A 45,869-nucleotide genomic window follows, 5' to 3' on the forward strand; every position below is an offset into this window, starting at 1 on the left:
TGGGATTGGAGCGCATTTGCGCAAACATGCCGACGGATCATGTCGCCTCCCGACGCGTGGCGGAGAAGCTCGGCATGACGTTGGAGAAACAGTTCCTCAACAAGCGGAACCGGAACCTGCCAACGTGCCTGTATGCGAGGCATCGAGCGAAGTAGCGAAAGGGCGATGCATACGCAAGCGCTGGGCGTCATTACCGTCGACGCGGCGATTCACCGCTTTCTCTGGCACAACCGGCATCACCTCGCACAGATCGAAGGAGGCGCGTCGTAAATGGAGCTGTACCACTTCAGCGAAGACCCCGGCATACGGACGTTTTACCCACGCAAGACGCCCGGTCGGGACGATCTGCCGCCCGTCGTCTGGGCGGTCGACGATGCCCATGCGGCGAGCTACTTCTTCCCGCGGGATTGCCCACGAATCATCCTCCGGAAGTCGGATGCGATGCATCCTTCCGATCGGGACCGCTTCTTCTGCGGAACGGCGGCCGATACGCTCATTCTCATAGAAAACGCTTGGGCGTCCCGCCTGCACAGCACGACGCTATACCGATACGCCTTCAGCGGAGAGGGATTCGCGGTGGAGGATGCGAACGCGGGCTATTACGTCACCGAGGCGACGGTCGAGCCTTTAGAAATCGCGACGATGACGGATTTAGTCGGCCATGTGCTCGCCCGCGGCATCGAGCTCCGCTATACGCCGGATTTGCATCCGATGCGCGAGGCGATCCTGCGTTCGACGGCGGATGCCTTTTCTATCATTCGGTTTCGAAATGCGGGCGTACTGTGTCTATAGTTCAATCGGATTGGGGGCGGGGAATGTGGACCCGCGTATTCGAAGCCGGTTCCGAACGGAAATCGCCGCGGAAGGCGCCGCCCGTTACGGACTGCGCCCGGAGGAGCTTTCCTTCATCGGGGGATTCCAAAATTTCATCTATTCCTACGCGAAGGGAGGGGACGAATTCATCCTCCGGTTCACCCCCGAATCGCTGCGTACTCCGGAGGATTTGGAGGCGGAATTGGAGTGGATTCGTTACTTGGCGTCGAACGGCGTGGCCGTCTCCGAGCCGATCTCCGCTTCGCAGTCGAACGGCGGCGTGGAACGGATTTCGGGGGATGACTTTTCGTTCTATGCAATTTCTTTCAAGCGTGCGCCCGGACGGAGCATCGGCTACCCGGAATGTCTCGGCAATCCCTCGTTGTACGAGCGGTGCGGACGACTGACCGGCCGATTGCATGAGTTGGCGAGGCTGTATAAGCCAACTGCCAGAAGGCACGGATGGGAGCGGAATCATTACCTGCTGCGGGCAAGAGAGTATCTCCCGGACGACTGCGCCTTCCTGTTGGCAGCCCTTGACGATGTGAAGGGGAGGATCGCGCGCTTGCCGATCTCGGATGAGCTTTACGGGTTAATCCATGCGGATATCAACGTCGGAAATTTCACCGTCGACGCCGGGGGCGCCATCACGCTATTCGATTTCGACGAGTGCCAATACAGCTGGTTTGCCGAGGATATTGCAATACAGCTTTATTATTTGCTTTATGTGTTCGGGGAGGATTCGAAGGCCGAGCGGAAAGCGCAGTACGAGCTCTTTCTCGAGCATTTCGCGAAGGGCTATACCGAAGAGGGGCGACGCCTCCCGGAAGGGTGGAAGGACATGTTGCCGTTGTTTTTACGCTTACGCGAAATGATTGTACGGATCGGCATGCACCGAAGCTGGGATTTGCGGGAGCCGGACGATTGGACGCGAGATTTCTTGCGGGATAGCCGAATGCGCATCGCGAACGGCGTTTCGGTAATCGACGGCTTCGGATAACAACTCGCGGCTGAAGCACTGTTACGCAAGACACTATTCGAAGGAGGACGGCGGTTGAAGGAAAATCGAGATCATCCCGAAGACGAGATGAGGCCATTGGAAAAAGAAAGAGGGCTCTTTTACTTGTTCATCGTCTGCGTCGGACTGTCCATCCTCCCGTACCCTTTCATCAACGAGGGCGTGAATCGGATGTTCGGCGCGGTACGTTATGCAGCGCTGGCCGGCGCTCTCGTTACCGGCATCACTTTAGGCTGGATCTTGCTGAGGAAACTCCGGAAATTTGTAACGGGCGGATTTATCGCTTTGCTCATTGCAGCTGGACTGCTCGTGCTTGCCGCGTTTATTGTGTCGGAAGGCGTTTAGTCCGGAGGAGGGAGTTGAGCCGTATGATATGGGTGCTGCTTCTTTTTTTAGCTGGATGCAGCGACCTCTTTCCGATTTCCTTGCAAGGGGAAAGAAGCGCCACAAGCGTTCCGGCGACCCAATCGGACGAGAATCCGTTCCGACAGATCGGTTCCACGCAACATTTCAAGCTATATGAGCCAATTCGATCTGAGGGATACAGCGTCGAGAGCGGCGTTGCGTTGTACGGTGAAATTCATGAGGAGGCCATTGGGGACGTTTTGGTGGAATTGTTCGACTCGACGGACGCTATCAGAAACCGCTTCGTAATCGATAAGGATGGTTTTTTTGACGACGGGGTTTTCCAAGAATGGACCTTCTTCGCCTTAAGAGTTCGATACCTGGAGCAACCGATCGGCAGCGAGGGCATGCTCAAAATTACGGATCGGCGCAGCGGGGAAAGTATAGCATACAGTTTTGAATTGACGAAGCGGGACTAAGCGGCAAAGCGGGGAGGGAAACCATGGAGAAAAATGCAGGGCAGTTCGTATATACGAAACGCGAAGTTTTCGAATTTTTCTATATTTATTATTTTAAACTGTTTTATGTTGGACCCGTTATGATGTTCGTCGGCGCGATGTGCTTCTTGGCATACGTTACAGGCGAGGCCGGCATCGGTTTGTTGATATTTTCGTTGTCGTTTTTCTTCTTTCCCGTACTAGCGATTTTGTTCTCGGTTAACCACAAATCGATGTATGACCGTAGACAATATTCCGTTCGCGAGGAAGGAATCGAGTTGATTACGAAGGACGCCCGCGTTTACGAGGCATGGAGAGATGCGGAGCGGCGGATGTCTTCCCCCTCCTTATACGTTTTCCATTTTAAGGATAAGGTAACGCTTATGGTGCCGAAGCGCGTCGCGGATCCGGCGTTAGTTTCCCGATTTCTCGAGGGGAAGAAGCAATCGAACGGACGCGTCGCGAGAACGCTTGTCTATATCCTTTTCGGCTTTATTTCGCTTACGGGGATCGTCCATTTCCTTTCAAAATAACGAAGCGATCGGGAAGGAGCGGGCAGGTGCGAAAGCGGTCGAACCGAGCCTGGATGTATGTTGCGGCAATTGTAGTTGTGTCTATGTTATTCGTTATCGTTTACGGAGTCGGGCACGATGCGGGCGGGCTATGGTATCGGCTCACGCATGAGCCTTAGAACACGGAGGCGAAGCATGAAAACAACGGGGCGGATGAAGGGCGTACTGTTTTCGAAAACGTTCCTCCTTCCGGCATGTCTCATTCTCCTCGGCTTTATGATCTTCGCGATCGTTCGCAACGCGGGCAATCATGCGCCGGAGGACTGGGTCGGCTATGGGATTGTCATCGGAGGAACCGTCGCGTGTATCGGGATGCTGTTCCGGCAACCGGCGGAGCGTGCGGGCACGTCGCTTGCATTGGCACTTGTCGCGAACGTCGTCGTTCAGACGTTCGTCCGGTTGTGCCGCATGCTGTTCGAATACGGCGTGGAACGCGAGGACATCCCGGTTCTGCTGCTTAGCGTTCTAGTGCTATGGGCTACGCTATGGAGCTTCGTCCGGTTAGCCAAGGCGTTGGTCCGATAAAAAAACATGTCGTGGATATTTACATAACCCTATTAAATTTTATATAGTAAAAAATTATAGATTCTTTTTTCATAGGGGGACTTGCTGCGCGTGCTTACGAAAGAAATCCCTAAGGTGCGATACGCGATCATCGGCGGGTCCGGAACGTGGGCGTGCGACTTTCCCGAGGACATCGGGCTAGAAGGCGTCGAGGTGCTGCAACGGGACTTGGAGTTCGAAACGCCGTTCGGCACGACGGTGGCGTTCAAGCATTGTTCGTTGACGGGGAAGGACGGGCAGCCCCGCGAGTTTTTGACGGTGCCGTTCCACGGCTTCCACGGGCTTGCGCCGCATAACAACCCGTCGGAGCAAATTTTTTGGGTATTCCAGCAAGCCGGCGTGAAGTTCATTCTTGCCGAAGGGAGCGGGGGATCCATCAATCCGCTGCTCGAGCCGGGGGATATCGTCATCCCGCACGACTTCATCGATATGACGAAGCGGAGAAGCCATATCCACGAATTTACGAATAAACTTCTACGGATGGCGAAGCCGCTCTGCACGGATTTGCGATCGGTCCTGTACAAGCATGCGGATCAAGAGTACCGCCGGGTGTTCCAGCGGGGCGTATACGTGACGACGGAATCGCCGCGGTTCGAGAGCGAGTCGGAAATTCAGATGCTTCGCGACGCGAGGGGCGATATCGCCGCTCATACGCTGTGTCCGGAAGTGTACCTTGCCCGGGCGATCGGCGCGCACTACGCAGGTCTGTATATCGTCAGCAATTACGGAGAAGGCGTCAATGCCGCTTGGCAGGGAGAGTCGATTTTTGACTGGTACAATTCCTGCGCGCTGCCGATCGGACGCATTATGCTGCGTACGCTCGCGGACGTCGAGCCGGAGGCGGCTTGCGAATGCATGTCGTACCGTACGGACGTACCAAGCAAGATCAATCAGCGCATCCGCGCGTAATTGATAACAAGCAAATTATAGGGGGAAGAAAGCATGATGAAGAAGTGGATGACGCTGGGGGCAAGCTTGGTATTGGTAACGTCGGTGCTGGCGGCATGCGGCGGCGCGAAAACGGACGAGTCCGGCGGAGAGGCGAAAGCCAACATCGCAGTCGTCTTCGCGACCGGCGGCCTCGGCGACAAGTCGTTCAACGATAACGGCTATGCCGGCATCGAACGCGCGAAATCCGAGCTCGGCATAACGTACGATTACGTCGAGCCGCAAGAAGTGTCCGAGTTCGAGACGCATCATCGCGAATTCGCGAAGACGAACGAGTACGATCTGATCGTCGGCATCGGCTTCGACCAAGTCGACGCGATCGGCAAGGTGTCGGGGGAATTCCCGGATCAGAAATTCGTGCTGATCGACTCCGTCGTCGAAGCGCCGAATGTCGCTTCCGCGGTGACGAAGGATAACGAAGGCGCATTCCTCGCCGGCGCGCTCGCGGCGAAGAAGTCCGAGTCGAAGAAAATCGGCATCGTCGGCGGTATGGACATTCCGCTCATTAACGCGTTCGTAGCCGGCTACACGGCTGGCGCGAAGTACGCGGAGCCGTCCACGGAAGTGCTTGTCAACTACGTAGGCGCATGGAACGATCCGAACCTCGGCAAGGAGATGGCCGTATCGATGTACGACGGCGGCGCGGACATCGTGTACGCGGCTGCGGGCGGCTCGGGCCTTGGCGTCTTCACGGCGGCGGAAGAGAAGGGCAAGCTTGCGATCGGCGCCGACATGGTGCCTTCCCAGATGCCTGACATCTTGGTAACAACGACCGTGAAGCGGATCGACAACATCATCTTCGACAACGTCAAAGCGATCGTCGACGGCACTTGGACGGCCGGCGTACAAAGCCTCGGCGTCGCGGACGAAGCGGTCGGCTACAGCGTCGAAGGCTCGAACATCGAAACCGCGAAGGAAATTATCGATTACGTCGAAGACCTGAAAGCGAAAATCGTCAGCGGCGAGTTGGCCGTCCCGGCGGACTTGGCATCGGTCGATGCGTTCCTTGCGTCGAATAAATAAACAAGCGATTCAGGCAAGAGGATAAGGGTATGGTCGCCGTACCCTTATTTTTTTGCATCAAGGAGGTACAGGTGCATGTACGCGGTGGAGATGCTCGGCATCACGAAGCGGTTCGGATCGACGACGGCGAACGATCGCGTCACGCTGCAGATCCTCTCCGGCGAAATTCATAGTCTCCTAGGCGAGAATGGCGCCGGCAAGACGACGCTGATGAAAATTTTATACGGCATGCTGCGGCCGGAGGAAGGCGAAATTCGGATTCGCGGCGAACGCCGCTCGCTCGAAGGGCCCTCGGATGCGATAAAACTCGGCATTGCGATGGTGCACCAGCATTTCATGCTCGTCGACGCGCTCTCCGTAGCGGAAAACATCGTGCTCGGCTATGAGCCGAGAAAGGGCGCGATGTTCGACGCGAAGAAGGCCGAAGCCGAGGTGGCGGCGCTCGCCGGGCGGTTCGGCATGAAGCTCGACCCGCGCCAGAAGGTCGGGGAGCTGCCCGTCGGCGCGAAGCAGCGCGTCGAAATTTTGAAGGCGTTGTACCGCGAAGCGGACGTATTGATCCTGGACGAGCCGACGGCGGTGCTGACGCCGCTCGAGGTCGGCGACCTGTTTCGCGTGCTTCGGGAGCTGCAAGCGAGCGGCAAGACGATCGTCATTATTACGCATAAGCTGAAGGAGACGATGGAGCTGGCGAACCGCGCGACCGTGCTGCGCGGCGGTACGGTCGTCGCCACCGTCGACATTGCGGAGACGAGCTCCGAGGGCCTGGCGGAGATGATGGTCGGAAGGCAGGTGTCGTTCGAGCCGGCGCCGCCTTCCGCCGTGGCGGATCGACCGAAACTGCTGGAGCTGAAGAACGTCTCGATGTCGAAGCGCCGCGTGCCGGTGCTGAACAACATCGACCTAAGCCTGTACGGCGGGGAAATCGTCGGCATCGCGGGCGTCGAAGGGAACGGCCAGACGGAGCTGATCGAAGCCGTCACGGGACTGCACCCGATCGACGCCGGCGAGGTCCGGTTCCGCGATCAGGACGTCACGGCGGCGACGCCGCTCGATCGCATCGCCATGGGCATCGGGCACATTCCGGAAGACCGGAACGCGCTCGGGCTTGTCGGAGCTTTCAGCTTAAAGGAAAACTCCATTCTCGGTCTGCAGCGCCGGCCGGCGTTCCAACGCGGCGGCGTGCTCCGTTCGGAGGAAATCGCGTCGCATGCGGCACGCATTCGCGCCGATTACAGCATCAAGTCGGAGCATATCGAGACGCCGGCCCGCGCGCTGTCCGGTGGCAACCAGCAGAAAATCGTCATCGGCCGCGTGCTGTCGCAGAACCCCGACGTCATCGTCGCCGCGCAGCCGACTCGTGGCGTCGACATCGGCGCGATCGAGTACATTCACGAGCGGCTCGTCGAGATGCGCGACCGCGGCAAGGCGATTTTACTCGTCTCGGCGGAGCTCGAAGAAATTCGGAAGCTGAGCGACCGGATCGCCGTATTGTACGAGGGGCGCATCGTCGCTTTCGGACCGAAGGAATCGTTCACCGAAAACGAGCTAGGCGCTTATATGACAGGCGGTTCCGCCGATGGCAAGAACGGAGGGGGAAGGGAATGAACGCGCGACTTTATCGGATGCTTCGGCTTCAGGAGCTCGGGCCGACTGTCGGCGTCCTGCTTCTCTCGTTCGTCGTCGGCGGGCTTGTGCTCGCCGTCGCGGGATACAATCCGTTCGAGGCGTACGGGGCGCTCGCGAGAGGCTCGTTCGGCAGCCTCGACGCGATCGCCAATACGCTCGCGAAGTCGACGCCGCTGTTGTTCACCGGGCTTGCGGTCGCGATCGCGTTCCGGGGCGGCCTGTTTAACATCGGCGCGGAAGGGCAGCTGCACCTCGGCGCATTGACGGCCGCGCTCGCGGGCGTCTACTTCCACGGCTTGCCCGGATTTCTTCATATCGCGATCGCGATGATCCTCGCCGGCGTCGCCGGCGCGCTTTGGTCGTCGATCGCGGGCTGGATGAAGGTGCGCTGGAACGCGCATGAGGTTATCGTGACGATTATGCTGAATTACATCGCGATTTCGCTGACGGATTACCTTGTGAACTACACCTTCAAGGCGGAAGGCATGGTGCCGCGCACGGAGGAGATCGCGCAAAGCGCGACGCTGCTGCAATTGCTTCCGCACAGCCAATGGACGATCGGTTTCTTGTTCGCGCTGGCCGGCGCAGCCGTCGCGTATTGGTTTCTGCAACGAACGGTCGCCGGCTACGAGATTCGCGCGGTGGGCCTCAATGCGGGCGCGGCGCGCACCGGCGGCGTCTCGGTCGGCCGGCGCATCGTGCTCGCCATGCTCGTCAGCGGCGCCTTCGCGGGGCTCGCCGGCGCCGTGGAGGTGCTGGGCGTGCATCATTATTTCGTGAAGGGCTTATCGCCGGGCTACGGCTTCGACGGCATCGCCGTCGCGGTGCTGGCGCGCAATCACCCGCTCGGCGTCATCTTGTCGGCGATTTTGTTCGGCGCGCTGCGCTCCGGCTCGATGCTGCTCGACCGGACGACCGACGTGCCCGGCGACTTCGTCATCATTATTCAGGCGCTGGTTATCTTGTTCGTGGCGATCCCATGGCTGTTCCGGCATTTGCGCTTGAAGAAACGGGGGGACGCGCGATGAACGGCGACACGTTCGATTTTCTCATCTCGGTGCTGTCCAGCTGCCTCCGCATTTCGATCCCGATCGCGTTCGCCGCGATCGGCGCCGTGTTTTGCGAGCGGGCCGGCATCGTCAACATCGGCCTCGAGGGCATGATGCTCGTCGGCGCGTTCGCCGGCGTGCTCGGATCCGATCTGACGGGCAGCGCGTACATGGGCTTGTTGTTCGCGGTGGCCGCGGGCGGCTTGTTCGGCCTCATTCACGCCGTATTAACGATTCGCTTCAAGACGGATCATATTATCAGCGGTCTCGGCATCAATCTGCTGGCGCTCGGGCTGACGACGGTGTTCCTCCAGCTGATCTGGGGCAACCGCGGCAAGTCGGACAGCGTCGCCGGCCTCGGCAACGTAACGATCCCGTGGCTGCAGTCGATTCCGATTGTCGGCGACCTGTTCGGCAGCGTCTCGATCTTGTTTTACGTCTTGGTCGCGACCGTCATCGTCTCGTGGGTGGTCTTGTATAAGACGGTCTTCGGACTGCGGCTGCGCGTCATCGGCGACAATCCGCAGGTCGCCGATACGCTCGGCGTGAACGTGTATCGGATGCAGTATATTTGCGTCGTGTTATGCGGCGTGCTGGCTGGCATCGGCGGCGCGTACCTGTCGATCGGCGAGATTAACTTGTTCGGCCGGGACATGGTCGCCGGGCGCGGTTACATCGCGCTCGCGGCGACGATCTTCGGCGGCTGGAATCCGCTCGGCGCGTATGCGGGCAGCCTCTTGTTCGGCGTCGCGCAAGGGCTGCAAATTCGGTTGCAGCTGTTTCACATTCCGGTGCAGTTCATTCAGATGCTGCCTTACGTCTTAACGCTGCTGGCGTTGATCGTCTTCCGCAAGAGCGGACGGGCGCCGCTGGCGGCGGGGAAACATTTTCGGAGGGGAGAAGGGTAATCATCATGGAGAAGGTTAGACAGCGTTCGCCTCTGGTCGATTTATTGCAATTGCAGCCGCACGTCGAGGGCGGTTGGTTTCGGGAGATGTGGCGGACGGCGCAGGACATCCCGCAGTCGGCGCTCGGCGAGGCGTACTCCGGCTCGCGCTCGGCCGCGACGTCGGTGTACTTCTTGCTCCACCCGGGGGAAGAGTCGGCTTGGCATAAGGTGACGTCGGACGAGCTGTGGCTATGGCATACCGGCAGCCCGATCGTGCTGACGCTTGGCGGCAGCGGCGATGCGCCGGGGGAAGAGACCGACTTGATTCTCGGCGTCGATTGGGCGGCGGGGCAGCAGCCTCAAGGGCTCGTGCCCGGGGGCGTCTGGCAGAAGGCGCGTCCGCTCGGCGACGAGCCGGCGCTCGCGACGTGCATCGTCGCGCCGGGATTCCACTTTGACGACTTTACGTTGGTGAAGAAATAGACATAACGCCCGGGCGAATACGCTCGGGCGTTTGTTTGTGCGGGCGGACAGCGGCGGCGAAGCGGGAAGGGCGTGTCCGAGTCGCGGTGCCGGGGATCAAGAATTTAAGCTGGAACGCCTTACCCTCTTTCAGGGAAGCGCGTTCCCACTTTCAAAGCAGCCTTCCCACTTTGCTTCTGGTGGCCGTCCGCCGCCGCCTCTTAGTCTACTATAAATAATTTCGCTCCAGTTTTCGTATATGATCTATGCGGATTTGCTTCGTCAGCCACCTGATAGCTGTTTCCTGGCGCGAGTTTAAATTTTCTGCCATCTGAAAGTTCGGTATACAGTTCTCCCTCAAGTACTAACAAAACGTGGCCTCTGTTACACCAATGGTCTGCAATATAACCAGGAGTATATTCTACCATCCGAACTCTTATGTTCCCCATCTCAAACGTTCGCCAATACGCATTACCTTCAATTCCAGGATGTTGAGTAGCGCTTATCTCACTCCAGTCAATTGTGCAAAATGGAACGTCCGTTATCTTCATAATATAATCCCCCTTGACCATTTCTAGCAACTTTCCAAATTATAATACATCCTTCTGTAATTAACAGCACCTCTTTAAGGAAGCGTCCCCGTCCCTTGTCCTGCCGGGCACCACAGTTGTGGGAATCGCCTTCCTGGTCGTCATCTCAATACCGTAAACTTCTCCTTGTGCAACCATGTTCTCCAATAGCCCGATTCGCTGACGGCAAGTACTTCGCACATCTCCTTGACGGTCCATCGTTCCCGTCGTTCACTAGTGAGCCGCTGTCGCATTAGTGAGCCGCTGTCGCACAAGTGAGCTTCCGCCGCACGAATGGCCGTGGACGCGCGCCTGTTACGCCTTCGCGCCTATATGCTTCGCTCGTTCGAGGGGGTCTAGTCCCGCACAAGTGCCGAGTCTACACGCCCACCCCGGAAAAGAAACTGACCGTTCGCGCCCCGCATGGTATAATTTTGAAAACCAACGTTACGGAAGGCGGGACAGGCATGCACCCGAGTTTAGAGCCGTATGCGGCGGGCATCGAAATCGGCAATGCGTCGGCGGACAACGTGGCGGCGTTCTTTTTCCATAACAACGACCCGGAGACGCTTGCGCATACGCGGAAGGTGGCCGAACACGCAAGGGAGATCGCCGTACGCATCGGATCGGATCCGGCTCTGGCGGAGCGGGCCGCGCTGCTTCACGACGTCAGCAACGTCGTGCCGAAGGCGGCCATGCTGGAGCTGGCCGAACGGCTATCCCTCTGCGTCTTGGAAGAAGAACGTGCATACCCCCGCATCGTACACCAAAAGCTGTCCATGGCGATGGCGAGAGACCTGTTCGGCGTGCGCGACGACGCGGTCCTGCAGGCGATCGAATGCCATACGACACTGAAGGCGGGCGCCGGCGAGCTTGATAAAATATTGTTCGTCGCGGACAAGGTGTCGTGGGAGCTTCCGGGAAAGCACCCGTATCAGGCGGCCATGCGCGAGCGGCTCGCGCGGAACGATCTGGACGGCGCGGTGCTAGTTTACCTAGACCATGTCTGGTCGCAACGGGACCAACTGCGCCTGGTGCATCCGTGGCTGATCGCCGCGCGAGCGGAGCTGCAACGAGCGGCAGAAGGGAGCTAAACCTGTGTTAAAGTACACGATCGGCTTCATCCGCCAAACGGATCGGGTCCTGCTCCTCAATCGAGAGAAGCCCAGCTGGATGGGCTGCTGGAACGGCGTCGGCGGGAAGCTGGAGCCCGGCGAAACGCCGCGAAATTCGATGCTGCGGGAGATGCGCGAAGAGACGGGGCTTTCGTTCGCGGGAATCGGCGTCGAGTTCAAGGGCGTCGTCACGTGGACCGTCGAAGGCAAATTCGTCGGCGGCATGTATGTATTTAAGGCCGAACTGTCCCCCGATGCGCGGTACGAGACGCCGAAGAAAACCGACGAGGGGATTCTCGATTGGAAAACGGTTCCCTGGACGCTGCATCCGGAAAACCGGGGCGTCGCTCAGACGATCCCGCAAAGCATCGAAGCGATCTTGGACGATCCGAGATGCTATGAGCACCGCTGCTACTTTGAGAACAATCGGATGGCGCGCTATGAACGCCGAGAAATCCCGCCTGACGTGGAGCGGATCGAAGACGGCCATGCGTTGCAGGAAGCTCTTGCGGGCGGCTTCCTCCGCAAGGGAAGCTCCATATAAAGCGAGGGGGTCTTTCGTTGGAAACGTGGCATCGCCATCTAGGAGTTTACGGGATTTGCATTGCGGGGGGCGACATCTTGCTCGTGCGGAAAAGCAGGGGCCCCTACGCCGGGAAATACGATTTGCCCGGAGGCAGCCTCGAGCGCAACGAAACGCTGCTCGACGCGCTGCATCGGGAATTTTACGAGGAGACGGCGTGCAAGATTCGCGTCGTTCGCCATCTCGGCGCGAGGGAGTACGTCGTCCCGTGGGTGCGGGAAGGACATGCCCATACGCATTGCCATCATATCGCGTTGTTTTATGAAGTCGAGCGGATAGAAGGTCCGGCGAGCGGAACGGAGGTCGCCGCCGACGATACGGCGGGAGCGGTATGGGTCGAGCGAGGCAGCCTAACCAAGGCGAACGCTTCCCCGTTGGCGCTGGATGCGCTTGATTGGCCGATTTGTAATGACTGACCGTATTTGTCAGGGATGCTCGTTTATAATGCAGAGGCAGCGAGACGAGGGGCGAAGCGAATGTCCAAATCGACGAATATGTTATCCATCTTGTGGCTGCTTCGATCGGGCCGCCGGATGACGGCGCAGCAGCTCGCGGACGAGCTGGAAATCCATATCCGCACCGTCTATCGCTGCATCGACGCGCTATGCGCCACCGGCGTGCCCATCGTCGCCGATTCCGGCCCGGGGGGCGGGTATCGCGTGCTGGAGCGTTTCGCGGATTCGCCGCTCCTGTTCGACGGGGAAGAACAGAAGGCGCTCCTGCACGCGTCCGCGTTCGCGGAAGAAGCGGGGTACCCGTTCGGAGAGGCGCTCGCCCGAGCCGTCGATAAGCTGAAGCGGTACGCGAACGCCATGCAGCTGGAGCGAATGGAGCGCCATCGGGACGGACTGACGGTCATTCATCCCCCTGTCGACGAACGGCAGCGGGAGCTGCTGCGCGTGCTGGAGGAGGCGGGGGCGGAGGGCCGGTCGGTACGTATGGCGTATGACAAAGGGCGAGGGGAGGGACCGACCGAACGTGAATACGACCCGTACGGCATCGTGCATTGGAAGGGAGCCTGGTACACCGTCGGATATTGCGGCCTTCGCGGGCAGCTGCGCAGCTTTCGGGTCGACCGGATCGTGCGGTTGGAATCGTCGGAACGCCGTTTCGCGCGTCCACCCGAATTCTCGGCCAAGGCGCATCTGATGGGCGAATTGTTGCCGGGAGCGCTCGACGCCGACGCGCTGACGAGCGTCGTGCTGCAAGGGAACGACATGGTGCTGGATATGCTCAGCCAACATTGGCTGTTCGGTCACGCCCTCGTCTCGCGGGAGCCCGGACAAGCCGAATATCGGATCGGGACCTCCGCTTTACAAACGTACGTGCCTTATTTTCTCCTGCCGTACGGCAAGACGCTGACGATCCGGGAGCCGGCCGCGCTGGTCGAGAGGCTGGCGGACGTCTGCTCCGAATTAACCGAGCATTACCGAACGATGATGAAAGAACAAGGGAGCGATACGAATGAGCGGTAAATTCGCCATGTGCGGGAAAATTCAGGCGCAGCCGGGACAGGGCGGCGCCTTGGCGAGCATCTTGCTGGAGGCGGCGGAAGCGTGCAAGTCTGCGCCGGGCTGCGAGCTGTATTTGGTCAATGTCGCCGCGGAGGACCCGGACGCCGTCTGGGTCATGGAGCTTTGGGCGGATGAAGCGTCTCACGCGGCGTCCTTGCGGAACGAGAAGACGCTGGGACTGATCTCGAAAGCGAGACCGTTGATCGCGGGCATCGAGCCGCACCGGCTGCGGCCCCTGGGCGGCTTGGGCTACGGGGGAGAGGCGACGAAGGAAGAGCCCCAAGAGCTTTGAAGCGTTGCGGTACCCGACGTGCTTTGTCCGACCCGCGGCGACTGGTTCGACAAGGGAGAGACGGCGCGCCTAACGAACGCGCAAGGTCAGGTCGCCGATGCGGCCTTTTTTTTGGGCGAAGAAGGAACCCTTTTCCAAATCATGCTACAATTTTTCGCGATTCCTTGGTACTATGGGGAGAGCGACATTATTCCATAAGGGGGCTTTACCATGCCGTACATCAATTTGCAAATTACGAAAGGCGCCACGCGCGAGCAGAAGGCCCGCATCGTGCGGGAATTTACGGATACGCTGGTCAACGTGTTAGGGAAGAAGCCGGAGCATACGCATATTGTCATCGAGGAAATCGAAGACGAGAACTGGGGCTTCGCCGGCATACTGACGGACGACTTCCGGAAGCTGGAGGGATAACGGACACCTTCAGAACAAGAATGGAGCGGAACCAATGTTTATCGATTTGAAAACGCAAGCGGCACATCCGGAGATCGCCGAGCTGATCGGATACAGCGTCTTTCCCGATCCGGACCGGGTCCAACGGGCGATCGCCGCCTATCGCGAAGACGACGCTTTATCGCTGTACGGCATCGAGTCCGAAGGCGAAATCGTCGGCGTTATCGGCTTCGCGATGCACCCGTCGAACGTCATGGAAATTAAGCATATAGCGGTCCGGCCGGACTGTCGAGGCGCCGGCTACGGCCGCGGCCTGATCCTTGAAGCGATTGCGCTCACCCATCCCACGAGCGTGATCGCCGAAACGGACGAGGAGGCGGTGGAGTTCTATCGTGCGATCGGCTTTGAAATCGAAAGCCTCGGCGAGCGGTTTCCGGGCGTGGAACGGTTTCGATGCACCTATTCCGTCTGACCGACATTCGGGGGACATTGGGAACTTGCCGGCGAGGTATGGCGGTAAGGGAACATGGACATGACTGGTTCCTGTGAAAAACCGTTCGAGGTCGTTCGCCGGGTCCGTTTCGCTATGAGTGAAATGTGAGCGTTCCGTCAGCGGAGAAGACTTCCCTTCGGCGTCGCGTTGCGTTACGATGGAGCGAGGAAACCTTTTCCGAACGCAAAGAAAAGGACAAGGCGGTGCTGTACGATTGAGGAAGCCGCCATGCCACGGAAATCAACGGCGGAAGGCTTCAGCCTCATCGCCCGTATCCGCTGCAAAATTCCGATATCATTCGGCTCGCGAAAGGAATGTCCGTCCTTCATTTTACATATCTTTTTGCAGATCAAACGCTGGAGATGGAACCGTTCTGCATAGCCCGCCGGAAGCGCCATCCGAGGCAGCGGCTACGTGCTCGAAACCGAACTGAAATCCTCATAACGAAAGTGGGTAACGCTCCATGAAGTATATCCAAGCGGAGTACTCGGGCCCTCTGCATGGGGAGGTACAGATCCCCGGGTCGAAAAACAGCTCGCTCGCGCTGCTTGCCGCCTCATGTCTGGCGGACGACGTCGTCACGCTGGAGGGGATCCCGTCCATCGACGACGTCAGGATGATCGAGGGAATCGGGCAGGATATCGGTCTCGTGCTGAAGCAGGAGGCCGGGCGAATCGTCATCGATCCGAGACGGCTGCACAGCGCCGTCATCGACCCGGGCAAGGCATCGGGCTATCGGGCGTCCTACTATTTCGCCGGCGCGCTGTTGTCCAAGTTCGGCAGCGTCACGATCGGGTTCCCGGGAGGCGACAACTTCGTCTCGAGGCCCATCGATCAGCATTTCAAGGTGTTCCAAGCGCTTGGGGCGCAGGTTCGACTCTTCGAAGATCATTACGTCGTGGAGGCCGCGGAGCTGAGAGGCGCGGATATTTTCTTCGACACGATCACCTCGGGCGCCACGATCAATGCGCTGCTGGCGGCCGCGCGGGCTCGAGGGCGGACGATGCTGTACAATGCCGCGACGGATCCGGAAGTGGTCGACACGGCCAGCTTTCTGAATCGGCTCGGCGCGCGCATTTACGGAGCGGGCACGGAACGCATCCGGATCGAGGGCGTGCCCTATTTGCACGGGGGAACCCACGCGGCGATCCCGGACCGTCTGATCGCAGGAGCGTTCCTTATGTGCGCAGGGCTTCAGGGGGGGCAAATCACCGTCAAGAACGTCATTCCCGAGCATCTGGGCGCGTGCCTCGCCAAGCTGGAGGAGGTCGGACTGCACGTCGAATGCGGCGAAAGCCATATAACGGCGTACGGTACAGGCTCGCTTCGGGCGACCCGAATTCGAGCCGGCATGTACCCGGGCTTCGCCACGGATTTACAGCAGCCGATGACCGCGCTGCTGCTGCAGGCCAAGGGCAAGAGCATCGTCACCGATCGCGTCTTCCCGAAGCGGTTCGCGCACGTGCCGCAGCTGCGCCGCCTCGGCGCCGAGATCGAGCTGCGGAAAGAGAGTGCGTTCATCCGGGGAGGGCTTCCGCTCCAAGGCGGGTGGGTGCATGCCACGGACGTGCGCGCAGGCACCTGTCTGCTGATGGCGGGCCTCGCGGCGGAGGGCGTGACGCGGATTACGGGCGTCGAGCATATCGAACGCGGCTACGAGGACGTGATCGGCAGCTTCCGTTCGATCGGAGCCAAGCTTTCGTTTCGCGACCTGGACGCGGAAGAGCTGCCCGGGCTGGCGCACCTGGGCGAGTGCCCGTAACGAGCAATTTCGCCTTGACCGGACCGGTCGCTTGCGTTACCATCGTCCCATAATCTTTATGGGGCGATTTTTTATTGCCGAAGGAGACGCTTCAGATGACTAATAAAGCGGTATTTTGCTTGGCGCATCCGGACGACGAAGCGTTCCTGGCCGCCTGCCTCATTCGCCGGATGGCGGACGAGGGGGAGCCGCCGGCGCTGCTGCTCTCCACGCGCGGGGATGCCGGACACAAGAACGGGGCGTATATGCACTATTCAAGGAGCGAGCTCGGGGCGAAGCGGGAGGAAGAGATGAGCCGCGCGGCGAGCGTCATGGGGCTTGCGGCGGTTGAATATTTGGGGTTGCCCGACGGGAGGACGCAGGAGGCGGATCCGGACGCGTTCCTCGCGGGCGTCGCCGAATTTCTTCGTCGGCGGCAGCCTGTCGAGGTGTACACGTTCCCGCCCGACGGAATGAATTTCCATCCGGATCACGTCGCGATATCCGCCGTCGTGACCCGGGCGGTTGCCGAAGGGCATGCTCCGTCCGTTCAACGGCTGTATTACGCGATGTCGGAGACGCTTAGGGCGGAGGGGCGGCAGGAGGCGGTCGTCGTCGATACGAAGCCGATGTGGGCGCTGAAGGCGGAGGCGCTGCGGGCGCACGAATCCCAAATTCTCGCGGTGGAACGGTATTTCGGAAAGCTCGACCGATTCCCGGAGGAGCGGCGGTACGAAGCGTTCGCGCTCGGCTGGGAGCGCGGGGCGTTTTGGCCGACGGCATAGCGATTCGCGGGGAGAAAAGCATTTTGCGAATGCGGCGAGGTGTTTCTATGCGGTTCGTCTTTCTGGATGCATACGACCGGATTCCCGGCGAGCGCATCGACCTTGCGATCGCCTTCAAGGCGCCGGCGATCGAAGCGAGGGGCGTCGTTCCTTCTTATATTTATAACATCGTGCTCCGCGGCACGCACGACATCGTGGGCACGATCGATCTTCGCATCGGAATGAACGAGAACTTGTATTACGGGGGGCATATCGGGTATGCGATCGAGCCGGCCCATCGCGGGAACCGTTACGCCGCGGAGGCGTGCCGTCTCCTCCGGCGCGTCGCCGAAGCCCACGGCATGGACAAAGTGCTGATCACGTGCAATCCGGAAAACGTCGCCTCGCGCAAAACATGCGAGGCGATCGGCGCGACGCTCGAGCGCATCGTCGAGCTTCCTCCGCATAACGACATGTACGCCGAAGGGGAGCGGCGGAAATGCATTTATCTTTGGAGGTTCGATCCCTAATCGCGAATGGACGGTTCGGCGGCGCGGATATTTTTTCGTTTCGGACAAACCGTTCTCTTCCGCGCGTCGTTATTTACAAGGAAGACGCGAATAAGGGAGGAACCGGCGATGCGGAGGCTAGGGATACGACGGGCAGGAGTAAGAAGCAACGCGATTGCGACGGCGGCGGCGGCGGCGCTGCTGCTGGCGACAGTCGGATTCGGCGGCGCGGGCGGCGCGCTGGCGGCGGAGGAAGGGGCGGCGGATCGGGGACCGGGCGCGATCGGCGGCGGCGCGTCGGTGATATCCGACGCGGACGTCGCCGCCGAGCTCGGTTTGCTGTTAGGGGACGGGAACGGCGTGACGGCCCCGTATTTAGCGAAGCCATCGACCCGGCTTCAAGCGGCGATTCTCTCGCTGCGGCTGACCGGCCGGCTGCAAGAAGCGATGCGTTACGAGCCGAAGACGAATTTCAGCGATAAAGATTTGGTTTCCCCGGCGAATCAAGCGATCCTGGGTTTTCTGAAGGAGCACCCGGAGCTCGGCTGGCAAGGACCGGGGGACGGCCGTTTCGATCCGCTGGCGGCGATCAGCTCGCAACAGTTTTACAAAGTGATGCTGGAAGCGTTGGGCTATCGTTCGGGCACGGATTTCGAGTATGCGGATACGGAGTCGTTCGCAGCTTCCAAAGGGCTGTCCGGCATTCGCGGAACGGCTTCGCTCACGAATGCGCATCTGGCGACCGCGCTGGTCGAAAGCCTCGGCGCGTCGTCGACCGCGGGACCGACGCTGCTCGTGCAGCTCCAGACGGAAGGCGTCGTATCGACCGAGACGATGCTGCCCGCAGGCGCTCGCATCGGGCTTGCAAGCGACCCCGAGCTCGGAACGCTGCTCACCGACGATGAAGGGCGAACGCTGTATTTCTTCACGCGGGACGCGGCGGACCCGAACGCCTGCCAAGCCGGTTGCCTCCAGAACTGGCCGATCTACTATGAGGAATCGATCGTTGTGCCGGCGATGCTCGACAAAGCCGACTTCGGCGCAGCGACGAGGTCGGACGGCGCGAAGCAGCTGACCTACAAAGGCTGGCCGCTTTACACCTTCGGCAAGGACGCATCGGCGGGCGACGTCAACGGGGAAGGCGTCAATGGGGTTTGGTTCGCTGCGAAGCCCGATTACGCGGTCATGATCGGCACCTCCTTGGAGCACGGCCATTACTTGACCGACGATTACGGGAACGCCTTATATCGTTTCGCGAAGGATTCCGCCGACGCCTCCGCTTGCGCCGGCTCCTGCATAACGAATTGGCCGCCGTATGCGGCGGACGGAAAGGCCGTGCCGTCTACGCTTGCGGCGAGCGACTTTGGGTCGATCGTTCACCCGGAGGGCGGCGCGATGACGACCTTCAAGAAAGCTCCCTTGTATTATTTCGCGAAGGACGCGGCGCGCGGCGACGTTCTCGGCCACAAGGCGAACGACCTCTGGTTTCTCGTCGCGCCGGACGCGTTCGAAGGCGCCGGCGCGAAGCAGGCGAAGACGTACCATGTCGACATGAAGGATTATTCGTTCGGCAGCGGTCCTTTAACGGTGGAAGCCGGCTCGACGATCGTCTTCACGAACTACGACGACATGGAGCATAACGCAGTCGCCGTCGACGGCTCGTTCAAAACCCCGTTGTTAAAGAAGGGCGAAACGTATTCGATTACGCTGGATCGGGCCGGGACGTACGAATATTTCTGCGAACCGCATAAGCGATTCATGACGGGCACCATTATCGTGGAGTAAAACCTAAACCGAAGGAGGCGTCTCCATGCGACGTCGAACGTGGTTGAGTTTCATGATCCCGGCGGCGCTGTCGCTGCTTCTCGCGGGCTGCGGCGGGGCGGGAGCGGGGGAACCGGCGGCGTCGGCGACGCCGAACGAAGGCGCGGCGACGTCGGTTTCGGAAGCGGACGCTTCGGCATCCGAGGCCGATACGGCGGGAGGCGAAACCGCGAAGCCGGAAACGGCCGCGACGCCCGAACCGCCGGGGAGCGAGCAACGGCAGGACGCTCACGCCGCAGAGCCGGCGGAGGTGCCGAAGGGAGAACCCGAGGCGACGGAGGGTCCGGCGGAGGAGGCGGCGCCTGCCGAGCCGCCTCCGCTTGACTCGGATGCTTCGCAAGCATCGCCTGAGGCGCCGGCGCCGACCGAACCCGCGCCGCCGGCCGCGCCCGCCGAGCATATCGTGGAAATCGTCGATTTCGCCTTCTCGCCGGAGCGTCTGGAAATTCAAGCGGGCGACACCGTCGTTTTCGTCAATAAGGATGCTGTAGGGCATACGGCGACCGCAGACGACGGTTCGTTCGATACGGGAATGCTCAAGCAGGACGAGAAGTCATCGGTCGTCTTTGACAAGGCGGGCGAGTTTTCGTATATTTGCACGCCGCACCCGGGCATGAAAGCCGTGATCGTCGTCAAGTAGGCCGAATTCGATCCGCCAGGAAGGTTAGGGGTGAACGCATGCTGCATCATTCCGACGACGAGCTGATGCGCCTCGTCAAATCGAAGCACCGTGCCGCATTATCCGAACTGTACGATCGATACGCGTCTCTCGTCTACTCCTTCGCGCGGAAGGCGCTGGGCGACGATCCGGCGGCGCGCGATGTCGTACAGTCTGTCTTCCTGCGGCTATGGACGACGGAGTCCCAGTACGATCCGGCCAGGGGCCATTTCTCGAGCTGGATCGTCACGATCGCCCGCAACATCGCCGTCGATCGGCTGCGGCAGCTGCGACGGGAAGCCGAGCGGAAGACGACGCTCGCGCCGGAGCGTTGGGAGCGCATTCCGGACGAAGCGGCGGAGTCGCCGGAAGCCCGGGCGATTCGGGGGAGCGAACGGGAACGGATTCGGGGGGCGTACCGGCACTTGTCGGAGCAGCAAATCGCGCTGCTCGAGCATTTCTATTGGAGAGGCTATACGCTTAGCGAGCTGGCCGCGCTGTACAATCAACCGCTGGGCACCGTAAAGCATCGATTGCATCAGACGCTGAAGGTGCTTCGAAGACATCTGGCGGCGGAAGGGGAGGGTTGAGATGGACGAGCGAACGAAGGAAGACGTGTGCGGACTTGCATTGTCCTATGTGTCCGGCGAATGCGACGAGACGCAGGCGAAGGTTTTCGAGCGCCATCTCGGCGACTGCTCCGTCTGCCGAGCGGAAACCGAGGAGCTGTACGAGGCTTGGGAGGTGCTGTCTGGCGACATGGAGAAGCTGGATCCGCCGAAAGCGTGGAAACAGGAAGTGTTGACCGCTATCTTCGATGCGGAGGAGGCTCATCCGCCTGCGCGGGAACCGATCTCGCCGCGGGACGCCTCGGCGAAGGGCGGCAGGTGGCTGCTTGCGGGAGCCGCCGCCGCGGCCGCCGTTGCGATCGGCGCGCTCGCGTTCTGGAACGTCGAGCTCCGGAACGAACGGGCAAGCTGGCCGATGCCGTTGGAGCATGCGTTATCCGCTTCCGCCTCCCGCATCGAGACGCTCGTGCCGCTTCGCGCGGTGGCGTCCGAGTCGGCAACGTATGCCGACGCGAGCCCGGACGCCTACGGCGTCGCCTGTATCGTAGACAACGGGCAGAGCAAACAATTCGTCGTATACGTATTCGGAGCGCCGCGGACGGAAGGAGACGAAGCGTACCAGGTTTGGCTCGTCCGGAACGGCGTCAGGACAAGCGCCGGGACGTTCCGCGTCGGCGACGACGGCATCGGCGTGTTAGCGATGCCGATCGCAAGCGAACCGCCGCGCTTCGATTCGATCGGCATTACGATCGAGCCGGACGATACCGGCGACCAACCGCGGGGGGAGCGGGCATTCGCTTCTTGAACTTTACGGCTTGACACCGAGCCCGCGACGCGAGACGATAGTCGTAACGCGACGCGCGGAGCGGGGAACGACAAACATGGAAAGAACATGCCGGAGTCGCGCTTGTCCCGAGAGGACGAACGGGCTCCGGCTTTGCGTATGCGGGGATCCCGCAGCCGCGCGAGCGACATTATCGAATGGGGGATACGGTTATGAACATCGCAAAGCCGGTCGACGGCGATTACAATCCTTATTTTAAAACGTACATCGACCTCGTGGAAGACGGGGACATCGTCGCCGCGCTGGAAACGCAAGCCGGCGAGATGCGGCGACTGTTGTCGTCGATCTCGCCGGAGAAAGCGGCATATCGGTATGCGGCGGACAAATGGAGCGTTGCCGAGGTCGTCGGCCATATCGCGGACACGGAGCGCGTGATGAGCTACCGGTTGCTGCGCGTCGCGAGAGGGGACCGAACGCCGTTGCCGGGCTTCGATCAGGACGTATTCGTTCGGAACGCCGATTTCGGCGCTTGTACGCCGGAGCGGCTCGCGGAGGACTACGAAGCGGTTCGCGGGGCGACGCTATCTCTGCTGAAGGGCCTGCAAGAAGCGGCCCTCGCCCGACGAGGCGTCGTCAGCGATCGCGAAACGACGGCCGCTGCGCTCGCCTACGTCATCGCGGGCCATGAGCGCCACCACCTAAACATCTTGAAGGATAAATACTTATAGCTTGAAAACGTTCAGCGATTGCTGCAGCTGGGAGACGAGCTTCGTCATCTGCTCGGAGCGTTCGACCATCGCTTTGACGGCTTCGATCTGCTCCGCCATCGAAGCGGACACCTGCTCGGTGCCGGCGGCGGATTGCTGCGTGAAGGCGGAGACGTTTTCGACGATGTTGGAAATTTGCCTCGAGCTTTCGAGCATCTGCTCGCTTTCCTCGGCGAATACCGCGATCTGATCGGTGATGAACGTCACGTTGCGCACGATATCGGAGAACGCGCGCTCCGTCTCGGCGATTAGCCTCGTTTGCTCTTCGACGATCTGCTCGTTCTCGGAAATCGAGACGAGGGCGCGTTCGACGCTTTGCTGAATCGTATGGACGAGCTTAAAGACTTGCTTCGTCGAGCCGGTCGCTTCCTCGGCGAGCTTGCGCACCTCCTGCGCGACGACGGCGAAGCCGAGTCCGTGCTGGCCCGCGCGGGCAGCCTCGATCGAAGCGTTCAACGACAGCAGGTTCGTCTGCTCGGCGATATCGGAAATCGTTCTCGTAATTTGGCTGATGCCTTCGGCTTGCTGGGCCAGCTCGTGAATCGTCTTCGACACGTTGGCCGTCGCTTCGACGTTCCGCTTCATCCCGCCGGTTTGCACCTCGACGGACGAGAGGCCTTGCCTCACGAGCTGCAGCATCTCGCCGGACTTCGCGTTCATCTCGCGGGACGACTCGGTATACGCCCCGACCTTCTGCTCGATGTTTTTCGTCGCGACGGAGACGCCGGCGATGTCTTCCGAGATGCGCGTGGCGCCCGTCGCGAGCTCGCCCGCGGCCGAAGCGACCTCTTCGAGCACCGTCTTCATTTGTTGGTTCTTCAAGAAAATATCGCGGCTCGACTCGAAGACGTGCTTCGACGTACGGCCGGTATCCTGCAGCAAATCGCGGAGCTTCTCGATCATCTTATTGAATGCGGCCGCCAGCTCGCCGAGCGTGTCGTCCGACTGCATATCGATCCGATTCGTGAAGTCGCCCTTGGAGATGGCCAGCGCCGCCCGGGTCATGTCCGTGATCGGTTCTGTAAGCGTTTTCTCCAGCCAACGAAAGAAAAAGATGCTCCCGGCGGCTAATGCGATCAAAGCGATCAAGCCGAGAAGGAACTTGCCAGTGGCGATCAGGAAGGGAAGCATGACGATTGAGTACGCCAGAATGACCGCATAATTGCCCGCTTGCAATTTTTGATTAAACGATAACTTCAGAAACCAGTTCATCATAACGCCCCTTTAAGTGGTATAAGTAGGTTGTCTTGGGCAAATTATACCACCCGTCGGAACGGTTTCGCTACATTTTTCTTTCAGTTTCGACAAAGCCTCGGATCGGGGGATGATTCGTTCGCGAGGCGGTAAAAATAGGGGAGCGATCAACCGAGGGAGGGAACGAAATTGACGCCGTACGAAGAGAAAAGGCAGGAAGCGGACGGGGACCCGAAGACCGTCCTGGAGGATACGGCGGCCCATGAGCGGATCGGCCTGCGCGCCGACGACGCGCACGACGAAAGCGTGAATTTGGGCCATTCGTCGGACTGGCTCGGCAAGGAGCGCGAGCAACAAAGAAGAGGACCTCGGTGACGAGGTCCTCTTCTTGATTTCGTCCGCGTCTTCGTCGCGGGCGGGTTCAAAGCGTCTGCACGATCGTGATGTTGACATGCGTGCGAAGGTCGATTTCATACGCGGTCGTCGTCTCTTTGCCGTCGGCTTCCTGGATGATCCGAACGATCGGCCGGTGCGCCACGAGCGGGTCGACGTGGGAGACGACGCCGAGCTGTCCGGTGTTGAGCTGGACGGTGGAGGACAGCGGATAGATGGCGATATACTTGCAAAACAGCTTAATCAGTTCGATGTCGAACCACTGATTGCCGCTCGCGTACAAAAATTCGATCGCTTCGCTAGGGCTGTACCGCTTCCGATACGGGCGGGGGGACGTGAGCGCGTCGTACACGTCCGCGATCGCGACGATTTGCGCGTATTCATGGATTTCTCCGCCCTTCAAGCCTCTGGGATACCCCGAACCGTCGAACCGTTCGTGATGTTGAAGCGCGCAGTGCGCGGAAAGCAGCGACACGTCGTACTGCTTGCGCAAGAGGTGGTAGCCTTCCTCCGTATGCTTTTGAAGCCGGCCGCGCTGCTCGCCCGTCAAATCGGCGCCGCTTTGCCATAGGTTGTCGGGGAAGACGGTCATGCCGACGTCGAACAAGAGGGCGCCGACGCCCAGGTCGAGCAGCTGATTTTTATTGTAGCCCTTCGCGATGCCGAGCACGCCGGCCAGCACCGCCACGTTCACGGCGTGATGGAACAAGTATCCGTCCTTCACGTGGAGATTGATCAAATTGACGACGACATCCCCGCGATTGGGCAGCTCCGTTAAAATATTCGTAAACAGCGAACGGAAGGTGGAGCCCATGTCTTTCACCGGGGCGCTCTTCTTGCCCTTCGCCTCGGTCATCAGCCCCGTCATCGTCTTATGCACGGCCTCGACGGATTTCTTGCGGGTCTCGTCCTGAAGCACGTCCTCCGGTATGATGTCGGACGTCCGCTGGTCTTCGACATATATATAATCGATGCCCATTTGCTTTAACCGATCGATATACCGGTCGTTCAGTTCGATGCCGACTCCGAGCAAAATCGATCCGGTTTCCGTCCATATCGGCTTCGCCAGCTTATATCCGGCGCGAGCCGTGCTGATATGCGTTCTTCTCATGTTGACCATCCGCTCCAGAACCGTTATAAATCCCATGTTACCTAGTTTTTCGGGGATGGTAAAGGGTTATGGGAAAAGTTTCTTCGATTTCCCGAGCAATCGCAGGATTCGACGACGTTCGCCGTTACGAAAAATAGGCTTGTCGCATGGTGGACAACCGCGTCAATTTTCGCTTCGATCCCGAATACTTTAGAAAACTCCGTCATATCGTTAGATTCGCGGGGAATTCGACATCCGGGAGGGAACGGAATGAACGCATGGAGAAGAGCGGCGGCGTTGCTGCTTACGATCGCCCTGGCATTCGGCGTCGCGGGCGCCGCGGGGGCGAACGGGGCGGAGACCGAAGGCAAGACGCTGCAGTTGATCGCCGATCAGTCGACGGCGGCGGCCGGGGGCAAGGTGCAGTATCATCTCATTTATCACAACGTCGAAAATAAAAATCAAACCAACACCCAGCTGCATGTGAAGCTGCACGAATGGATGGAAGTCGTCGACGCCGGCGGCGCCGAGTTCGACGCGACGCTCCACATGTTGAAGTGGCGCGTGAAGGACGTCAAGGCGAACGGCGCGCACGTCGTCCATTTCCAAGTAAAGCTGAAGGCGAACGCGAAACGGGGCGAGCGAATCGAGCTCGAGGCAGAAGGCGAAGGCGACGGCGGCGTGAAGTGGAAGTCGCCGAAAATTTCGGTAAAGGTCGATACGGAGACGCATCAGCCGTTCATGCAAGGATATCCGGACGGCACGTTCCGTCCCGACGGCGAGCTGACGCGCGCCGAGACGGCCGCCATGGTCGCGCGCATCACCGGTTTGCGGACGGTCGAGGCGTCCGCGTACGAGGACGTGGACGCTTCGCATTGGGCGCATCGTTACATTATGCAAGTGAAAGCAGACGGCTATATGATCGGTTACGACGGGAAATTCCGCCCGGAGGATCCGATCACGAGGGCGGAGCTGCTCGTACTGATGCTGCGCCTGCACGGCATCGCCGAGGTGCCGTTCGAGGTGCCGTACGGCGATATGAAGGCGCATTGGGCGCGCTACGCGTTGGGCACCGCCCACGCGCTCGGCTATATCAAGCCAATGCCGGGCGAGGCCGCCTCCCCGCACTTCGCGCCGGATCGGCCGATCGAGCGGAAGGTTGCCGCCATGTGGCTGAGCATCGGTTTGCTTCGCGGTCCGCTCACGGACGGCGATACGGATGTCGTCCAACATTTCCCGGACGTGCCGAAGAGCCACCCGTACTTCGCTTGGATCGAGGAAGCGTCGGCCGTCGCGCACGAGTCCGAGCGTCGGGGCGAAGGAGCGGAGCAGCTGCTTCGGTACTTGCCGGAGGCGACGGCGCCGTTCTAATAAGATTGCTGCTACGGGCTGTTCCCGGCGCTTTCGGCGCCGTCGGAGCAGCCTTTCTTCGTTTGATATATAATATATCGTAAACCGGACGAACGATCGGGTCGGAGGGAACGGATGAAAATCGGATTTCGCACGTTGAAAACGGCGGTAGGCGTCAGTCTGTCCATTGCGATCGCTTACGCGCTCCAACTTGAGTTTTATACCTCCTCGGGCATCCTGACGTTGCTTTGTATCCAGAAGACGAGGAAAGAGTCGCTCGCGGCCGTCCTCGAACGGCTCTTCGCTTGCCTGATCGGCTTCGCGTTGTCCGGGGCGTTGTTTTGGGCGATCGGATTCCATCCGTTAACGATCCTGCTGCTGTATCTCGTGTTTATTCCGTTGACCGTTCGCTTACGCATTCAGGGCGGCATCGCGAGCAGTTCGGTCATCATGATGCACACTTACGTGCAGGGTTCGATCGATTGGACGCTGGCGTGGAACGAGCTGGCCGTTGTCGCGATCGGCCTCGGCGTCGCGCTCGCCGTCAATATGTGGATGCCCGGTATCGATAAGCAAGTGGAACGGTACAAGGAGGAAATCGACCGCCTGATGGCGAGCGTGCTTTCGGAATACGGCAAGTACATGAAGGACGGGTACGGGCTTTGGGACGGGAAGGAAATGCTCGAGCTGTCCGACGTGTTAGATCAGGCGAGAGATTTGGCGATCGTCGAGGTGGAGAATAACCTGACGCGCAAGGGCCACCCGTTTTACCATTATTTCGACCGGAAGCGGCAGCAGCTTCAAATTCTCGAACGGATGCTTCCGATGGTGTCCCGCATGGACACGCGCGTGGAACAAGGCATTCGGCTCGGCGAATTTTTCGAGGAGCTCGCCGACAGTCTCCGGCGTCACGCTCACGCCGAGTTCGCGCGGCACGAGGACAAGCTCCGGGCGATCCGAGAGCTGCACAAGAGGCTGCCGATGCCCGAGACGAGGGCGGAATTCGAAAACCGCGCGCTGCTGTACGGGCTCGCCAACGAAGCGGAAGGCTTCATCCGCAAGGCATGATGAAGCGCCGGCGCTTTATTTTTTCTCCTTATACACCGGGAAATCGATCTTTAAGGCGATGGAAGCGATCCGGATCGCGAACGTGACGACGAGGCACAGGAACATCGCCGCCAAATTCGGCAACGCGCCGACCGTAAAGTAGTACGTCCCGGCGCCGACGATCGAGGCGATCGCGTACACCTCCTTGCGGAATACGAACGGAATTTCCCGGACGAACACGTCCCGGAGCACGCCGCCCCCGATGCCGGTAATCAGCCCCATCGACACGACGATGAACGGCTCGTCGTACCCGTGGGTCAACGCCGCATTGGCCCCGACCGCGGTAAAGACGCCGAGTCCGATCGCATCGGAGCCGAGGATAAACATCCGGAGCCGTTCGATGCGCCGGTAAAACAGCCACGTCAGCAGCCCCGCCCCCGTAGCGACGAGGAAATAAGCCGGATCGAGAAAGCCGACCGGCGGGAGGCGGCCGATCATGACGTCGCGGGCCAGCCCGCCGCCGAGCGCCGTCGCGCCTCCGAGGAACAAGACGCCGAAGAGGTCGAGTTCCTTGCGAATCCCGACCAGCGCGCCGGACACCCCGGCGGCGAATACGCCCAAATATAAAAAGAGCTCAATAAATATCATGGCGGAACCCAGCCTTCCCGAAAAACTCGATTCTTGTAATTATAGGGAAAGATTCGGGCTAATGTCCAACCCGTGCCGCATACGAATGTGGGGAGAACTCATTTTCGAGCGAATGCGAGAGGACGGTGTTGGCGAATGCCGGCTCCCATGAGGTTCCCCGTACCGATTCAAACCGGGTCTTACGTCGTGCCTCATATCGAGGTGTATTATCCGAGCGTCTTCGGCCTACCGAATGCGGGTGCCCAGTCGCGCATGAACGCCGAGATTCGCGCCCAAGCGGGCCGAATGATCGAAGAGCAGGCGACGGCGCAAGCTTCGCCCGAGGGCGGCGCCACTACCATGACGGGCTTGTACGAACTGAAGACGAACGAACGCGGCGTCCTCAGCTTGACGCAAAGCAATTACGCCTACACGTCGCCGGCCGCCCACGGCATGACGCTGCTGCGGTCGCTGACGTTCGACGTCGCGTCGGGCAAGTCGTATGCCCTCGGGGAGCTGTTTCGTCCGGGGTCGGCTTACAAAGCGGCGATCGACGCCGACATTCGAAAGCAAATCGAGGATCGCGACGTGCCGCTGATCGCCGATTTCCAAGGCATCGCGGCGGATCAGCCGTATTATATCGCGGATAAAGCGCTTGTCGTGTACTTTCAATTATACGAGCTGACGCCGTACGTGTACGGTTTCCCGATGTTTCCGATCTCCGTCTATACGCTTCAAGAGTTCGTTGTCGAGGCGGGGCCGCTCGGACGCATGTTGGCGGGCGTGTAGCGACACCGGTTAGGCAAGCACCCATCCGTCGCCGCGAGAATATAGTGGTACGGGTGGTGAAGGCTTATGACGTTAACCGGCATCGATTATCGCGCGGGCGACATTCTGACCGCTTGCGACAATGAATTGAACGTGCCGACGGGGTATTTGGGCCACAGCGCGATCGTCGTCGACGAGGAGCACATCGTCGAGGCGGTCATTACGTATCCGTACGTGCAGGTCGGACGCGTCGCGGATTTTCTTCGGGTGCATCCGAAGCATGCGCAGTATCGGCCGGTCGATCCGGCGTGGGGACAAGCGGCGGCCCGTTACGCGGTCTGGTACGTACAGCAAAGCGATCGCAACAAGGCATCGGGCGTGAACGTGCCGCCGTTTTCCTTTTCCGACGCGATACCGCTTCAGGATCCTTGGACGTCCATCTATTGCTCCAAGCTGGTTTGGCTATGTTACTATTACGGCGTCGGCTATCCGTTTTACAACGATTTTTATCTCTTCAGTCCCGAGGATCTCGACGCGGTATTGTCGAAGGATCCGAACTTCCGGCTCGTCTACAAGCATCCGGAATTTCAGTTTTTCGTAAACACCTGAGCGCGGGCGTTCACCTATTTTCCGGGCCGATAGGCAGTTACACCGTTCCACCGATGTCCCCCCTTCATACTATGGGATTGTGCTAACGCACCACAACACAACCACCAAGAAGGAGTGTTTCGAAAATGACGGGATTGGGTAACTTCGGCGCGAACATGGGCTTGAACGCAGGCGTGAACGCGAACGCGCATCTGAACGCGCATGTCGGCGCAGGGTACGGCATGGGCTACGGCGCAGGCTACGGCTACTCCAGCACGGGCGCAATCTTGGTATTGTTCATCCTGCTCGTAATCATCTCCCGCACGATTTACGCGTAACTTTACGCCTGAAGCGGGAAGGGACGGCGAAGCGTCGTCGTCCGGACGGCAACCTTCGTACGGTGGACTGTCAGAAGCACCTCCGAACCGTCCAGGGTTGCATTGCCCCTAGAAGCCGTGCGCTTCCGGGGGCAATGTCCCCAGTACCCGCCGAAGCGGTACATATCCTAATTTTTTTGTATAATGGGGGGAGGGAACGGGAGGCGACGCGGTTGCTTAGTTTGGAACAGAAGAAGCTGATTCTCGACGTCTTGCGCAAAGAACGGAGAAGCTTATTTTCGAAATACAAAGGAAAACTGCTCGAGAAGACGATCGAAGACCTCGGCCAGATGATACGCAACGAGCAGGTGAACGCGAAGGATCGACCGAGATCGCTGTAGGGCGCCGACGGCGCTTTTTTCGCATTTTGGGCTCGTCCCGGGACGAACGGCGCATAACGCGCCGGGCTCCGGCCGCATACGATAAAGAGTAATCTGGCTTTACGTATAACGGTGTAACGGAAGGAGGAGTCGTTGATGGCGGTTCCGATACTCATCATCGATCCGGGGCACGGCGGCGCGGATGCCGGCGGCGGCTCGAACCGGCTGTGGAAGGAAAAGGACTTCGTCCTGCAGATCTCGCTCTATCAAGCGGAGCGCTTCGGTCAGCTCGGGGTGCCGGTCGCGTTGACCCGGCGCGCGGACGTGACGCTGCCGCCGGCGGATCGCGCGGAAATCGTGCGGGAGAGCGGCGCGCAATACTGCATCTCGAACCATATTAACGCCGGAGGCGGCGACGGGGTAGAGACGATTCATTCGATTCATTCCGACGGGAAGCTGTCGCGGCGAATCGTCGAGGCGATCGGAGCGCGGGGGCAAAACATTCGCCGCGTCTTCACGCGAACGCTGCCCGGCGACGCGAGGAAGGACTATTACTTCATGCATCGCGAGACGGGCGGCGTGCAGACGGTCATCGTCGAATACGGCTTCGCCGATTCGACGGCCGACGACGTGACGCAGCTGCAGACGCAATGGAGAGCGTATGCGGAGGCGGTCGTGCAAGCGTTCTGCGCGCATATCGGCCACCCGTACGCACCGCCGCGAGCGGTGTCCGCCGGGTCGACGGAAGGCACAGGGACGGCGAAAGAGGACGCAAGCGAGCTCCCGGACGTGCAAGGGACGATCGGCATCGTCGCGGACGGCCTCTTAGCGGGCCGAGGCTATCTGATCGACAACGTCTCGTACGTGCCCGCGCGACTGCTTTCGCAGCTGTTCGGCGCGAGCGTCGGCTGGGACGGAAAGAACGTAACGATCGATACGGATCGAGACGCTTGAATCGTAGAGACGTTCCGGGAAGGGAGCGGGGAGCGAATCCCCGCTCCCTTTCCCGCGTGACTAGGTTGGAGGAAATTGGTTTGCGCGCGATCGAATAAGGACAAGCCGGCCGTCGGATAATAGAGTTACCACAGCAAGGGAGGTGACAACCATGGGTACAGGTTCTAACAGCACGAATGATTTGGTTGTACCACAGGCTTCTCAAGCATTGGAGCAATTGAAATTCGAAGTGGCCCAAGAACTCGGAATCCAGATTCCACAAGACGGTTACTATGGGCATATGGCGACTCGCGACACCGGTGCAATCGGTGGTCACATTACTCGCCGCCTCGTGCAAATCGCGGAACAACAATTGGCCGGCCGCATGAAGTAATTCGGTTCGCCGTTCGGAAGGGGCGCGGAGCGCAACGGCGGCGCGCCGATGCATAGCCTCCGCCCTTCCGAAACACAATAGGATTACACAAATATGAGGAGGTTGACAACTATGGGTACAGGTTCCAACAGCTCGAACGACTTGGTAGTGCCTCAAGCATCGCAAGCACTGGAGCAGCTGAAGTTTGAAGTAGCGCAGGAGCTCGGCATTCAAATCCCGCAAGACGGGTACTACGGCTATATGGCTACTCGCGACACGGGCGCAATCGGTGGTCACATCACTCGCCGTCTCGTTCAAATCGCAGAGCAAACGCTGGCTGGTCGATAAACACGAAAGAATTTCCTCCTAGACGAAGAAGCTCGGGCGTTCGCGCCCGGGCTTTTTTGCGCGCGAAGGACAATTGGGGCTTGCCCGCCGCCCGGAGAGGAGTAAAATGGAAAGAGTCGAGCGAGAGCGTTTACGCAAGATCGACACTAGCTCTCTGAAATGAACTCCGGTGGCGAGGTGACAAGCGCATTGAATGCGATTGAAAAGAGGATCGAAGAGCTGTATCGGTTCGCCCCGTGCAGCACGCCGCCCGAAGATCATGCCGATTTTTGGAACCGAACGATCGAGGAAGCGCTCGGTTCCCCGTTTCCGTCGAGTCGTACGGCCATCGACAGCCTTATGGACGGCGCAGCGGCATATGACGTTACGTACGAAGGGTTTGCCGGAACGCCCATCCGAGGCACGCTGATGCTGCCGGCCTTCAAGTCCGGACCCTATCCTTGCCTGCTGACCTTCCCGGGATATACCGGTGGCCGGGGAACGGCGGACCGGTACGCGCACTGGCTGCTCATGGGGGTCGCGGTGTTCGCGGTCGACGTTCGCGGACAAGGCGGGGATACCGGCAATACGCTCGACAGCGAATTCGGCATGACGCGGGGGTGGATTACCCAAAACATCCTGGACCCGGAACGCAGTTATTACCGCGCGGTCGCGGTGGATGGCTTGCGCGCGGCCGAGTGGATGGCCGAGCAGCCGGAGCTCGACCGCAGCCGGTTGGGCGTCGTCGGAGGGAGCCAAGGCGGCGGCTTGGCGCTGCTCGTCTCCGCCGCGCACCCGTCGATCGGGCTTACGATCGCGGACATCCCGAATATGTGCAATATGGATCACGGGGTGCTGCACTCCACGGGCAGCTTGTCGGAGGTGGCGGACTTCGGGCGCAGGTACCCGGAGCGGTTGCCGGAAGCGCTGCGTACGTTATCGTACTTCGATCTGCTGCATATGGGCGAACGGATCGAGCATCCGGTTTTGATGTCGGTCGGCCTGAAGGACACCGTCTGCTTGCCGGAGCAAGTGTTTCCGATGTTTCAAGCGATCGCGTCCGTGGACAAACGGCTTGAGATTTACCCGTTCACCGGCCATTCGGTCGAGGCGGAGCAGGTGCGCAAGGGAATGAAGTTCGTACGCGACCGCTGGCTCGGCGGCGCAAAACCGGAGGAGGAGACGCGAGGATGAGTTTATCGAAGGGACATACGTTGTGGTACATTCCGGACGGGTACATTCCGCCGGTCAGTACGGGGACGTTAATCAGCCATGAATCGATCTGCGTGTTGAACGCGAACGCCGAGGCGGCGAACTTGTCGATTACGATTTTCTTCGAGGATCGCGATCCGCTGGAGGACGTCGCGGTTCGCGTCGAAGGCCGGCGCACGGCCCATGTGCGGACGAGCACGTTGGAGCGGGACGGGCAGTCGATTCCGGTCGGAGTTCCGTACGCCATGGAAGTGCGCAGCGACGTGCCGATCATCGTACAATACAGCCGGATGGACGCAACGCAGCCTGCGAATACGCTGGCGACGACGATGGGCTTTCCGGTCGTCGGCTGACGCTGCATACGACAATAAGGGCTGCGCCGAAGCGGTTATCGCCTCGCGCAGCCCTTGCGTGTGGGGGCATAATTATCGGTTGAGCTCCCACCAGACTAAGAACGGGTATGGATCTTGCGTCGTCCAGGTCGACGTCGCCGTGTTGTAGATGCCGAAGTGCAAATGCGGAAGGAATCGTCCTTTCGTTCCCTCCGGCCCATAACCGGTGCTGCCGACGTAGCCGATCAACTGCCCCTGGCGAATCGTGCCGCCCTTCGCGAACGCTTGACTGTACTTCTGGAGATGGGCATAATAAAACGCTGTCCCGGCGTCGACCTTGACGGTCAAACGATATCCGCCGTAGGTGTTCCAGCCGACGTTCGTAATCGTACCGCCCATGGCCGCATAAACGGGCGTTCCTTCCGGCGCGAAGATATCGACGCCTTCATGGGTGCGCACGGCGGAGCCGTCCGGCGTCCACGTCCGCGCGTCCGCATAATTGTTCGTGAACGTCGTATACGTCCCTTTCGCAAGCGGAAATTGTCCCGCCGCGAATGAGGAAGGCGGCGTCGGAACCTGAAGGCGGAGACCGGGCCAAATCGCATTCGGATTCGTAAGCTGCGGATTGGCGTTCACCAGCGCGCGAAGCGGAACGCCGGCGCGCGAGGCGATGCCGTACAACGTGTCGCCCGCCTTAACGATGTAATTGCCAGTGTCCGGAACGGTGAGCTGCTGTCCGATGCGCAGCGACGCCGTCGTCAGCTTGTTTAGCGACATCAGTTCGGTGACCGTCATGCGGTTGGCGGTGGCGATCGCCCAGAGCGTGTCCCCGGCCTTCACGGTATAGACGGCCGCAGAGGCGGCCGGCGCGCTCAGCGCGGCGGCGAGGAGCAATGCCGCGCAAGAGAGGGCGGTCTTCTTCATCGAAACAAACATCCCCTTATCGTCGAGTGGTAGCTAACGTTGGTCTAACGATAGAATAATAGATATCGACGCGGGGAAATAGTTGAAAATGTTGGTCCAAGGCGAAAGCAGGAGGAGAAGTGGATGAAACGATTCAGCGAAATGAGCGCGGAGGAGCTGTCCGCGGAGATCGAGCAGCTCGCCGAGCGGATGAGACGGAGCGAGAGCGAAGGGGAGCGGGACGTGCTGAAGCAGCGCTGGCTGCTCGCGCGTTCTTACGCGGTAAGGGAGAATGCGTTCCCTCCCGGTCCATACCGAATCGAGGATCGGGACGAGCGATTCACGCTGCGGTACGTGAACGGCGTCATGGGTTGGGGGACGGCTGAGAACGGCGAGGAACGGGCATACCCGTTGGCCGTGCTCCGTTCCGAAAACAGTAACCCGTAAATCGTTTATCTTTACATGGCCGTCGGTTCGTCGAGTCGCTGCTTGGCCCGTTGCTTGATTTGCTGGCGCAAAATATATCCGCGCAACGCGTTCAGATCGTCGGGTTCGATCGAGGCGAAGCGGGCGCCGACGTACGTCAGCCCCTCTTCCGTCGTCTGCTTTCGGGAAACCTCGATCGTACAAGGCATGCCCCCGTTGATATGGAGCTCGAGCTCTGCGATCATGAGGGGCCGTATGCCCGGATCCGTCTCGATCGTAAACCCGACGCCGCCGAGGCTGACGTTGCGAATGTCGACGACGGTCGGCTCGCCTAGTTTGTCGGCTCCTCCGGAGGCCCAACGCAGCGCCCGCAGGCTGCCGGTATCCGTCACGTCGATCCGGGGAAATTGGCGACGCGTCGACAATCGTTGGTTTTCCGGCGGATTTAGGACCATCAGCATGCCGATGTCCTTGGCGATTACGGACGAGGCCAAGATGAGAAAGCCGTTCGCGGAGTACACGGTGAGCTTCACCGGATCTCCGGGTTTGTATACTTTGAACTGAGGAAGCTCGATTTCGATAATATCGCCTTCGATATACGAGACGATGCCGGTCGAGATGTATGCGTCTTTCTCGATGGATACCCGGCAACCGACGGAGATGGCGTTCTTCTGATGGTGTACCAGTTCGTTCACGTGAAGAAACGACATGAGCTCATCCTCCTTAATCCGATTGGAAAGCAAATGAAAAATCGTCCGCGAAGGCGGACGATCTAGGAGTCTCGTCTACGCTCCACTTCGGCAACCCGGCCGCCGTTGCTTGCGCGTTAGGCCCGTGGCTTTGCGTCTCCGTCTTTCGACGGATTTGCCATGTTCGTGAGGAACATTTTATACTATTAGTTATATTATATGGCATGGTTCGAAAGTTGCAATAGGGGACATAGGATTTTTTTAACAATCATGAACTCATCGAGAGGACGACGACAGAAGTGATCATTACGAAAATCGAGACCGAAGCGCAGCTCCGTCAAGCGTTCGGAATTCGCATGGAGGTATTCGTAGAGGAACAGAAGGTACCCGCGGATCTGGAGATGGACGAGTACGACGCCTCTCCTTCCGCCGCGAAACACCTTCTGCTTTCCATCGACGGCGCGCCTGCGGCTACGGGGCGCTTCATCGAGTACAAGCCGGACACCGCCAAGCTGCAGCGTATCGCGGTGCGTCTGCCGCATCGCGGCCAAGGCGTCGGCAAAGCGCTGATGCAGGCTTTGGAAGGATGGGCTAAGGACGAGGGTTTTACATACGCCTTACTGGATGCGCAATGCCAGGCGGAGCCGTTTTACCGCTCGCTCGGGTATGAGAAGACGTCGCCGGAGACATTCTTGGACGCCGGTATTCCGCATGTCCGCATGCGCAAACGGCTGTAGGGCAGGGCCGAATACCGTACGGCCGTCGGGAGCATCCTACCCGCAAGGGGGTGCTCGTTATGCAAGCATCGAATGACGCAAGGGAAACGTTCGCGGCCGTACGCAAGAACGAGGACGGCGATATTACGGCGTTCCGAACTTCGACGGGCAGAACGTTGTCCTACGACGAGGCGCTTCGGGAAGTTTCATCCGGAGCGATCGCCGGCGTGAACGCATTCAAGGGCCGCGACGGCGAGACGTATCTTCGAGGCGATGCGGATGGAGATCCGACGAACAACCTGGATGCGCTGCCTACGTTCTGATCGCTCGGTTGATGCGGACGCAAAAGGGGCCGCGGTCCGAAAGCAGCATTCGCTGCTTCGGATCCGCGGCCCCTTCGTTATTTAACCGAAACGGTATACCTGATGCTGCTCGATGAAACGCATGCGGCCCGTCTTGCCGATAAATTCGTCGCGCCCGTCCTCGTAATGCATCAGCCATAGGTTGTCCTGCACTCGATCGGGCAGGGTTAATAGCTCGGACAACGTCGTATGTACAGCCCCGTACCCCCGAAGCTGGCAGTCATGCAAAATATGGCCGCACCGCCCCGCGTCGATCAAGCCGATCAGCAGGTCGGGGTCGAACGTCATGTCGGAGCTGTAGAAGACGCTCTCGTTCAAAAGCACCGCAAAGCTGGGCTTGTTCGGCACATGTTTCGTAGCGACTAGCTCCACCGTCAAGCCGTCGAACACGGCGACGGGTTGGCCCGCTTCCAGCGGAACGACGTCGAAGTAGCTCGATAAGGAATCGCAGTTCGCGCTATGATCTTCCATGGCGCCCTTCAAGGATTCTTCCCAGAGCGGCTTCTGAAGCGCTGCGGGCACGAACAGCTTCAGCTTTCGCTGATGTACGTACTTCATTCGGAAGGCGATTTCTTCCAATCCCCCGATATGATCCCCGTGGATATGCGTAATCAAGATGCCTTCCAGATCCGCCGGCGAGACGGAAAGCTGGTGCAGCGCGTAGGGCGCCGTGACGCCGCAGTCGATCAAGAGACGGGAACCTTTCGCGGAGACGATGGCGTTATTGTTGAAGTATTTCTTCGCGAAGGCGTTGCCGGTTCCGATCATCTGGATTTGAATCTCCACTTGCCGTCCTCCCTGCATGACCCAATGATAGCATTTCCACTTTACCATGATTGAACGCAAAACGAAAGGCGGGACGGCAACTTTTGCTAGGACGCAAACTGCCCGATCGCATAAAAAAAACCGAATCGCCGCGTTCTCCGGGCGTCGGTCGAGTACGGTTCATTTTCGCAACGCTAAAGGCCCGCGGCGCACGCGAGAGCCGGGAAGTCGGGTGCGTTCGGCCCCCGGATTGCTACTTGCTTTCCATCATGCGGACGATGACCTTGTCGAGCCGCCTGCTGATGGCGAGCACGTCGGGATGGCGGAAGTCGTATTTATATTTTTCGGCCGTGCGTTCGAGTAGTTTCTTTAATTTCGCGAATTCCTTCTCCATGGTGGCGTTCGTCATATCCCATCTTCCTTTAACTTTGCTCCCAATTAAAATAATAGTATCGTAAAAGAGGGAGAAAAGGAATTTTTTCTATGTACGCGAAAAACCGTTTACGAGCACGGGAATTCATGTTATTATTTGCTTTTATTTCCCAGTTTTCCGAATAAGGAAACGTCGCTAAGGGAGCTTTCGAGAAAGTTTCCGGGTCGACCGCAACTCCTGTTGCCGAACGGAGTATATAGGAGTGCAACGAACATTTGGAGGGAACCCGTATGAAAATCCGGAACATCGCGCTTGGCATCCTGGCGTTGTCGCTCGTCGGCGGAGCAACGGCCGGGGCCGACGACATCGTGCAGACTTGGAAGGGCAAGAAGGTCGGCGTACAAGTGAACGGTTCGGTTCTCGACGGCGGAGGCATTCAGATCGACGGCAAGACGTATTTGCCGATTCGGGCGATGGCCGATACGCTTCAGGCGCTGATCAAAGCGGAGTCCGACGTCGTACATATTTATAAACCGAATGTGCACCTCCTTTTGTTTACAGGGAAGAAAGACGCCATGACGCCTTTCGGGAACGTCTTTTTGGGCACTTACGAGTTTTCCGTATTCGCGCAGGTCGATAATTTGAAAACGAAAGTACATTCGTTGAAGACGACCGTCGTGGATCCGTCCGGGCAAACCGTCGATACGCAGGTGTACAAGATGTCCGACGAGAACCGGGACGCGTTCTGGTATACGACGTCGGCCTTCAAGATCGATTTCAAATCGACGGGACAATACAAAGTGAAGTTCTTTATTAAGCAGTCCGAGGACAACGAGTTCGAGCTCATCAGCGAGAAGGCGATCCTCGCCATGAAGAAGGAATAATTCCTCGCCGATAGGCAACACTTCAGGGTAGAACGGGCGGGAAGGGGTCTGCATATGACGGATAAGGAACGCGAAGCGATCGGGGAAGAGGAAGAGTCGATATACGTCGTTACGGACGAGAACGGGGTCGAGCGCGAGCTTGTACCGGTCTATACGTTCGACCATGCGGAGAACGAATACGTCGTTCTGATCGATCGCAACGACGCCGAAGCGGACGGACTCATTCTTCGCATCGAACAAGACGGCGACGAGGTCGTGCTGGCGAATATCGAGGACGACGAAGAGTGGAACGCCGTACTGGACATTTACAATGAGCTCCTCGAAGACGAGGAAGACGAAGCATAAGCGGGAAGGGGCCGTCCGTGAAGTCATCGACTTTTCGGACGGCCCCTTCGCTTATGCCGGCGTTATTTTCGGGGATTATAATACATGACCCTGCCGTTGAACAGATGCAGCTCGCACTTCAGGTGGCGTGCTAAATATTTGCAAAGCTCATTGCCCTTCGCTTTATCCCCGTGGGTGCTGCCCTCGGGCAGCACGACCTGCACGTACGGCTTCGCTTCTTCGCCTTCGCCCTTCGTTCCTACGCCGAAGACGATGTACTTGTATTGGTCGGTTTTCCCTTTCAGATAAAACCATACGCCCTCGCCATCCGGCTTCTTCTCGATCGTATAGGGGAAGGCGGCGTCGGCATAATCCCAATCGAGCTGTTCGCCCGTCTTCGCAACCTGCTCCCGGTACCTGTGCAGCTGCGCTTCCAGTTCCTCTAGCGTCAAGGAAGGCACGGCGGAGCCCTCGACGAAATACAAATATGCGCTCTGACTCATGGACCCGTTACACCCACTTTATATCTGATGGTTCCATATTAGCAGGTTTATCCATACGTGACAACGATTCGCGGCGGCGCGCTTGCCTCCCGGTCGCAGATTCACGTATAGTGAATGTAAGGGGAAACCCTGATCGCAAGAAGTGCTGGGGACGTAACGACGATATAGGACAAGGAGGATGGCCGCCATGTTCGATCACTTGTACGACGAAAGCGAGAGCGCGAAGGTCGATTTCTTCGGGTATGCGTCGGAACGGGCTCGTTACGATTTCGCCATCGTGTTTACGAACCGATTCTTCGGCAAGCCGTTGGTCGTTTGCATGCAGACGGGAAGATCCTCGCTTCTGTGCGCGGATGACCTGACGAATACCGAGAACCTGCAGCGCACCTTCGCGATCGAGAACGAAGAGGAAGCCGGCGAATTGGCGATGCTTCTCAAGCAGCGTCTGCCGTATCTGGAGTTGAAAGAGCAATATTAGATGTTCCGGTAGGAAACGGAAGAAGGGCCGTCTCGTCGAACGCTTCGACGGGGCGGCCCTTCTTTGCGCGTGTCTTCGGCGTTAGGCGAAGATCGCCCGTTCCTCGACGATCACTTTGACGTTGCGGATCGTCTTGTCTTCGGGGCCCTGCACCGGCAAGCCGATTTCGACATGCTCCGTAATGTAATCGATATTTTCCCGAGAGATGACTTCGCCCGGCAGCAAGATCGGGATGCCCGGCGGATACACCATGACGAACTCCGCGATGATGCGCCCGTCCGCTTCCGCGAGCGGCACGGATTCGGTTTCCGCGTAGAACGCGTCCCGGGGGGACAGCGCCAGCGTCGGGATTTTCGGATTTTTCACGATCACCGGCTTCATCTCGGCGGCGCCTGCTTGTTCCGCGGCGATGCCGTGCAGCGCGTCTACGAGCTTTAGAATCGTCTCCTGCGTATCGCCCGGCGTGACGATGCAGAGGATGTTGTACATATCGCTCATTTCCACTTCGATGTTGTAACGCTCGCGAAGCCGCTTCTCGACCTCGTACCCCGTGACGCCGAGCCGCCGCACATGCACGGTCAGCTTCGTCGGATCGTAGTCGTACGTCGCTTCCGTACCGAGAATGTCGTTGCCGAAGCAATATAAACCCGGAATCGCATTGATGCGGTCTCTCGCTTCGCGGGCGAGCGACAGCGCGCGGCTCGCCAGCTCGCGGCCGTGGATGGCGAGGCTGCGCCGCGCCGCATCCAAGGAGGCGAGCAACAGATAGGAGGTCGATGTCGTCGTCAGCATCGACAGGATCGCCTGCACCCGCTTCGGGTTGACCCGGTTTCCTCGCAAGTTCAGCACGGAGCTCTGGGTAAGCGATCCGCCGAGCTTGTGCACGCTCGTCGCGGCCATATCGGCGCCGGCTTGCATCGCGGACAACGGGAGCTCCTCGTGGAAATGGATGTGCACGCCGTGCGCTTCGTCGACGAGCACGGGCACGTCGTGCGCGTGGGCGAGCTCGACGATTTCCTTCAAATTCGCGCTGATGCCGAAATAGGTCGGATTGATGACGAGCACCGCCTTGGCGTCGGGGTGCCGCTCCAGCGCGCGCCGCACCGAGCGCGTCGTAACGCCGTGCGCGATGCCGAGCTGGTCGTCCATGGCCGGCGATAAGAAGACGGGACGGGCCCCGGCGAAAATGATCGCGGACATGACGGATTTATGCACGTTCCGAGGGACGATGATTTTTTCGCCCGGTCCGCAGACGGACATAATCATCGTTTGGATCGCGCCGCTCGTGCCTTGCACGGAAAAATACGTATAATCGGCGCCGAACGCCTCCGCCGCGAGACGCTGCGCCTCGAAGATAGCGCCGGACGGCTGGTGGAGGTCGTCGAGCGGCGCGATGTTGATCAGGTCGATCGATAACGCGTTGTCGCCGAGGAACGATCGAAATTCGGGATCCATGCCCGCGCCTTTCTTATGTCCCGGGATATGGAATTGCAGCGGTTCCTTCGACGCATGCGCCTGCAGCGCGTCGAACAGCGGTGTGCGGGTTTGGTCCACGCTTCACGTCGCCCCTTTCCTGACGATTCAAAATTCGATTTGCACAATAGAAATGAGTATAGCAAAAAAGGCAAATGTTTCAATACTCAATTTTCATCGCATATAGTGTTGCTCGCCGTGGCGAAAATAAACGGAAAAAGGGGAGGTGGCCTATGCTTCGGACGTCTTCGCGGCGCGGGGGGCGGTCGTTCGTCGGCAACGCCTTCGTATGGAAACTGCTTTTTCTTATGTTTTCCGTCGAATTCGTTAAAGGGGCGCTGCTGGTCTCCCTGTTGCCGATCTACGCGAATCGGACGCTGGGGCTGTCCGCTTACGTGCTCGGCTGGGCGTTCGCGCTTCAATATGTCGGCGACAACGTCTTCCGCATTCCCGTCGGCCGGGCGATCGACCGCTTCGGATACCGGCTGCCGATGACCGTCGGACTTTGCGCTAGCGCGGCCGGCGTCGCGGCGCTCGCTTGGATGCAAAGCGGCTTCGGACTGCTGGCCGGCTGCTTCTTGCTCGGCGCGGGCACGTCCCCGCTGTGGCCGTGCGTCGTAGCGGGGGCGACGGACGCGGCGGGCGAGGAAGCGAGCGGCGCCGCGCTGTCGAACGTGTACCTCGCTTCCTTCCTCGGAACGGGCTGCGGACCGCTCGTCGCCAACGCCTTGTCCGGCGAAGGGAGCATGCGTTTATCGTTTTCGATATGCCTCGCGTTGTCCGCCGTCGCCGCGGGGGTCGGCGGATCGCTTCCGGCGCGGGGGATTTCCGGGCGGAGGGAGTCGCGGCCGGGGCCGGACAGGGAAGGGGCGCTTCGCGCCCTCCGAGATGTTCCGCACGGAACGGTCCTGTTCCCGGCTATGTTTTTGCAGACGTTGGCGCTCGGCCTGCTGACCCCGGTCGTTACGCTGTACGCGCGCGAAGAACTGGGGCTCAAGGCCTCCGAGTTCAGCCTGCTGCTTGCGACGGGAGGCGGGGCGGCGCTGGCGCTGTTGCCGATCGTCGGCAGACTTTCGGATCGGCGGGGAACGCGGCCGTTCCTCATGGCGGGCATTCCGCTAACGGCCGCCGCCACGGCCTTCTTCGCCTTCGCGGCCCCAGGCTGGCATTTATACGCGGCGGTCGCCGCGGTCGCGGTCGGATACGCGCTGCTGATTCCGTCCTGGAACGCCTTCCTTGCGCATGCGATTCCGAAAGCGAGAAGGGGGGCCGCCTGGGGAGCGTTCCTTGCGATCGAGGGTTCGGGCTTCGTTGCGGGGCCGATCGCGTCGGGCTGGCTGTGGGAGCGCGTCTCCCGCCAAGCGCCGTTCCTCGCCAGCGCTGCGGCTTTGCTAGGCATGCTGGGTCTTTACCTGTCCATTTCCTTCCGAAAATCGAATGTGATACGATAGACGGTGTTGCTTTGAAACTCAATGGGGGAACGGGAATGGACAAGCGTATGGGCGTCATCATGGTTATGTTGCTGACGATCTTTCTCGGCTTCGGCATTATTATACCGGTACTGCCGGAGATGATCGTGGGTTCCGGCGAGGAACGGTTTCACTTGTACGTCATGCTGGCGGTATATTCAGCGGCATCCTTCCTGCTGTCGCCGGTGTGGGGAGCGCTGTCGGACCGGATCGGCCGCAAGCCGGTATTGATGGTCGGCGTGCTCGGATTTAGCGTTAGCTTCTTAATGTTCGGCTTATCGGATGGCCAGTTGACGCTCATGTATGCGTCAAGGGTGCTCGGAGGCGTATTCTCGGGCGCGACGACCGCTTGCGCGGTCGCCTACGTAGCCGATATTACGCCGGAGGAGCGCCGGACGCGCGCGATGGGCCTCGTCGGCATGTCCATCGGGCTCGGCTTCATCTTCGGCCCGGGCATCGGCGGTCTGCTGAGCGTCTTCGGCAACGAGGCGCCGTTCTTCGCCGCGGCGGCTTTGGCGCTGTTGAACTTCTTCTTCGCGTTCGGCACCCTTCAGGAATCCTTGCCGGCCGAGCGGCGCCGCGCCGCCGCCGCCGCGCCGAAGCAGTCTCGTTGGACGGCGTTCCAAGGTCCGATCGTCTACTTGTTTCTCATGATGTTCGTGCTCACGTTCGCGCTCGCGGGGCTCGAATCGACGCTGCAGTATTACCAAATCGAACGGTACGCGGCCACGCCGCAGGATATAGGCATCCTGTTTCTCGTCAGCGGCATCGTCGGCGCGCTCGTGCAGGGCGGCTTCGTACGCCGATACGCGAAGAACGGGACGGAGCCGCTCCTGATCCGCGTCGGGCTGACGCTCCAGGCGCTCGGGTTCGTCTTGCTGCTATTCTCGAAAGACGTCTGGACCGCCTCGGCGTTCATGAGCGTCTTCGCGATCGGGAATTCGTTATTGCGCCCTTGCGTCACTTCTTTGATCACTCAATCGACTCGGGCCGGGCAAGGCGTCACGAACGGGCTGAGTTCTTCGATGGACAGCCTTGGGCGCATCGCCGGGCCTTTGATCGCCGGCGGGCTGTTCGAGCTCGACATGTCGCTGCCGTTCTTCGTCGGCGCCGGCGTATCCCTTGCGGCGATGCTGCTCTTAGGCAAATATTTGTCGCTTGGCGGTCGTTCGTCGGCAGGTCCGGCAGACGCGGCGGGGTAACCGCGGGCGACGTGCCGTACATACGCGAGCCTTAAACGAAACGGGGCCGTTCCAAGGTAGCGAAACTACCGAGGGACGGCCCCGTTCGCGCGTTCAGAACGCCATGCGATATAACGGCATTAACGTTTCGAAGGTGCCCCGGAGGGTCTCGTACAGCTTTGCGCCGTCGCGAAGCAGCGGATCGTCTCGTCCGATGCGGATGCCGACGAGCGCTTCGGATTGCTTCGTGCCGGCCAGCTTGGCGGCCAACGCGGAGAACGCGTCGTCCGTCATCTCGCCATGAGGCGTCCCGCCGGGTTTCATATGGTCCGTCGACCAGACGAAAGACGCCGGCACGATGCCTCGGACCCGATCCCGTTCCCGGAGCAGCGCTTCGGCGAAGACGGATTTGTTCTCGCACTCGTAAATGATGGCGAATTGCGCGAATAGGTGCGACTCGAACAACCCGACTTGGAAATGAGGCAGCATTTTATACCCGCGCTTATTGGCGGCCCAGGCGACCCACGTGTCGTTCGGCGGATGCACCGTGCGGCGCGCGTGCTTGGCCACATGCGGAAACATCTCGCCCCCCGAGAGCGCCGCGAGGTCCGGAGCGAGGGCGGCGCCGAGCGCCGTCAGCTTCGGACGGACGGTCCCGATCAGCGCTTCCATGCGCGGGGCGAGCCCGGGAATCGCGAAGACATCGAAATCCGACGGTCCGAAAGCGATCGTCGAATCGTACAGCGAATCGGTCAAAACAAAGTTCCCCCTATCCAACAGTCATTTTAACATTTTACGAAAATTAGGCCCATAAACCAAGTTGCCAATTCATACAAATCAGTATAGTATAGAGGAAAGAGTAATTTTCAGAATATTTCGTCATTGTCCGCCGCTTGGATCTGCTTCGATACTTTCTTATGCAGCTTGGGAGGGATTGCCGTGAACAAAAGCTTTGAAGTGGAGTACTGCAACTTGGACTTGCGATTCGATCGCCGGACAATCCACAACTTCATCAAGTCGTTGATTCAAGAAGGGTATTCGTTGTACTGGTCGGAGAACGACGCACATTTCATCGCGTCGATCCGAACCGGCCGCCGGCTCGTCAAGCTTAAGTTTCAGCGGGTAGGCGAACGGTTTAAGCTGGTAGGGAACTATTCGTTCCGTGACGAGAAGCTCGTGGAGCTGATGGAGCGCATGATCGGCGCGACGCGCGGCCACGCGGTAGTTAAGCGCTTTCGCGACCGGCAAATCGTCATCGAAAATATTATGTTCGGCGAAATTATTCGCATGGTGGAAATTTCCGGCGTAGAGCATAAAGTCGTATATCAAAAGGAATCGGTCGTCACGCTCGAGGACATCGCCCAGGCGTACCGCTCGACCCGAGCGGAGGAACGCATCCCGGCGCTTCGGATGGAGATCGATTACGAACTGGCGACTTTGCAGGAGGCGCTCGAGCACGGTCAGCGGGAGACGGCCGACGCGTGCCGCGCGAAACTCGAAGAGCTTCGCCAGGAGATGCTGCTGTTGGAAGCGTAAAAATTTGCCGCCCCGCGGCGCTCCGGATGAAGGTCCGGGGCGCCGTTTTTTTTGCGGCGAACAGGCCGGCAGCGGCTGAAATTGTATCGACTTCGTGAACGCGGAATCGGATTTGTTGGAACTGGACGAGCATTCGTGTAAAATAAGGAAGATGCATTCGGAATGAAAGATCGAGTTACTTTCAAAATACAAAGGATGATGAACATGTCGAAACAACAGATCGGCGTCGTCGGCCTCGCGGTCATGGGCAAGAACCTTGCGCTCAACATGGAAAGCAAGGGATTCTCGGTAGCCGTCTATAACCGGTCCCCGGAGAAGACGAAGGAGCTCGTCCAGGAAGCGGCAGGCAAAAACCTCGTCGGCGCGTTCAGCGTCGAGGAATTCGTCGCGTCGCTCGAGACGCCGCGGAAGATCATGATCATGGTCAAGGCGGGCGAGCCGACGGACAAGACGATCGAGTCGCTGCTGCCGCATC

General features: G+C 59.6%; 60 protein-coding genes and 1 riboswitch. Of the genes, 49 read left to right on the forward strand and 11 right to left on the reverse strand.

All coding sequences use genetic code 11. The features are described from left to right. The first annotated feature begins 270 nt into the window (after positions 1 to 270). The 12 genes from VEZ38_RS09000 (at position 271) to VEZ38_RS09055 (ending at position 9,830) form a co-directional block, all read left to right on the forward strand. Positions 271 to 792 carry a DUF6886 family protein gene (locus VEZ38_RS09000; RefSeq protein ID WP_324893014.1) on the forward strand — a complete coding sequence of 174 codons (522 nt, stop codon included), beginning with the start codon at positions 271 to 273 and terminating at the stop codon, positions 790 to 792. A 25-nt stretch (positions 793 to 817) separates the two neighbouring features. Next, entirely contained in the window at positions 818 to 1,813 is a 996-nt protein-coding gene (locus VEZ38_RS09005) for a phosphotransferase enzyme family protein (RefSeq protein ID WP_324893015.1), read from the forward strand. A gap of 54 nt (positions 1,814 to 1,867) precedes the next feature. After that, positions 1,868 to 2,176, forward strand: a complete 309-nt coding sequence (locus VEZ38_RS09010) for a hypothetical protein (RefSeq protein ID WP_324893016.1) — start codon at positions 1,868 to 1,870, stop codon at positions 2,174 to 2,176. A gap of 23 nt (positions 2,177 to 2,199) precedes the next feature. Further along, a complete protein-coding gene (locus VEZ38_RS09015) occupies positions 2,200 to 2,655 on the forward strand; it encodes a hypothetical protein (protein ID WP_324893017.1) in 456 nt (151 codons plus the stop codon). Positions 2,656 to 2,678: 23 nt separating this feature from the next. Next, on the forward strand, positions 2,679 to 3,206 hold the full coding sequence (locus VEZ38_RS09020) for a hypothetical protein (protein ID WP_324893018.1): 528 nt from the start codon (positions 2,679 to 2,681) through the stop codon (positions 3,204 to 3,206). 174 nt (positions 3,207 to 3,380) lie between these two features. After that, complete coding sequence (locus VEZ38_RS09025; RefSeq protein WP_324893019.1) at positions 3,381 to 3,770, forward strand: hypothetical protein; 390 nt, start codon at positions 3,381 to 3,383, stop codon at positions 3,768 to 3,770. 90 nt (positions 3,771 to 3,860) lie between these two features. Further along, positions 3,861 to 4,718 carry an MTAP family purine nucleoside phosphorylase gene (locus VEZ38_RS09030; RefSeq protein ID WP_324893020.1) on the forward strand — a complete coding sequence of 286 codons (858 nt, stop codon included), beginning with the start codon at positions 3,861 to 3,863 and terminating at the stop codon, positions 4,716 to 4,718. A gap of 33 nt (positions 4,719 to 4,751) precedes the next feature. After that, entirely contained in the window at positions 4,752 to 5,780 is a 1,029-nt protein-coding gene (locus VEZ38_RS09035; RefSeq protein ID WP_324893021.1) for a BMP family ABC transporter substrate-binding protein, read from the forward strand. A gap of 75 nt (positions 5,781 to 5,855) precedes the next feature. After that, positions 5,856 to 7,388, forward strand: a complete 1,533-nt coding sequence (locus tag VEZ38_RS09040) for an ABC transporter ATP-binding protein (RefSeq protein WP_324893022.1) — start codon at positions 5,856 to 5,858, stop codon at positions 7,386 to 7,388. Further along, entirely contained in the window at positions 7,385 to 8,437 is a 1,053-nt protein-coding gene (locus VEZ38_RS09045; protein ID WP_324893023.1) for an ABC transporter permease, read from the forward strand. Before VEZ38_RS09040 ends, VEZ38_RS09045 begins: the two co-directional genes overlap by 4 nt. Next, positions 8,434 to 9,366, forward strand: a complete 933-nt coding sequence (locus tag VEZ38_RS09050; RefSeq protein WP_324893024.1) for an ABC transporter permease — start codon at positions 8,434 to 8,436, stop codon at positions 9,364 to 9,366. The genes VEZ38_RS09045 and VEZ38_RS09050 overlap by 4 nt, the downstream gene beginning before the upstream one ends. Before the next feature lie 5 nt (positions 9,367 to 9,371). Beyond that, complete coding sequence (locus VEZ38_RS09055; protein ID WP_324893025.1) at positions 9,372 to 9,830, forward strand: cupin domain-containing protein; 459 nt, start codon at positions 9,372 to 9,374, stop codon at positions 9,828 to 9,830. A gap of 200 nt (positions 9,831 to 10,030) precedes the next feature. Here VEZ38_RS09055 and VEZ38_RS09060 read toward each other — a convergent pair whose 3' ends face one another. After that, positions 10,031 to 10,360 (reverse strand): DHCW motif cupin fold protein, encoded by a 330-nt coding sequence (locus tag VEZ38_RS09060; RefSeq protein ID WP_324893026.1) that lies wholly within the window; start codon positions 10,358 to 10,360, stop codon positions 10,031 to 10,033. 485 nt (positions 10,361 to 10,845) lie between these two features. Between VEZ38_RS09060 and yqeK the strand changes: the two genes are divergently transcribed. From yqeK to VEZ38_RS09135, 15 genes are all read left to right on the forward strand, one after another. Then, positions 10,846 to 11,472: a bis(5'-nucleosyl)-tetraphosphatase (symmetrical) YqeK gene (gene yqeK, locus VEZ38_RS09065; RefSeq protein WP_324893027.1), complete on the forward strand. Its 627-nt coding sequence runs from the start codon at positions 10,846 to 10,848 to the stop codon at positions 11,470 to 11,472. Positions 11,473 to 11,476: 4 nt separating this feature from the next. Next, on the forward strand, positions 11,477 to 12,037 hold the full coding sequence (locus VEZ38_RS09070) for an 8-oxo-dGTP diphosphatase (RefSeq protein ID WP_324893028.1): 561 nt from the start codon (positions 11,477 to 11,479) through the stop codon (positions 12,035 to 12,037). A gap of 17 nt (positions 12,038 to 12,054) precedes the next feature. Beyond that, a complete protein-coding gene (locus VEZ38_RS09075; protein WP_324893029.1) occupies positions 12,055 to 12,492 on the forward strand; it encodes an NUDIX hydrolase in 438 nt (145 codons plus the stop codon). A 60-nt stretch (positions 12,493 to 12,552) separates the two neighbouring features. Further along, positions 12,553 to 13,551: a YafY family protein gene (locus VEZ38_RS09080; RefSeq protein ID WP_324893030.1), complete on the forward strand. Its 999-nt coding sequence runs from the start codon at positions 12,553 to 12,555 to the stop codon at positions 13,549 to 13,551. Beyond that, positions 13,541 to 13,882, forward strand: a complete 342-nt coding sequence (locus tag VEZ38_RS09085) for an antibiotic biosynthesis monooxygenase family protein (protein ID WP_324893031.1) — start codon at positions 13,541 to 13,543, stop codon at positions 13,880 to 13,882. The genes VEZ38_RS09080 and VEZ38_RS09085 overlap by 11 nt, the downstream gene beginning before the upstream one ends. Positions 13,883 to 14,092: 210 nt before the next feature. Continuing rightward, entirely contained in the window at positions 14,093 to 14,293 is a 201-nt protein-coding gene (locus tag VEZ38_RS09090) for a 4-oxalocrotonate tautomerase family protein (RefSeq protein WP_324893032.1), read from the forward strand. Between the two features lie 34 nt (positions 14,294 to 14,327). Then, positions 14,328 to 14,744, forward strand: a complete 417-nt coding sequence (locus VEZ38_RS09095; protein ID WP_324893033.1) for a GNAT family N-acetyltransferase — start codon at positions 14,328 to 14,330, stop codon at positions 14,742 to 14,744. A gap of 484 nt (positions 14,745 to 15,228) precedes the next feature. Continuing rightward, complete coding sequence (gene murA, locus VEZ38_RS09100; protein WP_324893034.1) at positions 15,229 to 16,527, forward strand: UDP-N-acetylglucosamine 1-carboxyvinyltransferase; 1,299 nt, start codon at positions 15,229 to 15,231, stop codon at positions 16,525 to 16,527. 95 nt (positions 16,528 to 16,622) lie between these two features. After that, positions 16,623 to 17,291: a PIG-L deacetylase family protein gene (locus VEZ38_RS09105; RefSeq protein WP_324893035.1), complete on the forward strand. Its 669-nt coding sequence runs from the start codon at positions 16,623 to 16,625 to the stop codon at positions 17,289 to 17,291. 47 nt (positions 17,292 to 17,338) lie between these two features. After that, a complete protein-coding gene (locus tag VEZ38_RS09110) occupies positions 17,339 to 17,800 on the forward strand; it encodes a GNAT family N-acetyltransferase (protein ID WP_324893036.1) in 462 nt (153 codons plus the stop codon). Positions 17,801 to 17,908: 108 nt separating this feature from the next. Then, entirely contained in the window at positions 17,909 to 19,564 is a 1,656-nt protein-coding gene (locus VEZ38_RS09115; protein WP_324893037.1) for a plastocyanin/azurin family copper-binding protein, read from the forward strand. Between the two features lie 25 nt (positions 19,565 to 19,589). Then, the gene (locus VEZ38_RS09120) at positions 19,590 to 20,243 is read left to right on the forward strand and encodes a cupredoxin family copper-binding protein (protein ID WP_324893038.1); all 654 of its coding nucleotides are present in this window, start codon (positions 19,590 to 19,592) and stop codon (positions 20,241 to 20,243) included. 38 nt (positions 20,244 to 20,281) lie between these two features. Then, a complete protein-coding gene (locus tag VEZ38_RS09125; RefSeq protein WP_324893039.1) occupies positions 20,282 to 20,851 on the forward strand; it encodes an RNA polymerase sigma factor in 570 nt (189 codons plus the stop codon). 1 nt (position 20,852) lies between these two features. After that, entirely contained in the window at positions 20,853 to 21,635 is a 783-nt protein-coding gene (locus VEZ38_RS09130; protein ID WP_324893040.1) for an anti-sigma factor, read from the forward strand. Between the two features lie 191 nt (positions 21,636 to 21,826). Then, a complete protein-coding gene (locus VEZ38_RS09135; protein ID WP_324893041.1) occupies positions 21,827 to 22,342 on the forward strand; it encodes a DinB family protein in 516 nt (171 codons plus the stop codon). Here VEZ38_RS09135 and VEZ38_RS09140 read toward each other — a convergent pair. Next, a complete protein-coding gene (locus tag VEZ38_RS09140; protein WP_324893042.1) occupies positions 22,337 to 23,593 on the reverse strand; it encodes a HAMP domain-containing methyl-accepting chemotaxis protein in 1,257 nt (418 codons plus the stop codon). The genes VEZ38_RS09135 and VEZ38_RS09140 overlap by 6 nt on opposite strands. Before the next feature lie 171 nt (positions 23,594 to 23,764). On the opposite strand from VEZ38_RS09140, the gene VEZ38_RS09145 reads away from it, so the two are divergent. Beyond that, on the forward strand, positions 23,765 to 23,950 hold the full coding sequence (locus VEZ38_RS09145) for a hypothetical protein (protein ID WP_324893043.1): 186 nt from the start codon (positions 23,765 to 23,767) through the stop codon (positions 23,948 to 23,950). 46 nt (positions 23,951 to 23,996) lie between these two features. On the opposite strand, the gene VEZ38_RS09150 is transcribed toward VEZ38_RS09145, so the two are convergent. Next, positions 23,997 to 25,079 carry an HD-GYP domain-containing protein gene (locus tag VEZ38_RS09150; protein WP_324893044.1) on the reverse strand — a complete coding sequence of 361 codons (1,083 nt, stop codon included), beginning with the start codon at positions 25,077 to 25,079 and terminating at the stop codon, positions 23,997 to 23,999. Positions 25,080 to 25,328: 249 nt separating this feature from the next. On the opposite strand from VEZ38_RS09150, the gene VEZ38_RS09155 reads away from it, so the two are divergent. Continuing rightward, a complete protein-coding gene (locus tag VEZ38_RS09155; RefSeq protein ID WP_324893045.1) occupies positions 25,329 to 26,429 on the forward strand; it encodes an S-layer homology domain-containing protein in 1,101 nt (366 codons plus the stop codon). Positions 26,430 to 26,543: 114 nt separating this feature from the next. Then, a complete protein-coding gene (locus tag VEZ38_RS09160; RefSeq protein WP_324893046.1) occupies positions 26,544 to 27,476 on the forward strand; it encodes an aromatic acid exporter family protein in 933 nt (310 codons plus the stop codon). Positions 27,477 to 27,491: 15 nt separating this feature from the next. Here the strand turns inward: VEZ38_RS09160 and VEZ38_RS09165 are convergent, their stop codons facing one another. Further along, a complete protein-coding gene (locus tag VEZ38_RS09165) occupies positions 27,492 to 28,103 on the reverse strand; it encodes a trimeric intracellular cation channel family protein (protein ID WP_324893047.1) in 612 nt (203 codons plus the stop codon). A gap of 147 nt (positions 28,104 to 28,250) precedes the next feature. Between VEZ38_RS09165 and VEZ38_RS09170 the strand changes: the two genes are divergently transcribed. From VEZ38_RS09170 to VEZ38_RS09210, 9 genes are all read left to right on the forward strand, one after another. Further along, complete coding sequence (locus VEZ38_RS09170; protein ID WP_324893048.1) at positions 28,251 to 28,871, forward strand: DUF3298 and DUF4163 domain-containing protein; 621 nt, start codon at positions 28,251 to 28,253, stop codon at positions 28,869 to 28,871. 66 nt (positions 28,872 to 28,937) lie between these two features. Further along, positions 28,938 to 29,459, forward strand: coding sequence for a hypothetical protein (locus tag VEZ38_RS09175; RefSeq protein WP_324893049.1), 522 nt, complete (start codon positions 28,938 to 28,940; stop codon positions 29,457 to 29,459). A gap of 221 nt (positions 29,460 to 29,680) precedes the next feature. Beyond that, entirely contained in the window at positions 29,681 to 29,776 is a 96-nt protein-coding gene (locus tag VEZ38_RS09180; protein ID WP_324893072.1) for a YjcZ family sporulation protein, read from the forward strand. 212 nt (positions 29,777 to 29,988) lie between these two features. Next, the gene (locus VEZ38_RS09185; protein ID WP_324893050.1) at positions 29,989 to 30,156 is read left to right on the forward strand and encodes a hypothetical protein; all 168 of its coding nucleotides are present in this window, start codon (positions 29,989 to 29,991) and stop codon (positions 30,154 to 30,156) included. Positions 30,157 to 30,291: 135 nt separating this feature from the next. Beyond that, positions 30,292 to 31,089 carry an N-acetylmuramoyl-L-alanine amidase gene (locus VEZ38_RS09190; protein WP_324893051.1) on the forward strand — a complete coding sequence of 266 codons (798 nt, stop codon included), beginning with the start codon at positions 30,292 to 30,294 and terminating at the stop codon, positions 31,087 to 31,089. Between the two features lie 151 nt (positions 31,090 to 31,240). After that, positions 31,241 to 31,462, forward strand: coding sequence for an alpha/beta-type small acid-soluble spore protein (locus VEZ38_RS09195; RefSeq protein WP_324893052.1), 222 nt, complete (start codon positions 31,241 to 31,243; stop codon positions 31,460 to 31,462). A gap of 111 nt (positions 31,463 to 31,573) precedes the next feature. After that, entirely contained in the window at positions 31,574 to 31,789 is a 216-nt protein-coding gene (locus tag VEZ38_RS09200) for an alpha/beta-type small acid-soluble spore protein (protein ID WP_324893053.1), read from the forward strand. A gap of 189 nt (positions 31,790 to 31,978) precedes the next feature. Beyond that, the gene (locus VEZ38_RS09205) at positions 31,979 to 32,962 is read left to right on the forward strand and encodes an acetylxylan esterase (RefSeq protein ID WP_324893054.1); all 984 of its coding nucleotides are present in this window, start codon (positions 31,979 to 31,981) and stop codon (positions 32,960 to 32,962) included. Next, entirely contained in the window at positions 32,959 to 33,333 is a 375-nt protein-coding gene (locus VEZ38_RS09210; protein WP_324893055.1) for a sensory rhodopsin transducer, read from the forward strand. Before VEZ38_RS09205 ends, VEZ38_RS09210 begins: the two co-directional genes overlap by 4 nt. A 72-nt stretch (positions 33,334 to 33,405) precedes the next feature. Here VEZ38_RS09210 and VEZ38_RS09215 read toward each other — a convergent pair whose 3' ends face one another. Then, positions 33,406 to 34,236 carry a M23 family metallopeptidase gene (locus VEZ38_RS09215; RefSeq protein WP_324893056.1) on the reverse strand — a complete coding sequence of 277 codons (831 nt, stop codon included), beginning with the start codon at positions 34,234 to 34,236 and terminating at the stop codon, positions 33,406 to 33,408. Between the two features lie 123 nt (positions 34,237 to 34,359). Here VEZ38_RS09215 and VEZ38_RS09220 point away from each other — a divergent pair, with 123 nt between their 5' ends. Then, entirely contained in the window at positions 34,360 to 34,662 is a 303-nt protein-coding gene (locus tag VEZ38_RS09220; protein WP_324893057.1) for a DUF1811 family protein, read from the forward strand. An 11-nt stretch (positions 34,663 to 34,673) separates the two neighbouring features. Here the strand turns inward: VEZ38_RS09220 and VEZ38_RS09225 are convergent, their stop codons facing one another. Beyond that, the gene (locus VEZ38_RS09225) at positions 34,674 to 35,351 is read right to left on the reverse strand and encodes a PilZ domain-containing protein (protein ID WP_324893058.1); all 678 of its coding nucleotides are present in this window, start codon (positions 35,349 to 35,351) and stop codon (positions 34,674 to 34,676) included. An 86-nt stretch (positions 35,352 to 35,437) separates the two neighbouring features. After that, positions 35,438 to 35,520: riboswitch (cyclic di-GMP riboswitch) on the reverse strand. Positions 35,521 to 35,686: 166 nt separating this feature from the next. Here VEZ38_RS09225 and VEZ38_RS09230 point away from each other — a divergent pair. Next, positions 35,687 to 36,067 (forward strand): GNAT family N-acetyltransferase, encoded by a 381-nt coding sequence (locus VEZ38_RS09230; protein WP_324893073.1) that lies wholly within the window; start codon positions 35,687 to 35,689, stop codon positions 36,065 to 36,067. Positions 36,068 to 36,126: 59 nt separating this feature from the next. Beyond that, complete coding sequence (locus VEZ38_RS09235) at positions 36,127 to 36,369, forward strand: DUF3892 domain-containing protein (RefSeq protein WP_324893059.1); 243 nt, start codon at positions 36,127 to 36,129, stop codon at positions 36,367 to 36,369. Positions 36,370 to 36,450: 81 nt separating this feature from the next. On the opposite strand, the gene VEZ38_RS09240 is transcribed toward VEZ38_RS09235, so the two are convergent. Together VEZ38_RS09240 and VEZ38_RS09245 are read right to left on the reverse strand one after the other, a co-directional pair. Beyond that, the gene (locus VEZ38_RS09240; RefSeq protein WP_324893060.1) at positions 36,451 to 37,194 is read right to left on the reverse strand and encodes an MBL fold metallo-hydrolase; all 744 of its coding nucleotides are present in this window, start codon (positions 37,192 to 37,194) and stop codon (positions 36,451 to 36,453) included. A 232-nt stretch (positions 37,195 to 37,426) separates the two neighbouring features. Beyond that, the gene (locus VEZ38_RS09245; RefSeq protein WP_324893061.1) at positions 37,427 to 37,582 is read right to left on the reverse strand and encodes a Spo0E family sporulation regulatory protein-aspartic acid phosphatase; all 156 of its coding nucleotides are present in this window, start codon (positions 37,580 to 37,582) and stop codon (positions 37,427 to 37,429) included. Positions 37,583 to 37,836: 254 nt separating this feature from the next. On the opposite strand from VEZ38_RS09245, the gene VEZ38_RS09250 reads away from it, so the two are divergent. Both VEZ38_RS09250 and VEZ38_RS09255 read left to right on the forward strand, forming a co-directional pair. Then, the gene (locus VEZ38_RS09250) at positions 37,837 to 38,430 is read left to right on the forward strand and encodes a copper amine oxidase (protein WP_324893062.1); all 594 of its coding nucleotides are present in this window, start codon (positions 37,837 to 37,839) and stop codon (positions 38,428 to 38,430) included. 54 nt (positions 38,431 to 38,484) lie between these two features. Continuing rightward, positions 38,485 to 38,775: a DUF1292 domain-containing protein gene (locus VEZ38_RS09255; RefSeq protein ID WP_324893063.1), complete on the forward strand. Its 291-nt coding sequence runs from the start codon at positions 38,485 to 38,487 to the stop codon at positions 38,773 to 38,775. A gap of 62 nt (positions 38,776 to 38,837) precedes the next feature. Here the strand turns inward: VEZ38_RS09255 and VEZ38_RS09260 are convergent, their stop codons facing one another. Then, a complete protein-coding gene (locus tag VEZ38_RS09260; protein WP_324893064.1) occupies positions 38,838 to 39,257 on the reverse strand; it encodes a DUF1885 family protein in 420 nt (139 codons plus the stop codon). A gap of 187 nt (positions 39,258 to 39,444) precedes the next feature. Between VEZ38_RS09260 and VEZ38_RS09265 the strand changes: the two genes are divergently transcribed. Continuing rightward, positions 39,445 to 39,735: a DUF3055 domain-containing protein gene (locus VEZ38_RS09265; protein ID WP_324893065.1), complete on the forward strand. Its 291-nt coding sequence runs from the start codon at positions 39,445 to 39,447 to the stop codon at positions 39,733 to 39,735. An 81-nt stretch (positions 39,736 to 39,816) separates the two neighbouring features. On the opposite strand, the gene VEZ38_RS09270 is transcribed toward VEZ38_RS09265, so the two are convergent. Further along, a complete protein-coding gene (locus VEZ38_RS09270; protein WP_324893066.1) occupies positions 39,817 to 41,289 on the reverse strand; it encodes an aminotransferase class I/II-fold pyridoxal phosphate-dependent enzyme in 1,473 nt (490 codons plus the stop codon). A 152-nt stretch (positions 41,290 to 41,441) separates the two neighbouring features. Here VEZ38_RS09270 and VEZ38_RS09275 point away from each other — a divergent pair, with 152 nt between their 5' ends. Both VEZ38_RS09275 and VEZ38_RS09280 read left to right on the forward strand, forming a co-directional pair. Then, a complete protein-coding gene (locus VEZ38_RS09275) occupies positions 41,442 to 42,659 on the forward strand; it encodes an MFS transporter (RefSeq protein ID WP_324893067.1) in 1,218 nt (405 codons plus the stop codon). A gap of 35 nt (positions 42,660 to 42,694) precedes the next feature. Next, positions 42,695 to 43,879, forward strand: coding sequence for an MFS transporter (locus VEZ38_RS09280; protein ID WP_324893068.1), 1,185 nt, complete (start codon positions 42,695 to 42,697; stop codon positions 43,877 to 43,879). A 93-nt stretch (positions 43,880 to 43,972) separates the two neighbouring features. Here VEZ38_RS09280 and VEZ38_RS09285 read toward each other — a convergent pair whose 3' ends face one another. Continuing rightward, entirely contained in the window at positions 43,973 to 44,614 is a 642-nt protein-coding gene (locus tag VEZ38_RS09285) for a DUF1054 domain-containing protein (protein ID WP_324893069.1), read from the reverse strand. A 183-nt stretch (positions 44,615 to 44,797) separates the two neighbouring features. Between VEZ38_RS09285 and VEZ38_RS09290 the strand changes: the two genes are divergently transcribed. Next, on the forward strand, positions 44,798 to 45,394 hold the full coding sequence (locus VEZ38_RS09290; RefSeq protein ID WP_324893070.1) for a hypothetical protein: 597 nt from the start codon (positions 44,798 to 44,800) through the stop codon (positions 45,392 to 45,394). A 204-nt stretch (positions 45,395 to 45,598) separates the two neighbouring features. Continuing rightward, positions 45,599 to 45,869, forward strand: a 271-nt coding sequence (locus VEZ38_RS09295) for an NAD(P)-binding domain-containing protein (protein ID WP_324893071.1), incomplete at its 3' end; no start/stop codon positions are given.

It is taken from the genome of Paenibacillus sp., from assembly GCF_035645235.1.
GTDB lineage: Bacteria > Bacillota > Bacilli > Paenibacillales > YIM-B00363 > Paenibacillus_AE.

Bases quoted from the DNA above. Each gene is read 5' to 3' on its own strand.
- VEZ38_RS09000 (WP_324893014.1), top strand. From the start codon at position 271: ATGGAGCTGTACCACTTCAGCGAAGACCCCGGCATACGGACGTTTTAC.
- VEZ38_RS09015 (WP_324893017.1), top strand. From the start codon at position 2,200: ATGATATGGGTGCTGCTTCTTTTTTTAGCTGGATGCAGCGACCTCTTT.
- VEZ38_RS09020 (WP_324893018.1), top strand. From the start codon at position 2,679: ATGGAGAAAAATGCAGGGCAGTTCGTATATACGAAACGCGAAGTTTTC.
- VEZ38_RS09025 (WP_324893019.1), top strand. From the start codon at position 3,381: ATGAAAACAACGGGGCGGATGAAGGGCGTACTGTTTTCGAAAACGTTC.
- VEZ38_RS09035 (WP_324893021.1), top strand. From the start codon at position 4,752: ATGATGAAGAAGTGGATGACGCTGGGGGCAAGCTTGGTATTGGTAACG.
- VEZ38_RS09040 (WP_324893022.1), top strand. From the start codon at position 5,856: ATGTACGCGGTGGAGATGCTCGGCATCACGAAGCGGTTCGGATCGACG.
- VEZ38_RS09045 (WP_324893023.1), top strand. From the start codon at position 7,385: ATGAACGCGCGACTTTATCGGATGCTTCGGCTTCAGGAGCTCGGGCCG.
- VEZ38_RS09050 (WP_324893024.1), top strand. From the start codon at position 8,434: ATGAACGGCGACACGTTCGATTTTCTCATCTCGGTGCTGTCCAGCTGC.
- VEZ38_RS09055 (WP_324893025.1), top strand. From the start codon at position 9,372: ATGGAGAAGGTTAGACAGCGTTCGCCTCTGGTCGATTTATTGCAATTG.
- VEZ38_RS09060 (WP_324893026.1), bottom strand. From the start codon at position 10,360: ATGAAGATAACGGACGTTCCATTTTGCACAATTGACTGGAGTGAGATA.
- yqeK (WP_324893027.1), top strand. From the start codon at position 10,846: ATGCACCCGAGTTTAGAGCCGTATGCGGCGGGCATCGAAATCGGCAAT.
- VEZ38_RS09080 (WP_324893030.1), top strand. From the start codon at position 12,553: ATGTCCAAATCGACGAATATGTTATCCATCTTGTGGCTGCTTCGATCG.
- VEZ38_RS09085 (WP_324893031.1), top strand. From the start codon at position 13,541: ATGAGCGGTAAATTCGCCATGTGCGGGAAAATTCAGGCGCAGCCGGGA.
- VEZ38_RS09090 (WP_324893032.1), top strand. From the start codon at position 14,093: ATGCCGTACATCAATTTGCAAATTACGAAAGGCGCCACGCGCGAGCAG.
- VEZ38_RS09095 (WP_324893033.1), top strand. From the start codon at position 14,328: ATGTTTATCGATTTGAAAACGCAAGCGGCACATCCGGAGATCGCCGAG.
- murA (WP_324893034.1), top strand. From the start codon at position 15,229: ATGAAGTATATCCAAGCGGAGTACTCGGGCCCTCTGCATGGGGAGGTA.
- VEZ38_RS09105 (WP_324893035.1), top strand. From the start codon at position 16,623: ATGACTAATAAAGCGGTATTTTGCTTGGCGCATCCGGACGACGAAGCG.
- VEZ38_RS09110 (WP_324893036.1), top strand. From the start codon at position 17,339: ATGCGGTTCGTCTTTCTGGATGCATACGACCGGATTCCCGGCGAGCGC.
- VEZ38_RS09115 (WP_324893037.1), top strand. From the start codon at position 17,909: ATGCGGAGGCTAGGGATACGACGGGCAGGAGTAAGAAGCAACGCGATT.
- VEZ38_RS09120 (WP_324893038.1), top strand. From the start codon at position 19,590: ATGCGACGTCGAACGTGGTTGAGTTTCATGATCCCGGCGGCGCTGTCG.
- VEZ38_RS09125 (WP_324893039.1), top strand. From the start codon at position 20,282: ATGCTGCATCATTCCGACGACGAGCTGATGCGCCTCGTCAAATCGAAG.
- VEZ38_RS09130 (WP_324893040.1), top strand. From the start codon at position 20,853: ATGGACGAGCGAACGAAGGAAGACGTGTGCGGACTTGCATTGTCCTAT.
- VEZ38_RS09135 (WP_324893041.1), top strand. From the start codon at position 21,827: ATGAACATCGCAAAGCCGGTCGACGGCGATTACAATCCTTATTTTAAA.
- VEZ38_RS09140 (WP_324893042.1), bottom strand. From the start codon at position 23,593: ATGAACTGGTTTCTGAAGTTATCGTTTAATCAAAAATTGCAAGCGGGC.
- VEZ38_RS09150 (WP_324893044.1), bottom strand. From the start codon at position 25,079: ATGAGAAGAACGCATATCAGCACGGCTCGCGCCGGATATAAGCTGGCG.
- VEZ38_RS09155 (WP_324893045.1), top strand. From the start codon at position 25,329: ATGAACGCATGGAGAAGAGCGGCGGCGTTGCTGCTTACGATCGCCCTG.
- VEZ38_RS09160 (WP_324893046.1), top strand. From the start codon at position 26,544: ATGAAAATCGGATTTCGCACGTTGAAAACGGCGGTAGGCGTCAGTCTG.
- VEZ38_RS09165 (WP_324893047.1), bottom strand. From the start codon at position 28,103: ATGATATTTATTGAGCTCTTTTTATATTTGGGCGTATTCGCCGCCGGG.
- VEZ38_RS09170 (WP_324893048.1), top strand. From the start codon at position 28,251: ATGAGGTTCCCCGTACCGATTCAAACCGGGTCTTACGTCGTGCCTCAT.
- VEZ38_RS09175 (WP_324893049.1), top strand. From the start codon at position 28,938: ATGACGTTAACCGGCATCGATTATCGCGCGGGCGACATTCTGACCGCT.
- VEZ38_RS09180 (WP_324893072.1), top strand. From the start codon at position 29,681: ATGGGCTACGGCGCAGGCTACGGCTACTCCAGCACGGGCGCAATCTTG.
- VEZ38_RS09190 (WP_324893051.1), top strand. From the start codon at position 30,292: ATGGCGGTTCCGATACTCATCATCGATCCGGGGCACGGCGGCGCGGAT.
- VEZ38_RS09195 (WP_324893052.1), top strand. From the start codon at position 31,241: ATGGGTACAGGTTCTAACAGCACGAATGATTTGGTTGTACCACAGGCT.
- VEZ38_RS09200 (WP_324893053.1), top strand. From the start codon at position 31,574: ATGGGTACAGGTTCCAACAGCTCGAACGACTTGGTAGTGCCTCAAGCA.
- VEZ38_RS09210 (WP_324893055.1), top strand. From the start codon at position 32,959: ATGAGTTTATCGAAGGGACATACGTTGTGGTACATTCCGGACGGGTAC.
- VEZ38_RS09215 (WP_324893056.1), bottom strand. From the start codon at position 34,236: ATGAAGAAGACCGCCCTCTCTTGCGCGGCATTGCTCCTCGCCGCCGCG.
- VEZ38_RS09220 (WP_324893057.1), top strand. From the start codon at position 34,360: ATGAAACGATTCAGCGAAATGAGCGCGGAGGAGCTGTCCGCGGAGATC.
- VEZ38_RS09225 (WP_324893058.1), bottom strand. From the start codon at position 35,351: ATGTCGTTTCTTCACGTGAACGAACTGGTACACCATCAGAAGAACGCC.
- VEZ38_RS09230 (WP_324893073.1), top strand. From the start codon at position 35,687: ATGGAGGTATTCGTAGAGGAACAGAAGGTACCCGCGGATCTGGAGATG.
- VEZ38_RS09235 (WP_324893059.1), top strand. From the start codon at position 36,127: ATGCAAGCATCGAATGACGCAAGGGAAACGTTCGCGGCCGTACGCAAG.
- VEZ38_RS09245 (WP_324893061.1), bottom strand. From the start codon at position 37,582: ATGACGAACGCCACCATGGAGAAGGAATTCGCGAAATTAAAGAAACTA.
- VEZ38_RS09250 (WP_324893062.1), top strand. From the start codon at position 37,837: ATGAAAATCCGGAACATCGCGCTTGGCATCCTGGCGTTGTCGCTCGTC.
- VEZ38_RS09255 (WP_324893063.1), top strand. From the start codon at position 38,485: ATGACGGATAAGGAACGCGAAGCGATCGGGGAAGAGGAAGAGTCGATA.
- VEZ38_RS09260 (WP_324893064.1), bottom strand. From the start codon at position 39,257: ATGAGTCAGAGCGCATATTTGTATTTCGTCGAGGGCTCCGCCGTGCCT.
- VEZ38_RS09265 (WP_324893065.1), top strand. From the start codon at position 39,445: ATGTTCGATCACTTGTACGACGAAAGCGAGAGCGCGAAGGTCGATTTC.
- VEZ38_RS09275 (WP_324893067.1), top strand. From the start codon at position 41,442: ATGCTTCGGACGTCTTCGCGGCGCGGGGGGCGGTCGTTCGTCGGCAAC.
- VEZ38_RS09280 (WP_324893068.1), top strand. From the start codon at position 42,695: ATGGACAAGCGTATGGGCGTCATCATGGTTATGTTGCTGACGATCTTT.